Here is a 57,671-nt window from a genome sequence, read left to right on the forward strand (position 1 = left end):
ACCGGTGTGGGCTTGATACCCATCCCAACGCCTGGCGGCGTACCCGTGGTGATAATGTCGCCAGGGTAAAGTCGCATGAACTGGCTGATATACGCGACGATAGTGGGCACATCAAAAATCATCGTCGCCGTGTTGCCTGTTTGCCGGCGAACGCCGTTCACCTCCAGCCACATGGATAAGTTCTGTACGTCGCCTATTTCATCTTTGGTGATGAACCATGGGCCAATCGGGCCAATCGGGCCAAAGCTATCGCAACTCTTTCCTTTATCCCAAGTGCCTCCACGCTCCAATTGATAGGCTCTTTCCGAAACATCATTAACCAGGACGTAGCCCGCTACATACGCCAATGCATCCTTTTTTTCGAGATAGGCGCCTTCGCTGCCAATAACAATGCCGAGTTCGACTTCCCAATCGGTTTTTTTACTATCGGGTGGAAGGATGATTTCATCATGGGGGCCCGTGACACAGGAGTTGGCTTTCATGAACACTATCGGTTCCGAAGGAATCGGCAGATTGGCCTCCTGTGCATGATCCCGGTAATTCAACCCGATCGCGAGGAACTTGCCGGTTACCCGCAGTGGCGTCCCCAACCTTGGATTCCCCTCCACGGCCGGGAGAGTCGATGGATCGATATCCTGTAGATGCGCCAGGGATGATGGCGTGAATGTACTTGCGTCGATGTCGCTGAGAATACCGCTCAGGTCCCTGATGATGTCCTGGCTATCGAGCAGGCCAGGCTTCTCCTTGCCCTTTTCTCCGAATCTTACCAGTCGCATAGTGTTGTCCAGATGTTGAAGTGGGGGTGTCGTACTCAACAGCAAGTTCGCACTGTTTAAAGGACTGCTCCCCCATTGGGACTGATGACCTGCCCCACGAAATAGTGATCGCCTGCAAGGAACGTCGCCACGGACGCATATTCATCGGTTGTCCCGAACCTGCCCGCCGGTATGACTTGCCAGAACCTGCGCCGGCCTTCCTCGCCGATGGAGTCGAGATACTCTTCAAAGAAGGGAGTCGACACCCCGCCCGGTGCCAAGGCATTGACCAGGATGTTGCCGCCGGCAACTTCCGCCGCGACCGATTTGGTGAAGGCAATGACGGCGCCCTTTGACGCGCTGTAGTGCGGACTGTGCGCGCTGATTGCCGACATCCCGGCGATCGAGGCAAGGTTCACGATGCGACCATAGCGTTGCTCCTGCATCAGCTTGAGCGCTTCGCGCGTGCAATAGAACATGCCGTGCACATTGACATCCCAGTACCGATGCCACTCCTCGTCGGTTATTTCACTGGTGAAACCCAGTGATTGCCTCGGTTGCGCAGTGGTGATGTAGGCGTAATGCTTGTTACGTCGTACCGCATCAGCGGCCCCGGTGGGCGCCAGCGCCGCGTTATTCACCAGAATGTGCAACGTGCCAAAACGCTGGACAATGTCGGCGAACATGGCGACCACCTGGCTGCTCGAGGAGATGTCGCAGTGCAGGGCCAAACAGTTGGCACCCGCCGCTTCAACGGCCTTGCGGGTTTCCTCCAGGGCGGGGATATCGATATCGCAGATGACAACATCCGCACCGGCCCGCGCGAAATGCCGGGCAATGGTTCCCCCCAGGCCTCGGCCCGCGCCGGTAATCAATACGACACGGCCTGCAAAGTTGCGCGTGCTAGCCTGCGCCATTTCAAATGGCGCGTGTTCAAGTTGCTCGTCCAATTGCATAAATGACTCCGGTATCTGGATGACGTGAGACAAGTATCTGCAGAAAACCAAATTCGCTTTTGACGATTTGGGGTAATAATTTTACATTTTGGGGTTGGCGGGTGTTTCAGCGCTCAAACATGGGCCCATAGAGGGACAACTTTGGCTTGGCCAATACACGGCGCAACATCGGCTCAAAGAAGCTCAAGGGTAAAGTTTCACCTTCGGGATCGAAGGCGGGACTGTCGTACAATTCGATAAATTCTGCCGTGCGCGCATAGTTCGACTGTTCCTTGAACATGTCGCGCATGTTGCGATCCATTCCAATGCGGTGAAAGAAATTATAACCCTGGAAAATTCCATGGTTCTGGATCATCCAGTGATTTTCTTCGCTGACAAAGGGTTTGAGGATGGCCGCCGCCACTTCGGAATGATTGTAGGCGCCCAGCGTATCACCGATGTCATGCAGTAACGCGCACACCACATACTCTTCATCGCGACCATCACGATAGGCGCGCGTAGCCGTTTGCAGGCAGTGATCCAGACGATCAATCGGAAAGCCGGAAAAATCACCCGAGAGCAAATTCATGTGCGCGATGATTCGATCAGGCAAAGCGCTGGCAAAGTTTTTAAATTCTGCAGATATGATATCCCAGTCTTCCTGGGTGCTTTGATCCATCCGGGTAAACAATGCAGTTGCACTCATTTAACGCTTCTCACAGGATGAGTTTCAGTTAAAGCGACATTCATTGGTCAAGTTAGAGTCGTCACTGGGTCCAAGACGACGTCTTACCCATCAGATCGCCCGGCGCATAAGGCTATAACTCTGAGCGGTAGGTCCTGCATCAGGCATATTTGCCAGGAACAAGGCCAGCGACACCACGTCTTCCGGGGTCTTGAACCACTCCCCCGGGGGAATCGCCGCATCACGGGTCATCTCGGTCTGTACAGGCCCTGGAATCAGTTCGTTGACGCTAATGTTGTATTCCAGCAACTCCACCGCGAGCGACTGGGTGAGCATCCACATGCCGCTCTTGGAGCAGGAGTAAGCCGAAAAACCGGGGGTGGCACGGTGGCGCTGGCCAGAACCGATCATGATGATTTTCCCGGCACCGCGCCGGCGCAGGTAAGGGATGGCGGCATGAGCGGTGTGGTAGGCACCGGTCAGGTTGATGTCGATGGTCTTGCGCCACTGCGCCGGGTCACTGTCCTCGATCCGTCGTTGCTCGATGGCGATGCCGGCGTTGGCGACCACGATATCGACGCCGCCGAATTCATCGCTGGCGCGCTGGTACAGGGCGGCGACTGCGGCGTAGTCACCCACGTCGACTGTCTGGGCGACAGCCTGGCCGTCTGCTTCGATGATCATGCGCACAGTCTCGGCTATTTCCGCCGTGCTGCGGGCACTGCAAACCACCGCGGCGCCGGCCTGCGCATAAGCCAGGGCAATGGCGCGGCCAATGCCACGGCCAGCGCCGGTGATGACGGCGACTTTACCCTTGAGCGGTTTTGAATGGATGTGATTCATCGTCTGCATTTCCTTACGGGATGTGAGAAGTGTTTTTTCAACGCGATTGATGGCAACTTGAGGATTCATGGCGGCGCAGGTCGTGGAGGTAATGGGACCTTGCGAAAGCAAACGCCAGTGCTGAGCCAATCGAGACTAACGGGACCCACTGCAACGCGCCGAGCAGGCCGATCCTGTCGGCGAGCAGGCCGGTCAGGTAGGGCCCTGGCGCGGCACCCAACAGGTTGCCGGCCAGCGCCAGGGTAGCGATCGCGGTTCCGTGAAGAGAGACGTGCACCAGATCGGTGACGATGGCGCCCGCTGAGCCATAAGTGCCAGCCGCAAAGAAAACGCCCGCGATGATCACCGCGAACTGTCCGGTGCCGGGTGGCAAGCGCATGCTGATCATCAGCAGCAGGCAGGAGCCCAGGCAGTAGAGAATGGCGGGCAACGTTTTGTTTTTGTCCGACTTGCGCCCCACCCAGTCAGTGAACACGCCGCACAGCCCCATGCCGAGCCCGCTGGCGATCAGTAACACTGCCGCCGCCAGTGCCGACTTGTCAGCGGGTAAATCGTAGTAGCGGTTCAGGTAACTGGGCATCCAGGCAATGATGGTGTAGGCGGTGAAGAGCTGAAGGCCACTGCCAACATAGGTGAACACCAGCGTCGGCGCGCCAAACAACGTCTTGAGAAGTGAGCGCAATCGAATTTTTTCAACACGTTTGCCTTCGACCGGCGACTCGACTAACTGAAGGGGCCTGTGCTGCGCCAGGCGTGTTTCAGTAATGGTGAATGCAAAGAACAGGATCAATAGAAACCCGAGCGCCGCCATGGCAATCAACGCGGCGCGCCAGCCAAAGTGATTCGCTATCACGCCGCTTGAGGCCAGGCCCAGTACCGAGCCAAACATGCCGGCAGAGGTAAAGGCCCCGGTCAGCGTGGCACGCATGGAAGACGGGAATACACTCAAGATAATTGCGAGCCCCACGCTGCCGTAGCCGGCCTCGCCAATACCGACAAACAGTCGGGCCAGCAGCAGCTGGTTATAGTGCTCTGCCAGTCCACAGGCCAAGGTGCTCAGGCTCCAGAACAGCGCCATGATCACCACACTTTTAACCCGCCCCCAGCGGTCCGCCATCAACGCGGCCGGAACAGCCAGCAAGCCAACCGCAAGCCCCACGATGCCACTGAGCAGGCCGAGTTGCGCATCGCTCAAGGCCCACTCGGCCTTCAGTTGTGGAAAGACTGCATTGAGTGCCTGTCGCGACATGTAATCGGACAGCATCAATGCGTAGATAACGATAAATACCAGCCAGCAATAGGCTCGCGGGCGTGAAATCCCACGCGCAGGATTCGCCGCAACCGATATGGAAAACTTCTCTGCCTGCATATCGCCCCCATTATTTTTATCCACGCAACTCAAGGGAATTGCGCACGGCTGCATCGGTACAACCGGGCAGGAAGGCGCTGGCGCCTTACTGCCCGTGCTCACGCTGAGGCGAACTATCGACCGTGGGCCGAGGGGACGATCGGGCCCGCAGTGCGGTTGGGCAGCATGCCGTTTGCAGCGAGCGTTTCGTCTGCATCCTTGTACCAGGTGCCGATGCGGTAGATTTGGCGCGCCTCTTTGCCGGTCGCAATTTCGCGGCCCAACTCTTTAGCCACACGCACGGTTTGCTTGACCTGATCCACTGAGCCGAAGCGCTGGCCATGTTGACCAATGATGGTGTCTTCGTTGCCGCAGCGCGGGTGCAAACCCATGGCCAATGCCATCATGTTGAACGGCAGCACATTCTTGAGCAGAGACTCGGCAGTCAATGTGCAAGCTTGCGGGACACGCTGTACGAAGTTCATGAAGTTGAACGGATTGGGCCCCTCAAATCCTCCACCTACCCCGATCCAGGTCAAATTCAAAGGACCGGTGTAGAGGCCTTTGCGCACCAGGCGCTGCAGGGTTTCCAGCGCGTGGATACCCGTTAACTGGAAGTGCGGCTGAATCCCGGAGGCCTGCAGGCGGCGCAGGTGCTCTGCCACCCAGGCAGGCCCTGCGGGCACTGTCATTTCGCTATAGGCTGCGCCGAGTAGCGGATTGCCCAGCGAAGTGCCCTCGATGTATTCGGGATAGAGCAACTCCATGATGTTCATCTGCGTGGTGTTGATCGCTACCGTTACCTGGTCGGGTTTCGGATCAAGGTCTGCCAGCATGTGGCGCGTGTCATCGGACAGCCACTTGGCAGCCTGGCCATCGTTTTCCGGGGCGAATGAAATCGAACCGCCGACCTGGATGATCATGTCCGGCACAGCCTCGCGCACACCGGCGATCAGCTCGTTGAATTTGGACAGGCGTTTCGATCCCTTGCCATCAAGTTCCCGCACATGCAGGTGCAGCACAGTGGCGCCAGCGTCGTAACACTCGACTGCCTTTTCGATGTGTTCTGCCATGGTGACAGGGATATCTTCCGGGAAGTCCTCAGGCATCCACTCGGGACCGTACGGGGCGACGGTAATAACTACTTTTTCCTGGTTTTCCGGGTGCAGCGAATCGTCTAGAAATTGCATTTTCTATCTCACTGTCAGCTAGTTGGATCGGATTGGAAAAAAGCTGTGTCTGCCCGTTCAGTAAGGCCGGTCACCGATGATCGTGGCGCGGTCCATCTGGCGATGGCACGGCGGGTAATCCATCACGGCGTAATGCTGGGTGCAGCGGTTGTCCCAGATGGCCATGCTGTTTTTCTTCCAGCGCCAGCGCACTTGATATTCAGGGATGTACGCCTGGCTGATCAGGTATTGCAGCAGGTCACCACCCGCCTGGTTGCAGTCCTGTCCGTAACGCACACGTTCCTTGGTGTGGTAATTCACGAAGTGCGTCGCAAAGGCATTGACGAACAGCACCTTTTCGCCGGTTTCAGGGTGAATGCGCACGACTGGATGCTCTGCATCCGGAAACTGGGCCTTCAGCGCATGGCGTTTTTCACGCGGCATCGCCGCGCCGAAACTCGACTGGATGCTATGACTGGCAATCAGGTCGCCGATCTGCGCCTTGACCTGATCCGGCAAGTTGTCATAGGCCAACACCATATTCGCCCACATCGTGTCACCGCCGACTGGCGGGCACTCCACGCAACGCAGTACGGCCCCCATGGGCGGTGCCTGGCGCCAGGTCGCATCGGTATGCCAAGTGTTCTCGTAGCGATCGAGCGGGACGTCCGGGCGCTTGTAGATTTGCACCAGGCCGGGCGCCTCGGGGTCGGTCGGCGCTACCGGGTGGTCCTCCAGATCGCCAAAGCGGCGTGCAAAGCTCGCATGCTCAGCCCGGGTAATGTCCTGATCACGCAAAAACAGCACCCGATGCTTGATCAACGCTTCGCGGATAAGCCCGAACACTTCATCGTCGTGGATGGCGTCGGCGACATTGACATCGATCAGCTCGGCACCGATGGAACAGGTCAGTTGTTCAACTCGCATGGCGACCTCCTCAGATCACAAAAATCGAGGAGCCTGTGGTTTTGCGCGCTTCCAGATCGCGATGGGCCTGCACCGCGTCCTGTAGCGCGTAACGCTGGTTGATCGGGATGTTGATGCGACCGGCTGCAACATGACCGAAGATTTCCGCAGCGAGTGCGGCCTTTTCCACCGGGTCGACGATGTAATCAGCCAGCGCCGGGCGGGTCAGGAAAGGTGAACCCTTGGTGGCAAGGATTTGCGGATCAAAGCCTGAGACCGGGCCGGAGGCGAAGCCCAGGCAAACGACCAGACCGCGCCGCTTGACCGAATTCAAAGAGGCGTCGAAGGTGTCTTTCCCCACGCTGTCGATCACCACGTTGACGCCAACGCCATCGGTCAATTCACGGACCCGCGCGGCCACGTCTTCGTGGCTGTAGTTGATCGTATGGTCACAACCATGGGCCCGCGCAATCTCGGCCTTGGCTTCGCTCGATACGGTGCCGATAACCGTCACACCGAGTAGCTTGGCCCACTGCGACACAATCAGTCCAACACCGCCAGCCGCCGCATGCATGAGGATGGTGTCGCCCGCTTTGAAGTCATGGATGCGACGCATCAGATAGGACGACGTCAGCCCGCGCATGGTCATCCCCGCCGCTGTTTCGCACGAAATGGAGTCGGGCAGCTTGATCAAGGGCGCCGCGGGTATCAGGCGCTCGGTGCTATAGGCGCCCAATGTGTTAAGGAAGCCGGTGTAGGTGACACGATCGCCGACCGCAACATTACTCACCCCTTCGCCAACGGCCTGGACTACGCCTGCGCCTTCCACGCCCATGCCGGCGGGAAGCGGCATCGGGTACAACCCGGAACGGAAATAGGTGTCGGCAAAATTCAGGCCCACCGCTTCATGACGCAATCGAACTTGCCCTGGACCCGGATCGCCAACCTCCATTTCTTCCCAGCGCAAAACATCCGGACCACCTGTTTCATTCATACGAATAACGTGTGCCAAATTGATTCTCCTCGAATACGAAATGCCGAATGTTTGCGCTCAATATCAGTGTGCTTAGCGCCACTCGTAGAAAAAGTATCCGCGAATGGCCTTTGTTGGACTTGACATTTCGGGGTATTTTTTTTACATCTCGAGGCAAAAATGGAGTTCCAATGCCGAGTTTGCTTAGAAGTTCAAGCCTGACGAATTTTATCGACGTTGCGATCTCCGTCGGACTCGACCCCTATCGACAGTTGCGCAAGGCAGGCATCACCGATGCCGCGTTGATGGACCCAAGCATCATGATCCCGGCGAAATCGGTCATGCACTTGCTGGAAGACTCAGCGTATGCGGCGAAGGTCGAAGACTTTGGCCTGCGCATGGGCCAAACCCGCCAGCTGGAAAACCTCGGTCCCCTGGCCATTGCCCTGCGCGAGGAGCAGACGCTGCGCAAAGCCTGGCAATCGTTGACACGTCGTCTCGGGCTCACCAACGAATCAATGGACTTGAGCATTGAAGAAGCCAACGGCGTGGCGATTTTCAGGCAGGAACTCACGGACAATATGGGGGGATCGGTAAGACAAGCCACCGAACTCGTCACGTGCGTGATTTTCCGAACGTTGAAACAACTGCTTGGCCCCACCTGGAAGCCTCGCAGTGTCTGTTTCACGCACCAGGCGCCAGTCAATCTGGCGATGCACCGGCATGTGTTTGGACCATCGGTTCGGTTCAATCATGAATTCGACGGCATCGTATTGGCCACCACCGATTTGGATGCAGCGATCCAGTCGTATGACCCATTGATTGCGCGCCATGCCCGGGAATTCCTCGACGCCAAACTGGCCCAGTCCGACGTGACGATGCCTGACAAGGTGCGCAAACTGGTCTTCGCGCTATTGCCAACGGGCGAGTGCGTAGCCGAAAAACTGGCCCAGCAGCTTGGCGTGGACCGCAAGACCCTGTATCGCCACCTCGCCCATCACAATCAAACCTACTCATCCATTGTCGATGACGTTCGGGTCGATCTGGTAAACCGCTATGTCGTGAACCGCGAGCGCCCGCTTTCAGAAGTCGCCATTCTTCTGGGCTTTTCTTCCCTGAGTGCCTTTTCCAGATGGTTCTCGGGTCGCTTTGGTTGCAGTGTGTCCGCATGGCGGCGGGAGAAGCAAAAAGCGTAGCCAACAAAAAAGGGCCTACCGCGAAAACGGTAGGCCCTTGATATTCATGGTGCCCGAAGCCGGAATCGAATAACACCTATTTTGACCCATTTTTTGGCCTCGAAATCACTCTAATCAATGTGGAGAAAAGGCTCAGTGGCCGCTGGACACCTTATCGGCTTTTCCAAAGCAAGCCCCCCCCTCCCTGATCTACATCCCTCCATCAGCCGGGTAAAAATCAGTTTAGACCTAAGGTAAGAAGCCTTTGAATGTTCGACGCCCCGAAGTAGGTACGTCGATGAACCGTACTGCCACTTCGTTGCCTCTGGCAGGTCTATGGCTCGATGCTGAAAACTTTGCGTTAAACCAAACCGACTCAACTCCTCAGTGAGGGGCAGAAATCGGCCAAAAACAGTCCTCCTCTTTTCTCGCCAGACAAAGGTTGAGACTGCAGATCCGATTGTTTCCCACCATTACCGTACAACCTGCATGCGGCCTTATGCGCTCATTTCGGAGCGCTCTCCAAGAGGTAACCTTCGACACTTTCCATGGAAAGGGCTTCAAGCAGCACCTGCTCCAGGATGACAAAAAAACATTTGATGTGAGCCTGTTTCAATGCCTGCGGCCGGGTCACCAGATAGACCTCCATATCTGGAAGTTGGAGATCCGGGAACAACCCGATCAGATCCTTCGCCAGAATACGGGGCAGCACCGCCACGCCCATACCTCGCCTCACCGATTCGAGCTGAACCGCGAACGAGCTCACGGTGATCTGCGTGCGGTCCAACCCCGCGGCCTTTGCCACCCGCATTTGCGGCAACATGTCCAGCGGAGGAAGCAAGCCAATATTGACCGCAGTGGCCGGAGTCAGCCCTGGAAACCGCTTCAGATAACCTGCATCGGCGAAGACACCGTAAGCGAGCCTGCCTATGGAGCGATAAATCAGCGACGGTTCGCCCAGATGAGTCGTGCGTACAGCAATGTCTGCGACGCCGCGGACGATCTTGTGAAAGTCGGCTGTTACCAGCAACTCCACCGAGCATCGCGGATGCAGAGTGGTGAAGCGACTCGCGGCCTCCAGCACGCAAGACGAGAACCCCTCTCCTGCACTGACCACGACACTGCCAGACAGCTCTGTGTGTAACTCGGACATGCCCGTAACGGTTTGACGCCTCAAGCCCGCTTCTGCAGCCAGGGCAACGTCCACGAGGGATTGGCCTCGCGGGGTCAACCTGCATCCTTCAACTCCCCGCTCGACGAGTGGCTCGCCAAGTGCGCCTTCAAGTTGGGTCAGCCGTCGCGCCACAGTAGACGCAGCGACCCCCAGCAATTGGCCGGCCTGAAGAAAGCTGCCACGTCGCGAGACTGCCAACAGCAGGCGAAGATCGTCCCAATTTGCTTGCAAAGCCATGCTTCATATCTTCCCTGATCCGCAAATTTGCAAATCCATTATGCAGCAGTCGCTGTTTTTCGGCAGAGGCGTCAACGGTATATCTACACCCCCTCGAAAAGAATGGAATGGACTGTATGACTACTGGCCCCAACGACTATGCGGAACGCGCCGCCAGCGCCTTTAATCGCCGAGATCTGGAGTCGATGCTTGCGCTGGTTTCCGAAGACTTCGTCTACTTCGATGGTATGGGGATACAAACCGGTCGCGAAACCATGCACAAGCGAGAGCGCGCATTAATCGAAGCGTTCCCCGATGCCAAGGTGACCTTGAGCCCTTTTATCGTCACTGACGATCGTTTGGCACTGACCGCCCTCCTGACCGGCACCTTCACTGCACCATTAGTGCTGTCGGACCGGGTGATTCCACCCCATGGACGCCACATTGCCGCGTACTACGCCGCACACTTCACCTTCAGAGACGGGTTGGCCATACGTGAAGAGGCCTTCTTCGACAGTGCGGTGTTGATGCCGTTAGCCGATCAGAGTGAGGGTTGACACATGCATAACACATTCGTCACTGGCGCGACCGGCTTGTTGGGCAACAACCTGGTGCGCGAATTGGTCGCTCGTGGCTGCGTGGTCAAAGCCCTGGTCCGTTCAAGAGCCAAAGGTGAACAACAGTTCAAGCATTTGCCGGGTGTGGAACTGGTGGTGGGTGACATGGCCGATGTCGACGCGTTCGCAGTGTCGCTGCAAGGCTGCGATACGGTGTTCCACACCGCAGCGTTCTTTCGCGACAACTACAAGGGCGGCAGCCACTGGGAAGAACTCGAAAAGATTAATGTGTCCGGTACACGGAACCTGCTTGGTCAGGCCTACCGCGCTGGTATACGACGGTTCATCCATACGTCTTCCATTGCCGTGCTCGACGGCGCTCCCGGCACGTCAATTGATGAAACCTGTCTGCGGGCCGACGCCGATGCGGATGACTATTACCGCAGCAAGATCCTCGCCGACCGTATCGTCCTGTCGTTCCTGGAAGTCCATCCCGAGATGCATGCCTGCATGGTCCTGCCTGGCTGGATGTGGGGTCCTGCCGACATTGGCCCGACCTCCTCGGGACAGTTGGTCAACGATGTCGTACGCGGTAAATTGCCCGGACTGATCCCTGGTAGTTTCTCCGTTGTCGATGCCCGCGATGTGGCATTGGCGCAGATTGCCGCCGCCAGACATGGACGGCGAGGCGAGTGCTATCTCGCGGCGGGTCGGCATATGACCATGCGAGAGCTGGTGCCCGTTCTTGGGCGTATCGCAGGCGTCAAGACACCCGTTCGACAACTGCCGCTGCCCTTTCTGTACACCTTGGCAGTTGTGCAAGAGATCTACGCGCGTATTACCGGCAAGCCCATTCTGCTGAGCATGGCCACGTTGCGCCTGTTGGTACGAGAAAAGGACCGCACCTGTTTCAACCACGGCAAGAGTGAACGAGAGCTTGACCTAAGTTTCCGGGCGCTGGAGCAAACAATCACCGACACCGTGGCGTGGTACCGTGATCACGGTTGGTTTGATAAACACCAGGACAAGGACGTAAACAGACAGTGAGCAGAAAAATAATCCTGATGCGTCACGGCCAGCCAAAGCTGGACGCAACCGACAAAATGTCAGCGCTCGATATGAAAGACTGGATCGAACAATACGACCGATCCGAAATTACCGACCAACCCGTCCCGGATGCCAGCAAGCAACTCGCCGCAATCGCCACGGTGATTGTCTCGAGCAACGCGCCTCGTGCGCTGACTTCCGTCCAGGCTCTCGGCCTGAAGCCCGCCTTCGTCGACGCGCTATTCCGTGAAGCGCCACTGCCTTATGGTCACTGGAAACTGCCACGGCTATCGCCGTTTACCTGGGCATTTATCCTTCGAGTCTTATGGTTGTGTGGTTACTCACGCAGAGTCGAATCCGTCGGCATTGCGAGGATGCGTGCCCGCACGGCAGCTCAACGACTTCAGTCCCTTGCCAGCGAAGGACCGGTTCTGCTGCTCGGTCATGGCTTTATGAATCGAATGATCGCCAGACAACTGGAGGCAGATGGATGGACTCGCCAAAAACGTAACGGCAGCCAATATTGGAGTGCGACGGTGTATCAAAATGGCGGTGTTTAAGAGGTGAGAGTTTTTGCTTTATAGAGATCGGTGCCCTCCCTCCTTCAAAACTGACCAGGCTGAAATTTGTATGGTTGCAATGGCATGCGAATGTAGTGGTACTTGGCCTGCGAAAAGCTGAAACAGGAGGGGCTCTTCATTTTAAGGAAGGTGAATCTCCTCATAATCGGTTCAAATCACTCGTTCCGTTCCACTGGGACGTCCGCAAACGGCCACCCCTTACTCTGAGTCTGCTAAAGGTCGACCGCAGCGCTCCGCGTAGGTAGACGCGACATTTAATTATGACGTCTAGGCGGGTGAATTCGGGGAATCGGCCTTTGAATTCAAGGGCCAAACCACAACGGTTGCCCGCATTCCTGAGCCCTTCCCCGATAAATTGGCCCAAGAATTGGCCAGCCATCTCAGCCGCCCTGCCGGCGAAATCCCAGCACAAGATCACACCCCAATGATGCAGCAGTGCAAACGGAAACAGGCCTATTTGACTGGCCAGCGGGTTACCGACACTCGATTGTTGGATGAGCGAGACGTTCGCGAAGGTCAGATATGGGTGCTGCAGGGCAATACAAACGCAAAGCGGCGAATTGAAATCACTGGCGAGCTAAGGGTTTTGATTGATCGAATCATGTCCCGGAAGTCAGAACACAAGGTCCGCTCAACGCGGTTGATCGTTAGAGGATGGCACACCAATGTCGGTAGCGGTGCTACGGGGGAGATTTGACTTGGCCAGGGAAGCGGCCGGGGTCGAAAAGTCCGCGTTACAAATGCGCGACTTGCACGCTAAAGCCGGTACGGACAAAGCCGAATCAAGCGGCGATATTTTGTAGGCTAGGGATCAACTTGGACATACGATCGTCGTAATGACGAGTCTCGCCAACAAAGTGAATTGCGGACCAATCCAATAATTGCGGACCAGAAACGAACAAGGGCTTGCTTAGCTTCCGCTCGCAAACCCTTGAAATATATGGTGCCCGAAGCCGGAATCGAACCGGCACGCCCTTACGAGCGGGGGATTTCTAATCCCTTAGTAATAACTGCTAAGCCAGCAAAATATGCGGCTTTACGGTGAGTTGCTCGTGAAGCAGCCATTTTCCGTATCTACTCAGTGTCTGTTGACGGGCTTGATCCCTGAGAACTCCCGAAATCCGCCGCCTGATCGACCCAGATCGCCAGCACGCTTGTTCGAGACTGCCAAAGCCAACGGCTAAGAGCCCTATACGTAACTGCGCCACGCACTTGAGTTCTTGACCATTTCCACCTCCCCACAGGGCCGAGCTAGACAAAAAATCAACCACCAAACTCGACAATTAAAGGCTAGACCTATCCAGTGAACTACACACTGCGCATAGTTCTGCTTTTCTTACACGAGAGTGGTTATACCTCCGGCCCTCTATAAATACATCCACTTGTACATGTCTCGTGAATACGTATTGCGGATAGCTCTGGAAGCAATGGCTTTAGTTCCTGCCAAACCCAAACGGCTAAAACCTCGCTCGTAGGATTTTCCAGTCCGGGAATTTCATTAAGATAGTTGTGATCCAAGCGTTCATACAGAGGCGCGAATATCTCCTTTATCTCGGAAAAATCCCTGACCCAACCCGACGTTCTATCAACAGGGCCATCAATATAAATTGCAATACGAAAGGAATGGCCATGCAGACGCCCACATTTGTGTCCTTCTGGAACATTGGGCAGTCGATGAGCGGCCTCAAAAACGAACTCTTTAAAAATCTCCACTGATCCCTCCCGTATCTCAAGCGACAAAAAACAAAACAGCTAGACTAAACTTCCCAAGACTCAAGATCGGCGCATAACGTTTCAAACAAAAACTCAACAACTTTGGCTCGCCCCTGACCCAGCGCTGATGCAATGGTAATCACGGAAACCAAAATTGAGTTAACAGTGTGCAAGTCGGTTACATCACCCAGAAAATTCAATATTTCCTCGAACTTCCCCAGCAAATCGGTTTGGGAAAAATTTAATGCCTGCACCACATGGGTAGATGGCGTCAGGTAGAGAATATTCGCACGCGTCCGCAAACCGTAGGCTTCAGTCAGCATGCCATACCCTTCCGAAGGGAAAGCTTCGTCCTGCCCTGCGAGCCTCCTCAATGCCTCCTGAAAAGCCATGGAGAGATGAAGAATGACTTCAGAGAACTCTTTTACACTGGCGTCACTGGCCAGGGCTGGAGACAGATCCGAGGAAACCAAAGTAGTCATAATGCCTCCTAAATATTAGTAATCAGTACCAGTTAGCTAGGTACGAGTTCCGAACTTCGAACCACCCTGGTCAAATGATCAGTCAACAGATGAATATCACCATGTAAATTCTGAACTCCATTCCATGGCCGGTTGCCTGTTTTAAAGGACCATTCTCCCGAATCGAGCGTCCAAGCTGTATATCCTTGTAGCTTTCTAAGGCCTAACTTGAATACTGGGGCCAGTGGCGCTCCTGTAGCACACAACTGCTCCATGACGAACCCCATGGAAATAATCCCCGCGCTATGGACGAGACGAGAGCTTTTAGGGGTGTGACCATGCCAAGCATTTCCAAACACCTCTTGGACCGCCTGGAAAAACTCACTGATGGCCAAGAAACACCGATCCTCACCTCCCGACAACTCAATCACCTCCCGACAGTAACCGTCAGATAGGGAATTCATTACCAGTTTCTGGAGCGACGTATCACCGATGACCCCTGAGGGGTTGGTATGCTGCTTAATCTGTCCTTGCAAAGAAGATCGATCGTCATAATTCAGCATTTCCACGATGCGGGCTGCGCGGGCGCGGGAAGTCATTCTGAATGGAAGGCCGCTGACAGACGGGAGCAGTTCATATACCAGCGACTTCGGTAATGGACTGGTGTTGTTGACGAGAATGAATTGCCGGCGAAGCTCTTCCTGATTTTCACACACAAGAGCAGACACCAGTAGTTGGAACGAACTCCCCTCGAGCCCAGCTAACGCAGATAGGCGCTGCTGACCATCCACAACGAACCCAGGAGGGCCGGATGAAATATCCACCTCAATTTCTGCATAGGCGCCATTTCCTTCCACCACCCGGACTCCACTGGTAAACGCTAACACCACAGCATTGGGCATTACCGCATCGGGACGGGAGAGGTAGTCGCGGATCTCTCGTATGTGCTTGGACACCTGTGGCCGCTGAAAGCCATGAAGGGCGCCACGATCATCACGCTTGACTCGGTCGATGCTAGCGATCGCCAAAATCTGCTCAACGGTAGCCGCAAACGATACCACTTGGTGGGTTGGGCTCTGTAACGCCTTGATTGCGCTGAACTTAAGCAATGAGTCTCTTCCTTCATCGAACGGCCCCCAGAAAGAGGGGTAACAGCAGTATTGAGGCTCTTATACCAACCCTTCCGCATAAAAACTAGCCTAAGCGCATTGGCCCGTACAGTTATTAAATGGTAAATTGTCAGCCTCAGATAAATGCAACACCCGTCAAAACAGGCCTACAGTTTTCCCATGAGAACCGTCATCATCACCAACTGCACCAATCGAAAACGTCTCGACGGCCTGCCGCCGGTGGTGCTGAACGACGAGTGTTATTCATCGATTGCAGCCATGGCAAAGGCGTGGAAGGGGCAAATAGACGAACGTCCCACCACTCTGATGGCATCTTCACTTTACGTGGGCAGAAGCGTTTCTGACGCGAGGCGCGTAGCAACGAAGTTGGACGCGAAGCTAATGTTTGCGTCGACCGGCTTAGGGTTGATTGAAGGCGATCAGAGATGTCCACCGTACAACCTGACGGTGGCTCAGGATCCGAATTCTATCATCCCACGTCTCGAAAAGTTGGGTGTGTGTGCATCAGATTGGTGGGAAGCCGTGAATGTCACCCAATCAAAGGGAAGCGCCCTAGCGCACCTCGTCAGCCAACCCGACGTCGGCTTGGTGCTCATTGCCCTCTCTTCAAACTATGTCCAGTTGATAGGCGAAGACCTTGGAAAAATCAGGGACACGCAGATCGACAAGCTCAGAATATTCACTTCGCGCCCAGGCATCGAGATGCTTCCCAGCCATTTACGACGCATCGCGATGCCTTATGACGAACGCCTTGAAACCTCAACACTACCAGGCACTCGCAACGATTTCCCTCAGAGAGCCCTGCGTCATTTCATTGAGATTCTTGAACTGTCGAGTGCTCCTGCTGAGATCGCTCGAAAGAGCGTCAGCGCGGCAATGGATCTTTTATCCCTAGCAAAAACGACCATCCGGCGGCGCGCATCGGACAGTGAAATTGCCTACATGCTTGAGTGTGTGTGGGCTGACTACCAAGGCAGTTCCACCCGATTGTTACGCTACTTAAGGGACGACGCCCTGGTGTCGTGCGAGCAATCGCGCTTTCGGAGGATCTGGCAGGACATCAAAGGTCAAGACAGCATAGAGAGCAAAGCATGACGAGCGAAGATGCGATTGTGGTGCGTGCACTGCGCACCACGCAAGGCGACAACCTTGATGTGTATGCATTATTCATCAGGGGATCTGACCTGGTCCGAATTGCCGACATCAGCCGCCTGTCGCGCGAAGACAGCAGTCCCCTCAAGGGTTTTCAGCGCCCCGAAATTAAGAGTCATGTCAAAGGGATCACTGAGTACCTCAATCAGGGAAACGTACTTTTTCCCAATGCAATTATCTTAGCGCTGTCGCCTGACCTTCGTTTTGTTGCAGCACGCGGAAGCAAGCCGACAGGCGACGCAGGGCTTTCGCAAGCGGGTACGCTGACGATCCCTCTCAGGGAGGAAGGAATGAGGTCTGCCTGGATTGTGGACGGGCAACAGCGCTCATTGGCGTTGGCGAAAGCGGCCAATTCGGATCTTCCTGTGCCAGTGATCGGTTTTGTATCCGACAGCCTGACCACCCAGCGCGAGCAATTTATTTTGGTCAACAAGGCCAAACCCTTGCCCACACGACTGATTAACGAACTACTGCCGGAGACAGGCAGCATCCTTTTGCCCCGCGAACTGAGTGCTCGCAAGGCACCAGCTGAGTTGTGCGGGCTTCTTAGCCGCGATCCCAACTCCCCTTTCCACAAACTCATAAAGCGGTCGTCCGAGCAAAATAGCAAAGCAGTGATCACTGACACCGCTGTAATAACGATGATCCGCAATAGCATCAGTAATCCGTTGGGGGCGTTGGCTCCCTACACCTCCAGCACCGACGGTGCGGCGAACGTTGAGTCCATGTACAACCTACTGACGACCTTCTGGCGAGCAGTGCGTGATACGTTTCCAGAGGCGTGGGCACTTGAATCCAAGAGCAGTCGACTCATGCACTCAGCGGGGATCATCGCCATGGGAGTGCTTATGGATCGGATCTACGCCAAAATTGGTGGTCAGCGCGAAACCTACGAAGCCGTGCTGCAAGAACTGGCCAGAGTAGCCCCTTACTGCGCATGGACAACAGGCCAGTGGCCGATGATTAATGTCCAGTGGAATGAAATCCAAAGCACCCCTCAAGATATCAAGGCGCTGCAAGAAACCTTGATCCGCCTCTATATGACCAGCGCTCACCAATGAAATTTTTATACGCCGACACCCAAGACTACGTAGACCCGGATTACGATTTCATCAACGATCGAAATGCGCCGGGCCGGAAGAGATACTGGGATGACCAGTATGCGCACGAAATGATGACCCCCGTCCCTTATGATGGGCTTTTGGTCTCGATGAGCGCAGTGCGACCTGCAAATGGCGTCGCTAATTCAAAGGTTCGGTACTCGACTTCCGAGCAGCAGCGCTTCCTCAGAGAAGGCGCGCGCAAATTTCTACGACTCGATGGCATTCAGTTCAAAGATACGATGGTCCTAGGGGACTGCGGGGCTTTTGCCTATGTAGAGCACCCTACCCCTGCGTATAGCCCAAGCGAAGTAGTGGAGTTCTACTCGGATGCGGGATTCACCCATGGCTGCTCGCCGGACCACATCATATTCAACTGTGACTCCAGCAATCCGCCAGCGCTGAGCCAGTCGGAGGATGTGCTGTTTCGGTATGAAATCACGCTCAAAAATGCGCAAGAGTTTCTGCGTTTAGTGAAGGAGGCGGAGTGGCCCTTCGAACCCCTGGGCGCGGTGCAGGGTTGGTCTCCTCAAAGCATGGCGAACGCAGCAAAACAACTCGAAGACATGGGTTATCGCTACTTGGCGATCGGAGGTCTAGTACCTTTGAAAGTCGATCAAATCCATGAGGTTCTGAAAGAGCTTCGAGCGGTCCTTAAGCCCGAGACAAATATTCATTTGCTGGGTTTTGCTAAAGCTGAGAACATCCATGAATTCACCGGATATGGCATTACCAGTTTTGACTCAACCTCTCCCCTTATACGCGCATTTAAAGATGCGAAGTGTAATTACTACATGGGCAACAATACAAGCAAACTGGACTACTACACAGCTATTCGCATTCCTCAGGCGATTGAAAATCCACGCCTGATGCAAGGAATAAAAAAAGGCACTCTGAGCGCAGAAGAGTTACAAATCAAAGAAAAAGCAGCGTTGCTAGCAATCCGCGACTACGATAAAAACCTGCTCGACTTTGATTCAACTTTAGCCGTGCTAGTAGACTATCTCCGACTGACTCTTTCCGGCTCAATATCGTCATCATTAGAAATGGAAAAAGAAATCGCCAAGCACGTCCGACTAATCTCACCCACGCTGAGAGATAAACCGTGGCAAAAATGCCAATGTTCGATTTGTCAGTCAGCGGGCATCGAAACTATTATCTTTCGAGCCAGCAATCGAAACAAAAGACGCGGATTTCATAACTTAGGCGTGTACCACCGCCATCTTCAGAAAACTCTGGAACTTTCGAAACAATGATCTATCGATTTAAGGGTGTGCGCGCCCAACAGGCCTCCGGGCATGATGTATTTTCATTTGCGGCCACTCCAAATGAAATTTTAGATTTTTCTGAAATTGAGAGAGTCGGCCGCAATGAAGAAGGTCAACTCAAAGGTTTTCAGCGCCATCAAGTCGCGTCGCACATCAGAGATATTCGTGACTATCTTCAGCGCGACGATGCATTGCTTCCTAACGCAATTATCTTGGCCTTTCTGGATGGGGTAACGATTCAGGACCTTGGCGAGGGTATCGTAGAAATCATTATTGATGCTACCGAATCCAAGCCAGGCTTTGTAGTCGATGGACAACAACGACTCAGCGCCCTTGCGACGATGGAAAAACCTGGATTCCAAGTATTCGTATCGGCATTGATTTGTAAAGACTACAACGAACTGCGACAGCAGTTTGTGCTCGTCAACAATACGCGACCGCTGCCAAAAGCGCTGATCTATGAACTTTTACCGACTGTTGACGGCCTGCCAGAACGGTTCACCAGTCGTAAATTTGCAGCTCGCATTATTGATTTGTTGAATTTTCTGCCTAACTCCTCTCTATTTGGCGAAATCAAACAACATACGAACCCTAGAGGAGTACTAAGCGACATGGCGATGCAGAAGTTCGTGATGAACTCTGCGAATGATGGCGCGATTCGTAGCTTCATGAAGTTTGATGACTTTGAGGGGCGCAGCATCGAACTTATCAATAACTTCTTCCATGCAGTGCGTGTAGTTTTCAAATCGGAATGGGAAGGATTAGCGCCCAGGAATTCACGTTTGAAGCACGGGGCGGGCCTGGTTTCTTTGAGCTTCGTTATGGAGTTGCTTTACTCCGATCAAGGCACAACCAGCAAGGAAGGCTTTATCAAAGGTCTAAATCTTTTGAAACCTCATACGGCATGGACAAGTGGCGACTGGCACATTTCTGAAACCGACCGCCGCCCCTGGAATGGTATCCAGAACACGCCCACTGATATCGGATTACTCACTAAGTATCTGACCGAAAAACTCAAGCAAGAACTGAAACGGCGCTAAATCAGACCCAGTCCCGAGGATCGCAGCATGCATAACAAAGCCTTAGTTTTATTTTCAGGCGGACAAGACTCCACCACCTGCCTTGCTTGGGCGCTGGAACGTTACGAGCACGTCGAGACCATTGGCTTCGACTATGGTCAAAGACATCGAATCGAACTCGAATGTCGGCTGAATATCCTGCAGGAGATACGTAACAGATTTCCGAACTGGGCCAAGCGACTCGGCGAGGACCACGTACTCGATCTCAAATTACTCGGCCAGATCAGCGATACGGCGATGACCGCTGAGAAAACCATAGAGTTTGAAAAGAATGGACTTCCCAATACGTTTGTTCCCGGGAGAAATCTGCTGTTCTTGACGTTCGCAGCCACGATTGCCTACCGACGGGACCTCACAGTGCTGGTCGGGGGAATGTGCGAAACCGACTACTCAGGCTACCCAGACTGCCGGGACAACACCCTCAAAGCCACCCAGGTGGCCTTGAGCCTCGGGATGGACGTTCCAGTGATAATTGAAACGCCCTTGATGTGGCTCAACAAAGCGCAGACCTGGCGTTTGGCGGATGATCTAGGTAATCGAGATTTTGTCAGCCTGATCCAAGAAGAGTCCCACACCTGCTACCTCGGGACCCGACAGCAGAAACATGAATGGGGCTACGGGTGTGGAACGTGCCCAGCTTGCGAACTGCGCAAAACTGGATATGAGCAGTACATTCAAGAACGAGATTGATGATGGTTCAGCGGTGGCGGATCAGTGCATTCGCCACCTATTTGAATCAGATGAGTAAACAAAATGACTTACAGCATCAAAGAAATGTTTTACACCCTTCAAGGGGAAGGCAACCAAGCGGGTCGACCCGCGGTATTCTGCCGATTTTCTGGATGTAACCTCTGGTCGGGGCGAGAACAGGACAGGGCTAGCGCGATCTGCACTTTCTGCGACACCGACTTTGTGGGAACAGATGGTGACGGTGGGGATAAATTCAAAAATGCTGAAGCTCTCGCTCGTGCCATTGATTCATTTTGGCCTATTTCCCATCAAGATCATAAGTACGTGGTATTGACTGGAGGAGAACCCTTGCTTCAAGTCGACGAAGCATTAATAGTCGCGCTACATAAAATGGACTTCACCATTGCCATAGAGACCAATGGAACTATCACCCCTCCCACTGGCATAGACTGGATCTGTGTAAGCCCAAAATCTAGCGCACAACTAAAAATAACTAAAGGCGACGAATTAAAGCTCGTATTTCCTCAACTGGATTCAATGCCAGATAATTTTGAGCATCTAGACTTCAAATACCTATACCTACAACCAATGGATAATATGAACACTCAATCAAATATTGAGGCAGCTATAATCTACTGCAAAAGCAACCCTAAGTGGCGCTTAGGGATACAACAACACAAAATACTAAAAATACCTTAACCCACCACCAACCTCACAAATCATTAAGATTATCGAAAGACCATCATACAAAAAAAACACTAAATATACCAGTAGCCAGAGCCCAACAACTCACATCCACCTAGGCTTGCTCGACATGAAAACAGAACAAAAAATAGGATACACATCGCGCAAACCAAGTATAGTTTTTATATCAGACCAAAAAAATCGCTAAACTTTCGCATTTATTATCGAAGATTATAAATCCAACTTTACATTTACTCACCAGCATTAAGGTAAAGAGGATTCCCTTTACGCCAATCAAATTCGGCACCGCGATTGGCTAAAACTTGCCTTTTTAGTTCACGTATACCGTGACTAATGATATCCCTGCCTGCAGAGGTATCTAAACTTTTCATCATCCACTCCTCCTGCCAAAACTCCACAGGTATAGAGCCTATTAGCTTCCTTGCAGCCGCCCCTGCCTGCTGAGCGTCCTGAGACATGATATTCTCATCAGAAAATACTGGATCAAACTCCTTGACCAAAAACTCGACAACCATTTCTGTGATTCGTTGCATTACCGGTTTTTTTGTCAGATTTTTGAAATTTTCTATATTTGAATAGTTTACACCACAGTATGAAAATATTTCCTTCCAGATAGCAGTCATGACCGTTATAGCGTTAGCATCATCAGCTTTCGCCTCTAAAAACCCGCCCTTAATTGCCTTCAAACCATTTTCAATAGCCGATGGTGAAATAACAGATTTTTTATCGGCATGCCTATTATTAACCCAATCGACCATTTTATAAAACGGACTCTCAGGGTCCTCATTCATTACATCAACAAGCGTGGCGAATTTTGGAGCAGTGATTGAGGCTTGAGTAAGTCTGATACGCAAACCTTCCTCAACTTCAGCAAAATTTGTGATCAACGCCTTTAAATTATCCGTTGGGACTTTATGAGACTTATTATTAATTGTTATAAATTGAAATGCCCTCTCAAACTGAGAAAGCGACGGAAACAAACAAACCGGCACCCAAATATCCTGATCTGCCTCAGCCATACCTTTCAAACGGTGCTGCCCATCAATAATAAAAGAAGATTGCTGGACAGAGTTAGAGAACATTATATCAACGACACCATCAACCACGTCACCCATGTAATAAGACGATTGAACACTAGACAACTCCTCTATCGACGAGCAACGATGTAGCCCCTCATCGAAAGCAATCGTTACACTTGTAGGAATTACATTGCGATTTGATGCCTTGAAGAACTTACCCACTTGCTTCCATCTAGACTCGATCAAAGCTCTCTGAACGTTGCCACGATCAAGCCGAATATCATCTGCTTGCGCCCACTGCACCACATCTTTTGCTCTCGCAACAAAAACGATGAAATCAATTTGCGAATTATCATGCTGGCGAACTAAAAATCCTTTATAGTTATGCACTAAGAATTACTCCATTTCGAGAAAAATTTTCATTACACAGTAAACATATTAGCATCATATTAAAAAAATGGTAAGGCTGAGATTCTTCGCGCCTTATAAGAACCAAGCTATCATTATCTAAATCATGAAAATTTACATCGCAAAGCGAACATTTTCCACGCTGACACCAAACTAACGAAAATCGTTGTTCCCTGGATACTGCTGAACTGATATTTTCAGTGTTTGAGGTATGCGTCATCACCTGCTCCACCGGCATATCTGAAAAAGTCAAGAAGTGTTTTTTGAATTGATTACATTCATTACAACTGGCTGCTAAGTTCGACCTATCTCTACTTCCACCGCGGGATCGATTCCAAACGTGCTCAATCTCAAAAGTTCTTTTTTGTCGAATTTTTTCAATATGCTTATCAGTATGGGAACCATATGGCCTATTCTTATAATGCAAATCTTTACCGCAAAGGTAACAACGATGACCTTTTATTGTAGCAAATTTACGAATGGATCTGATCTGACCTTTGGTTGGCATTGCTTCGTTCCTGACAACCCTTTTTGCAATACGCTCTAGATACCATACAATCCGGTGCCGCACTTTTTCATCAATATCCAACAGAGCATCTACAGAATCACTCAACGCCTCAGCAACGGCCTCTTCATCCCAAGAACTCTTGAGATAAACATTAAAAACATATACAGCACCAATAACCAACCTTGAAAACACATAATTAACAAATCTTTCATGCAGCACATCCTTGAGTGCTTGTTCGCGCAACGAACCAGTTTCTATCGAAAATGGTACATTTAGCCTTACAAACCCCCAAAGGTCCCCAGCCCAATCCTCACTCCTAGACGCCTCTTCATCTATAATGGGATACGTTTTTTTTAAGCTAATGCGTCCTACCATTTCATTAATATCCTCACCTCTAATCCCTCACAGTTTAAAAATCTATCGACCCTAAGTTCCCTTAATCAGAAAAGCCCTGTAACATGCGTTAATAACACAGCATCGCACCACCAAACAATGAAACACTATTAATTATATTTTGTATATACGCACTGCAATAACCACACTTAAAAACAACACTTAAACCAACCTGACAAAAACTCTACTCACGACAAAGTAGACCTGCAAGAAGAACATCCTCATGCCTGCACTGCCGTGATGCTCACGCTTCGCAAAATCGCAGTATTCACGACCAGTATTTTCTGTACAGAAACCTTTAAACATTATCGCTTCATCCCAATCGCTCCAACTCTTCCAAAACGCAACTCAATATGCTTGCACTTCCCTTTCCCATTGGAAGCAGAGTTTGCACGTCGCCGCGTGCTTCCTTTGCCGCGTAATAAGCTTGATGCTTACTGCTCCTCCAGGCAAAAACGAAGATATCGGCGACTTCCGCCAGATGTTTTAGCTTGTCGGTTGCCACCATGTCGGCATTGACCTCTACACGTGCCCGCGGCAAGAGCTTTCGCAAAAACTCTCTTGCGCGCTGCCCTGCGGACTCAGTCAGGGTATAGATGCCGATTAATCCATTAAAGTCCGCACGTACGGCTGTTTCTGTGCGCCCCTCTTCCTTATAGGGGAAAACCTCCAGCAAATTGTCGCAACCGTAATCTTTTGCCAGCAAGGACAGGATTGCATGTTGAGCCGGATTGAGACGATGATAGTGGGTACGAACTAACTCCACCACTGCCATGAAAAGACGTAGTCGCGATTCCTTGTCTGGGGAGCCATGCAAGGCCAGCATTTCGGCTGCATTGAGCGCCCAGTCGATGTTTCCGGGCGCATTGTTAGCGGTAACTATCTCAGCGTAGGCATCGATTGCTTCGACGTAATCTTCCTTCGTTGAACCAAGGCTGACCAACGCCTGAATAAGGATAGAGGACAACTCCAGTTCATTGGCCGACACCACCCCATTCCATGCGACGATGCGGATCAGCATAGTGTAGAGCGGTATAAAGCCACGCACTGGTTTTGCCTGGCGATCAACGAAGAACTCCACAAGGGCAGCAAAGGAGTCGCGAAACACTTGTTCCGCTTCACCGCTGGCATTGCCGATTTCCTCTGCCAACTGGCGGCAAACCGCCGGATTAGATGCGTATTCCTCAGCAATCCAATTCGTGAGCGCGCTCTCCAAAATCTGTAGCGGAGGACGCTCGTAATGACCGGCTACGACATAGCGAGCCCAAGACAGCCAACTATTTCCAGGCCACCTTTGCGGCGCCACGGGAGGGGTTGCTGGCACTGACTGCAACTGTTGTAGTCGGCTCATGTCGCGTTTTGTCCAAGTTACCCGCACGGCCTCGGGTGCATTACCCACCGCTTCGAGCACCCGCCGAGTGGTTTCAATATCCTCTAGTTCCACTGCGCAACGCAGCATGGCACTGTACGTCCAAGCGCTAGGGAAGGATTCAAACGACAACTGTAGCGCCAACTCATAGTCGTCATCAGCTAAGGCCTGACGTGCCAATTCAAAGACATCGGAACGCAACGATGGGGCAGACACCAAACGGCTGGACCAATACTCGATCAGTTCTGGCCCGGCTTGAGCCGGATAAGCGGCAGCAATCGCCCCGCAACGCGCCATATTCGGTTCGTCCTGCACAAGTTCATAAAGCAGGAAGGCCTTCAGTACATTAGGTTGACGAACACCTTTCCGTTCCTTAAACAGCGGGCCGAAGTGACGCGCGATGTCATTTCGAAAAACTGTCAGGATGGCTTCGACGTTCGGGTCATCCTCGATGGCTGCGATATAAGTTGCATAAAGCGCCTCGACCAAGTCGGTGATGGTCTGAGCGGGTAAAGACAGACCTAGAACAGACTTGATCAGCGAGTAATCGTGCGCCAGTTGATGCTGGCGACCGAGACCGGCCAACATGCGAATATCCAAATACTTGTGCTGTTCAACATCAATACGGCCGCTGGCAACCAATTCGTGGCGTAACCGTTGAGCATCTGCCTCGTTACCGGCCAGTAGCGCCCGATCAAACTCAGCACGTATCTTGCCGAACGGACGTTGGGTGCGGTCAGGGATGTCTGGGCGGCGGCGCAGCAAACTAAGATACAACTGCAAGGATTGTGTAACATCGCTGCGCGCTGCCGCATTCACTGGCCGCAAGCAGAATACGAAACGGCCAAAGCGTTTCTGCAAGGCACACTCGATTTCGTCGCCACAATCGACCTGCAGTGGTTGGCCATGGAAATCGCTGTAACTTGGGCCAACAACAGCTGTCAACTCCTGCACCAATGCAACTGCCGATGCCTCATTGCTAGCCATTGCATACCAATGAGACGGCCCATCAGCATCGAATACCGGCAGCACAATAGGCGATTGGTAGTCTTGAGTAACAAAAGTTGCGATCCACGGGTTTACCTGCTCCAGCCATGCCGCCGGCGCGCTACCACCGACAATGGCTTCCCAGTGCAGGGCATTGCGCCCAAAGAAAAAACGCCCTAGCCAGGACTTTTCCTGAGAGGGCAAGACGTCAATCATGCAGCCTCCCTGTAGCGGGCGAATTCAAGGCGGGTTCGACCAAGATCGTGCTGATCGAGCGAAAACTCGACCCATTCGTCATTGATCATCATGCCGTTGTAGGTCAGGTTCATTGAACCCATCAACAGGCAACGCGTGAGCAGGATGCCCTTGGTATGCAATTGGCCGTGGATGTGCATCGCGAGTTGATCTTCCAGACTATGCTCATGAGTCAAATCGGCGATCCGGGTACGGAAGGCATCGTTGCTGGCTTCGCTCCGGGTGACGATATGCACTTTTGTACCGTAATTCATCAGAGTCACAAGGACATCGGCGAGGCGGATCTCTCGCCTCCCCCATTCGGGATTGAGGGCATCAAAGCTACCGGACCGATTGTCGATCAAGACAACATTGCTGATCCAAGGAGAAACGATCCAAATGTCGTGGCCGGGTTGCAACACTTCGGCCACGAACATAGTCTGCAATAACTCCTGGATCGTGGTGACGCCAGTGGTTTGCGTCTTGAAAATGCGCCGATGGAGAATATTCATTGCACTGCCTCGACGAGTTCAATATCAGCTTCGATCATTGATTGGGTTTGGCGGATGCCCTGTAGGCGGGCATAAGCGCGCAAGTAGCCGGATTCGACCGGATTGGTTACCAGTGCATTGAGCGCGGAAGCTAGGCGAGCACGTTCGGTTTCCGGGCAGGTCAACGTAACTTGGCGGCCGGCGTTGAGTTGCTCGGCAGATCGCAGCAACCAGTCACGGTCCAGCAGCGAAATGCAAACACGGTCGTCGCCGATGGTTTCCACCACCAAGAGGCGCTCGATCAAAGGCAATTCACTGAAGGGATTTCTTATCTTCAGTGCGGACTGGCGAATCGCCCGACCGCGGGGCCATAAGAGGCCATAGATAGCGCCAATGCGCCAGGCCGCGCGGTCGTTGCCTGGAGGGGAGCCGATATCGGACACAATACGATCGATATCGTCCGATTGGCTTAGGTAATAACTCATAACGCGCAGATCGACCTCTATGCCGATACGCGCCTCCTCACTCTGCCAATGATCAAGCACACGGGAAAGGTAGAGATCCGTCGCCGCGCCCGATCCCGGTCGCAGAACACGGTTACCAAGCGCCACTAAAAAGCCGTGGAAGGGGGAAAAACCTTCCTGCAACAACTTCCGACGTAAGCGTTGAAAAGACTGTGTCATTTCTTCCTGGCTGGCGGCGGCACGGAATTGGCGCGCCAGTGAGGCGCTTTCCGAATCTCCGTTACCATTGTCCTCGGCTAGCACGGTGACCATTTGTTTGAGTTGATGGTCGATCAACTCAAACTCGCCCATGCTCAGATTGGCGCGTACGGTAGCGAAGAAGCGCCGCGGGTCTTCCGCGTAGCGCCGCATAAATTCCTCGATCAGTCCGTTGCCCCCTGGACTACGCTCGGTAAACCACGCCTCCACCACTTCTGAGTCAAAGCCGACGGCTTGGCCGGGGAGTGCCGGGCCGCGTTCTAAGTCGACCGTCAGGTCTTCCGGATCGATGCTCGGGCATAGGTCGGTAATCGAACGTAGAAGTGCTGCAGCAAGCGTGGAATGGTAGACCCCACGTAGCCACAGTTCCCAGCCGGAATCGATTGGCTCCCAAAGCATGGCGCCAAACTCGTGCAATTCCGCAATCACGATGGGATCGCGCAGACAGGCATCCAGTTCCTGGCGTAACTTTTCTGGACTGCCCACCGTCTCGTCGCCGCCCTGCACCTCCACCACTTGCGACTGAAATAACAGGCCCAGCACATCTGGAAGCGAGATCGATGCCTGACCCTGTCGAATAGAAGCGTCGGCCTCGGCCAAGCCGATCTGTCGGTGCATCGCTTCATAGGTCATGGCAGACAGGTAAATCTGTGCTATCCACTCGCGCATGAAGGGGCTCGCAATCATGGCTAATCGCTCACCGCGCCAAGCAAGGTCAATGAACCGAGCGCTGCGTACTGCGCGCCACTTCGCTTCGTCGCCCAGAATCTGGCGTAGGTGTAAATCGGGGGGGATATCGATCTGGAACACCATACCGTCGGCGGCAAATTGCGCTCCCAGCCCCACCGCTTGGTTCTCACGTTGAAACACCGTGTCGGTCCGCACCTTCTCCGCGCCAACACCAATCTCCGCCGAAGCGCCCACCGCGAAGCGTCGAATCTCTACTGAAGCATGGCGCGAGTGCGTAAAAAAGCCGATACGGGTGACAATCTCTGCCCACCGACTGCCTGCGGGCGGCGTCAGCCAGCCCGGTTCGATGGTGGCGACGATTTGGCTATGCCATTCCAAGGAGGCATTCGACGAGTCTTTAACTGCCGCCGGGGGGGATTGCGGTACCAGGCGTACCGGGCGGTAAACTGGCAGAGCTACCGTTTCACCGCCCCGGCGTACCAGATACTCCCCTAGCAGCACGTGGTTACCGATGGCATCGACATCGAGGCCCAAGACATCGCTGCAGATGCCCGATCCGCTTTGGAAGTCCGGCGACGGTGCGATCCAGTGGCGCTCAGTACGATAGCGCACGCCATAGCGCCGGCTGACGCGACCGGGCGCGAACTCGCGCAGTGCGGCGAACACTGACATAACAGATGCATTGGAAGGACTTGCCGAGTGCGACTCTGGCAGATCGATGGCGACCTCGGCTAAATTGAGGTCAGCGAAAAGAGAACCCGGAATAAAGTCCGGTAACGGAGTGTTGAAGGCTTTGTAATCCTCCTGCGGGTTACCGTCTGCACTCCAGTGGCTCGCTAGACGCCGGAGCGCGGTCGGCAGCACAGTTGTCAGCAACGGTCGCGGGTACTCCCACAGTATTGCCGACAACTCCTCGTCAGACAGGCGCAGCGCACGGCGCAAATAGTCGGAGAGACGCCGGCTACCTGCTTCGGTTTCAAGAATACTACGCAGTTCACGTATTAGGCGCTGACGACGCTGCGCATTGAGCTTGTCGCCACCGCTCAGGTCGCTCCAAACGCTACCTGCAGGACCGTCCTGCAGTCGCAATGCCAGATAATCTATGGTGGCATACACTGCTTGCATTCGGGTGATGTAACGGTTCGCCAAGGGCAATGTACGAACAGGCAGTTCCGGATCGAACAGCAAATCGTAACTCTGGTAAGCAGCGCGATCGCGACCATAATCAGACAGCACGACCGCCGTCCAGGGCCGCATGCCGCGGGTGCGGCCGCCGCGGCCCTTACGCTGCAGAAAGCCCGCGATTCCGCGCGGCGCCTTGTGCTGGATTACTGCACCAACGACCGGATCGTCGAAACCCACTTCCAGGACGGCAGTGGCGACAATAACTTCCGCGCTGGCGTCAACACCACGATCCTGGGAGCTAACACGCTTGATCACTAAACGGTGCTTGAGGCCCATATGCAAGTCTTGGCAGAAGCGCCAGTCTTGCCCGTTGGCATAGCGGAAGAGAGAGGAGCCGGCCTCGCGCAGCACTGCCAAACCGCCGTCAGGTGCATTGCGCATGTCAGGGTCACCATAGCTATTGCGTCCTTCAGCACTGAGCAAGTCGAAATACAAACGATTGATCACATCTAGGTTATCGGTGAAGACGAAGGTGCGCTGGCCAAAAACGCCGCGACTGACCGACTGTGCCGGCTGCGCGGCTTTTGGATCGAGGCAGCGCTGCAGCACCATGGCAGTCTGAATGGTTGTGGACAGCAATGCCGTGCGCGAGACCGGATCGCCGCGCAGGGCAATCATATACTCGGCACCTTCGGATTCGATCTCGTCAGCACGCGGTGACACTTCATCTACAAGGTTCGTGCGACAACCTGTTAGCGCCGCAAAGAACTGTGAAGCTTCGCGCAAGGTCGCCGACAAGCCGACGAAGCGCAACGATTGATCGAGTAGTCGCTGCCAGCGCCGCATTAGATATGCGACTTGCGCACCGTGCTTACCTTCGTAAGTATGCACTTCATCCATCAACACCAGTTCCGGCGCATGCAGCGCCCTGGGGCCAACGCCGAAAAGATGCATCATCGAGTTGTCCGAGAGGCGTTGGTTCAGCATCTCGGTGGTGGTGAATAGGATGTCTGGTACGGAGTTCTTGAGCGACTCCCGGGTGAGCGGAAACACACTGCCGTCTAACACTGCTTCGCAAACAGCGCACACCAAACGTTCGCGTCCCTCCTTTCGATCCTTGTGCAACCAACGCAACTCACCGCCACAGTCGAGACAGGCAAGAGTCGGACAGACCTGATCATTGCCTATTTTTGCCCACTCACAGAACTGTGCGGAAAACGGGGTATCGCCATAGAGCGCACCAACGCGAATCGACACCTGATCCTTTTGCGGTAAACCGGCTTGGAGGCTTCGGGTGCGCTGCAAGACTTCGCGCAACTGATCTTTTAGCAGCTCGGTGCGGGGATACAAGGCGACCGCCTTGACCCAACGCTCGGCTTTGCCTTCTGCCAGCACATGGCGGTATATCGATGCTAGCGCCGGTATGTAAAAGGCAAGCGTCTTACCACTGCCAGTACCCGCGCAAACGATGGTCGCCAAGTCCTTCCCAGTTTCGATCGCGCGCAAAATGCGCTGGGCAGCGCGTACCTGGAAGCCGGACAGACGGACAGTGCGATCGGGGGGCGTTAGCAGCGCTTTTACAGCCGCTAGCAGCGCGGGACTCGAGGAGGCCTCACCTATCATGGCCAACGCTTGGTCGACGGAGATGTCTCGCGCCGGATAACGACGACGACGACGCAGAAAACGGAAGTCGGCAACTAAGCTAGGGGCCTGCTGCCATCCACTTGAACCTGAGTGTTTCGGGAACAACTGCCGCAAGCGCTGCAGTAAGCGCACGGTTTCCGCCATGCGTGATCGGTAACCGATTGCGCCACCACTCCTGGGCACCTCGACAATCCATTTGCGTAGTCGTAGTTCCTCCAGGACATCCTCAGCAGAGAAAAAGTCTTCGATACCATCATCGATGGCTTCGTCGATCAGGGGATTGAACAAGTCGCTGAGTTCTTCTTGACTGAAGACACCATCGACGATGCCCCAAACCAGCAACCTTGCTTCACGCTCTTCGATGCAATCCAGTACCGAGGCAAGAAAACGTTCGCGTGCTTCCAAGATGACTCCGTTCAATTAGCGTGCCCGCACTACATAGTTAGCCAGCATGTTATTCGTGCGTAGCCATTCAATGACCTCTGGGATCAAAAAATCAAGGCTAGCTCCGCTCCCCAAGGAGGTGGCGTTAAAAAATGCTCTCACAGGTAGTGGCACGTCGTCGTTCTCGACAAACTTAATATCTGCCAAGTCCTTCGAACACTCAAGCACCTCGCGCAGAGCTTCCACGTTACCAGGAATGGTATTGCGGTATTGACTGAAACGCTGGTACAACCTCGTATAAAGCTCCAAGGCTTTTCCGTTCTCCGGCAGCGCCTGCAAGATGGTCTGCTTGCGTTGCTCGGGAGGCACTCCGCCAAACAACTTACTGCTGAAGTAGGCTTTCCAATCCTGTTTCTGCAGCATCTCAACTGAGGCGTTAAACTCGGCAAGCGTCGATATCAGTTTGCTCCAGCCCTTCTTGTCTACCAGAGTGACAGCCTTGGGTGATTCGGAAAAACGAGCATTAATCTGGCTGATCAATTGTTTCGCCTTCTCTAAGTCCGGAATTGGTGAGAACGGAACGCTGTGCTCCCTGAACAAGGTATTGCGACGTGCCAGGATCACAATCCGGCCTGCCAGTTCCTGTAGTTCATATCGCTTTGCCGTCAATGCCTCAGCTTCCTCAATACCACTGCTGGCGGCTTCAGCACGTATCAAACGCGCGCGAGCGCTCTGTGCATCGCTTAAGAGCATGCGGTTTCTCCTGCCACTCCCAGTGCATCCATTTCATTCATGAGGTTTCCGAACAAGGTCTGGATCTCACTCGCCTGCACTTGCGGGTCGACACCCTGGATTTGGTCTTCAAACTCTTTGGCGCGTTTCTCTGACGCGCGCACCACCTTGCGTGACGCCTCAACGAACCGCGACGCCAATATGAGCGGATGGACGTCAAAGCGCCCCATGCGAGCGACTAACTTTCCGTCGTTCGACCCTTCGTCTCCTTGCCCCGAAGTCGCAAGTATGGACAGCGCTTCGCGTAGTGCGCCACCACGGAATTCCTCGCACAAAGTCTTGAAAGCAGTATGACTAATACCGATGTCGTTCACGTCCCAAACAGCGAACCCCTTCAACTGATCCGCCAGCGCCCTGAGCTCCTCTGCAATTTCTTGCTTGTCGAAGGTTTCGCCGAACTCTGCCGTCAACTTGATACAAATGTTGCTAGCTCCTTGAAATACCTTACTTGCCAGAAGACTCACGCGTCCCTCTGACATTATCGCCAGGGCCGACTTTAACTCACTGGGAAGAAACTCAAACACACCCAGGCTCGTAGCTTCGCTATCGGGCAACAAGCAGTCGGCCACCCTCACCATATCGACAGCATAGGGAGTCTTCCCTGTAGTGCCTTGGAAACTGCCGCAGTAGTCTGTAACGAGTTCGTGCAATTTGGAACGTATCTGTAATGCCTGCTCCTGTATGGCGCGCCAATTGCTGAATTCCGCAGATGCCTCTTCAAGCGGACGCTGAGGTATGTTTGGCACACCGAATAAAAAAGCTGCGAGACTAGTAGGAGTACGCCCGCGGTCGATGAGGCCAAGAATTCGGCTATTGGTGGATAGCAATCGTACTGCCATGCCTAGCTTCTGACGCATGCCGGCACGTACGAGAGCCAATGCACTCGGCATTAGGCGGTCAGACAGGTTGCCAATCCAACAGAGATCATCGTCGGCATCAGCGTATTGCATCTTGCCGCCATTCAGGTGGTAGAAACGAGTCACGGCAGCCAATTCTGCACGTAACTGGCCAGTGGGATCGGTATGATCTTCCGCAACTACGATCGCATGGGTAGCAATGCTACCTTCACCACCAGCATTAGGAATGGATATCTGTTTGAAAGAAATTGGGGTCTTGATACAACGCTCTGCCGACCAGTCAATTCTCTCGTTGATGGCAGATTCAATCGATTTCCGGATTTGATTAGCTACTGTCTGGGAAAGGCGCTCACTGTTTTGCACCCATTTCTCAAGTGCCTCGATCAGGTACTCGTCATCTGGCTTTGGCTGTAAATCCGGGGGTGGCTCGATCGGATCAACCTTCTGTTTACTCTGAAGGACGCTGCGGAACTCGATGTTCGGCCGATTCAACTTGAAGGCATCGAATACCTCCTTAGGAATGCAGCCGATCTCCTCCGACGTACGAGGAGCATTGCCCCAGATCGCGACGACACGCCGGTAGCGCTCCCGCACTTCTTCAGACACTGGAAGCGAAGCTAGCCACTGCGTGACCTCCGCATTCGTCCCAGGGGCATTGACGTCTGGTGGCGGAAACTGCCCACGTTCGAATGCTGGCCTGCCCGACAAAAGCAACCCACGCAAAATATTGTCAATAATGAAACGCGGAGTAAAGACCAGGGCATTGTTCCGGGTGAGCACAGACCGCGCGAACTGTTCAATGGCTTGCTCTGTGTATGGGAATAGCGGAATCTCGCCCTCTTTCCCAAAAGCGGCTAACACAGGGTCATCGCTAGTATCTTCATGGTCGGCATATGGCCCGATCCAGGCTTCCTGCCCGGCATGCGCACCACCCTTGATCTCAAAGTGATGCACTAACTCACGGTAGCCCCAGCGCGCAGCATTCAAGTAAGAAGCAACGAGCGCCTTAGTACGGCGCAAAACTTCTTGCTCGCTGGATAATTCGCTTTCCACTTTCCATTCACGCTTCGCACGGGTTGCGATTGTATCCTCGGAATCTAGATAGCCATCTGTCACTGCGATGACAGAACGCATCGTCGCCAACTCCCTAACCCCATTGCGAACACCTTCCTGGATGAGCACCTTTAGCAATATATCCTGGATACCGGTGAGTGCCTTGAAGTCCTCCACAAAGATCACCAGTTCGCGCTGTTGCTGAAGTAACAGGCGGCGAATCTCCTGGATGACTTCTTGCAAAGTCATACCACCCAAGGATTGGTGCAGATTGAATAGCTGGCGAATCGCTTGGTCGACAACCTTGCTCTCGTTGAGCAGGCGAGTAGCTGTACGCATGCCTTCACCTTCCCGAACTAACAATGTCCGAGTGTAATAAGCGTGCGTGGTCGAAGCGGCCTTGCTGATGTCTATGGCATCTGGCAGTTGGAAGTCGCCTACATCAAAATCCTTGACGTATGCCTCCTGCTCAGCCTGATTCTGACCAGCGATAGCTCGCTGCACGAACCTTGGAAATACTTTCTCGCGAAAATAATCGACAAGTACTGGATCCCCCATGAACTTAGGTAAATTAGCAGCATGGCCCCATTGCTCTTTCAATGCCGAATCTCGAGGATTAGACCTAACGCGAGTCTCTAACCCTTTCGTTAATTCGCCCAAAGCGATCTCTAGCTCTCTTTGGAACCTGATAACTGCAGTTTCGATGTTGAGTTCTTCAGTGAACGCCTTAGAAAACTCTGCCTTGACTGGCGCGTACTCCTCCCCTGGCAGTTTTTCCAGGATCAGTTCCACAACTCTCCGGAGACTAGCGCTCTTTGGGATGCGGATGATCACATATCGGTCATCGTCATTCGTGCTCTGCAGACGAGCCGTTAATATACGAACCATGTGCGATTTGCCGACACCGGATGCGCCGGTGATGGGAACAACATGGACTCCGGAGGGTACATCCTTTGTGATCAGGTACTTGAATAGATCTTCTTCGCTAGCTTCGAATTTTACGCCTGAGGAAATCTGCTTATAACTTAGTGGCGAGGGTTTGTGAACAGCTAGCAAGACGGCATCGTGGGCGCCCTCAGCTTCGTGTTTGATGCAGTCATTAATTTCGTCAGCAGTAGGCCAATAACTCAGCAAACTCATGATGCGTCCCTCAACAAGCTGATATGGGTAAAGCTTTCCCATGTCCGCCCCCCCTGCCCGACGAGCGTTAGTCGTGCACCGGCATCAGCCAGAGTCACCAAGCCGATCATTCCCTGCTTCTGCAAACGCCGCAAAGCGAATGACAGCGCAGTCGACAAGTGTCCGGTAGCAGGTGCTGTCCAACTCTCAGGCCTCAGGACCTGTTCCACTTCAAGACGGTAGACGCCAGAATCCAACACCGGCAAACGTACGGCCAAGCGCGACACGAACTCGGCCGCAGGCACTGTTTCGCCTTTTCGAATAACCTCTTTTAATTCCGAGCGCACCGCTACTGTCGGGTCGAAGAAAAAGCTGGAGTCGTCCCCAGTGGCAAAGCCAAGGAATCTCGCCCAAGACCGGAGCCCAGCCCAACGAGTGTCGTTCAGAAAGATGAATCGTCCTGTTTGCACCTGGGTTGTAATCAAACTTTCGATTTCACCATGCGTGCTTGGTAGCGCGTAGATATCCTGAGTCAGGCACCAGGCCAAACCGCGGCACAGGTCGGCCGTGCGCCCAACCTCCTCTTCCGAAATGCTGCCATTGGCGGGCCACAAGGGCATCCCGTATTCCAGGCGCAAGGCAAGGCCGCGGCAAATGGCGGGAAGGCGCTCCGTAAATGCGTCAACAGACTCCCCTCGTGTAAATTCAATATCCAAACGAACTTGGTCGCGGTCTTCGGCGAACAATCCGAGAGCGACCCAACGGAGCAGCGTTGCACGAGTCCGGGATGCCAGGTCCTTGCGTTTGTCGTTATCGGTTTCTTTGCCGCTTTCCTTATCGATGCCGGAATGCGGGACGCAGACATTAATCAGATCATCGCGAGAAATGGCTTTGTCTCGGGCGACGATTCTGGCTAGAGTCAGGAGTATTGGATGGAGACCATCGTTTTCACGGTTAAGAATGCTCATTGGGTTATCACTTGAATTAGTTTTTCCAGATGCAGCGCATTCGGGGTGACGTCGGCAAGACGGCGCAAGCTATTACCAGGATCCGGCATGCCGAGCGGTAGCAGCACAACATGGAAGGGCCGCTGCAACATCTGGGTATCCATGATGAGTTCAGGGGAGGAGTCCGGCTCCAGCACCGTCAAACGGGCCAGCGGGGAGTAAGGCTCCAGATCGGAGTCCAAAACCGACCGATGTAGCAGTACCCGGTCGCGCGCGAACTGATATAACCGGGTCCACTCGGGAAGGCATATCAGTGGCGATTCAGGGTGGGCTGCCAACTCACGTACGCCGCATGACTGCACCAGCCATCCAGCGAATTGCAGGATGGCTTGTCGGACGCCATCCCTGGGTCGACTCTCGTCGTAGAAGACATAGGCAAAAGCTGGGTCCACCCAAGGAAAATTTTTCCGCCAAGCGTCGGCGGACGACGATAAGACACGATTCACCGGAACGACGACCGGTTCGGCATAGTGCCTGCGATCCTCAGTGTCGAAGCGATCCGCCGGACAGCCGCCGCAAACCTGCGTTACCTGAACCGGCCAGCGCAACGACCGAATGCGATACAAATGTGTAAGCGTGGCACCGACTTCTTGACCGATTTGCTGGTCCAGGCCGCTGGACCAGGGCAGCAGTTGCCGCATCATTTGCAAGTTCCGCTCAGCCGCCTCTAGCGTCTTGTTTCGCGAGGCTCTGATCGCGTCTTCCCAGACTTTGGAAATAAGATGGCCGTCGTTTCGGATTCGTACTCGCACGTTTGCCATTGCCGCTAGCATTGACGAAGCATCCTCGCCCGGTTCGGTATCCTGCTCGTCGCGATTGACCTCTAGTTCGAGAGTTACTAGGCCAGCACGCGCCATCAGGATGAGGGTTCGCATGTTCCAGTTAACGTTGTGTTCGCTTCCCCCCGGTAATCCTTCGCGCACGGCGTCGATATTGATGCCCCACAAGTCCTCTTCAGTAGTTGCCTGGCGTGACTGGTACATGGCCTTCCAGCGGCTGAAGCCAAGCTCATTGGAAATTATCTTGGGCTTTGCGAGTCGCTCCGGCAAAGCCCAGTCGGTATCGTCGAATACCAACAGGCTGACCGACGACTTGCCGTCACGGCCACCGCGCCCCACTTCTTGATAGAAGCGATCCAGAGTTTCCGGAATCGTCGCGTGGATCACCGTGCGCACATCAATCTTGTCGAGACCAACGCCAAAAGCTGATGTGGCGACAATGCCATCGAGGCGATTGGCTGCCCACTCCAAAATGATTCGCTGCCGCTCGCGATCGGGCGTCCCACCGTCAAACGTGGCTAGGCGGCGCAGGCCTCCGCGAGAACGCAACACTGTGTTCCAAGACGCGATTTCTTCTCGCTTAGTGACGTAAAGAATGAACGGTCGCGGCGCATGTCGCAGTGCCTCAAGCACGCGTTCTTGCTTTTCGTACGTCGATGCAGCCTTGTAGAACCAATATTGCGGTTCCGGGCGAAGATGCACCGCCGATACCATTTGTACCCGTTCGGGGGGGCCGAATAGGCTAGCCAATGTTTCTACCGTTTCATCCGTGAAGGTGGCACTCATTAGCAAGGTTCGAAAACCACGCGGCGCCAACCGAAGCAGGCTGTGGCGCAGACCTGCCAAAGCCTGAAAGGAAGGACGGAACTCGTCCCCCCACTGGGTGACCAGGTGAGCTTCATCAATCACGAAGTACCGCAGCATGCCGTCGGTGGTGGCATCCGACACAACACGTAGTAGCGACGTGGTGAGCGCTTCTGGTGAGGTGAACAGGATTCGCTGGGTGCCATTGCGCAGACGCTGCCGAATCTCGGCACGCTTTTCTTTCGATAAGCCGCCGTACCAAGCCAGCGGCCAGTCGGGGCGGGAAGGACCATTACTTCGAAACAGTTGCTGCATAGCGCGCTCCTGGTCGAGAGCAAGGGCGACCGTCGGCACGACGAAGATGGTCAGATGGCCATCCTCTTTATTTACTAAAGCGGGGGCTTGCCCGACCAAGCTTTTTCCAGAGCCCGTCGGTAAATTGACCATCAGGGTATCGCCTTCTGGGATCAGAAAGGCGGCACGCACCGCCTCGCGTTGACCCGGGGACGAATAGTTCGTAAAGCCGGTTCCATCATGAATGAAGGGATCCACCTCGCAATGCACCATCCGACGTACTTTTTTGTCGGAAAAGGTATCGGCGAATACCCCATGTTCTCCGCTACCAAGCCACTCTGGATGCCACTCTCGAGCTGTTAGCAGATATGCAGTGGGTCCCGCTTCCATCGCTTCCACCCCATGGTCAGCCCAACTTGCCCGATCGGGCCACCCCCGATCGGCAGGCACACGCAGCCTCATATTCTTGCCCGCGCCGTCGCTGGCGCGGAGCAAAACATGCCGCAACAAGGGTTGCAGGTCGGCATGCCATGTTATGTCGCTAGGCTGGGCTTGCGCTGCACTCAACAACTGGAAAATCCGCTCCAGCAAGCTGTCATCTGCCTTTTCCGACCAATCAGTGGCTACTGGCCAAATCCCGAGGATAGTCTGTAATTCATCGAAATCGAAACTCATGCGCCTTCCTGTATGAAGCGTTGGATAAGGGATACAGGTTCGCTAGTGAGGAAGACCACGCCGGCGACGTCGACCTTTATCGAAGGGGACAATATGCCCCGATGGAGAGCGCGGTTAAGCTCCTGTTCTAATATAAGCTGGTGTGCCTCGCCCTGAGCCTCCCGACCTTGCAAGGACTGGATACGGGTCTGCAACTGAGCGTAGCGTATCTCGTCTTCGGCCACCGCCCGATCCAGCGCGCGGTGCTGTCGCCCCTTCAATTCCGGCCTCGCCATCACAATAGCCAGCGCGCGGTCGCGCATCCGCTCACAGCGCTCCTCCCAGTTGGCAAAAGTATCCGGCGCCACCCTCCGAAAGGCACGTAAGTAAGGTGTCTCAAGATTCTTGTCGATGTATCCCTTACCACCCTTTTTTGCATACTTAGCAATCAAAAAACGCTCAATAAAATGTTGCGGCAGTTCATCTCCGTCCTCGTCCACCCAGACTTGCACCACCGCAGGGCTAAATAAGGAGTCTCCGCGTCTTGCCAGTACAGCCTGTGCTGCTTCGCCCGATTGGCCATGATCGGTAGTCAGAACCGCGATGGCATCATCCAAGCACGCCTCCACCACAAAGTCGAAGCGGAAACAAAGTCGGATTTCTGAAGGCGAAAAATGGTCGAACACTTGCCGCCACATCACATAACTACGGCCACGGTCGTCCAAATCCGAAAATGACATGACAGCCTCAATAAACGCTGTTCCGTAACGCAATGGGCTCACTCTGCGCCTGACGGCAGTAGGACGGTGTACAGCATACGGATAGGATTTCGGTAGGGCAGCACGACTGCCTGGTGCTTCGAAATCAATAGCGCCCAAAAAATCGTTAATGAATCCAGACGAGGGAATGAGTGTCGGTGACTGATTGTTGCCATCCGGCGGGTAGTAGTGAAAGCGGAACGGATCGTCCACCGAATGGGTACCAGGAGTTCGCGGTTCACCTTCCTTGCGGAACAGAAGCGTATCTTCGATCCAATACATCATCGTGTCACGGATGGTCCTCCAATCCCCATCTACTTCGAACAAGTCGTCTAGATCCGCTTCAGGCAACGGCGACAGTTGGTCCAGCGCGTCTTGCTGATCAATCAGTTTGAGTTCGCGGGCCACTAAGCCGGAGGAACCAGCCAAACGATCACGCAACGCGTCAAGTGCTTCTACGCCGCCATGGATCAGTGCCCCCCTCAAAACATCTAGTTCAGCCTCAACCAGGTACTGCAGGCTCGAGATGGACTGGTTAAAAACGCCCCATCCCTGGTCGAGAATGCCGAACCATGCGGATTGGAGCGGCGCGTCTTCATCGAGCAATACGTATGACTGCACCGAAGTGCCGGCGCCATAGCGGTCAACACGCCCGATGCGCTGTTCGATGCGATTTGGCTGTAGGGGGAGGTCAAAATGCACCACGACCTTATCCCCGCCCTGCAGATTGATGCCCTCTTCTGCCTGGCGGTCGCAGACAATGACCCGAATCGCGGAATTGGTTAGAAATTCTCGCCAACAATGCTCATTAACTCCATCACTAACCTCGCCAACATCGTGTCGTATCAGGCCGAGGTTGCTGCTCCTTAAGTGAGCAAAGACTTTGTCAGCGACACTCTCGCTGGCGCAGAAAACTACCGCCTTGGTCGACTCCGGCAACGTTCGCAACCCCACATACAACCGGTCGAGGCGGGTCTCCATCCACTCCTCGTCCTCAATCGCACGGATGACGGTCCTGAGGAGTACCTCCTCTCCGATAAAAGACTTAGACGCGTCGCTTTCAATACTGCGTTGGCGCTCCGTGCAAAGTTGGCGAAGGACACCTAGATCCTCCAAAAGAGCGCAAGTCACGGTCCAGTAAAACGCCACGAGCGCCTGCGCAACAGCGGCATCCGCTGACCCGATCGACAGCGAGGCACTAACGCGCCAGTCCTCTACAACTGATTCGAGACGCTTCATCGCTGAATCCTTAACCGTCCAGACTTGCGCTCCTTTGCGGTCGGGCGTTAAACCCTCCACTTGGCTACGGCGGTTGCGCAGGATGCGGCGATTGAGACGGTAAGTCTCGGAGATATGAGCTCGCAGGTGCCGCACAGCAATGCAAAATTCCGCGTCATCCTCGTCGGGCAACTCGAGCAACTTCTCCTTCAGCGCTCGAGTCAACTGCGCCAAACGCAGGTCGTTCGGAATACGCTCAGTCAGATCATCGAGCGCAGCATCCATGAAAAAGAAATTGCTCGGATCTAGGGCTGCGACCGTCTCAGCGAGCGCCTGTCGATTGACGATCTTGGCATGGAAGTTCTCTAGATCATCGAGTTGGTAAACCACCGGATCCAGCAGATGAAGCATGCGCAGAAAGCCTTCCTCGTTACGCAAAATCGGCGTCGCCGACAGCAGGAGCAAACGGTCAGTACTCTGCGCCACATCGCTAATTAGACGGTACAAGTCTTGCTTTGCATCGTCAGCGTGAGGGTCGGCCAAATGATGCGCTTCGTCGATGACTAGTAAAGATAGGTTGGACAGAACGTCGCGCAAACCCTCGTTATCTTCCTGGGGCAGCACGAATACCGATTCATCGATGAAATCGCGCAATCCAAAGCGAACGATTAACTCATCCCGCCATTGGGTCACCAAGGCATGCGGGACTAGCACGAGGACTCGATGCTTACGCAAATCATCGAGCACAACTTGGCGGATGATAACTCCCGCCTCGATCGTCTTACCGAGGCCAACCTCGTCCGCAAGCAGATAACGCTGGGAGTGATCGGTCAAAACACGTCGCACTACATCAACCTGGTGAGATTCCAATTCGATAGCAGAGGACAGCAAGGCAGAAATGCCAAACGCAGCGCCTCGTTGATGAAGGTAATTCTGTAGGAAGCCAGACCGCGCATCAGCAAAGCGAGGCGTTTCGGTAACAAAGTTACCAAGGAAACTGACCGGGTCTTGGACCGGTCGCTTCCATCGAACAAAGACCTGCTCGTAGCCAAGATAAACGTCGACTTTGTCAGCCAAGCGGATCTCGACGCCTTCACCGTCGTCCTCGCGTACTCGCCCGATACGCCACTGACCATCTAGTTCGTCGTACGTAAAAACTCGGGTATTTCGTCCCAAGCGCTTTTGCTTGATTGAGGATAGAGGTACGTGAACCCGGTGCCGCATCGCGCTGGTCGGACAGTCGAAATACTCAACGACACCTATCGAACCATCACGGCCAACGAGCTTACCCAAGCCATCACTTTCAGAATCTTTCACTAAACAGAACATGACACCTCTTGTCCGTGCAATAGGACACCACAAGAGAAATGTCTTCTGCACTTCCTTGGCTGCCTCCAACGTTCGCGTTGAATTACCTCAAAGAGAATACAACCGCCGCCCGTCAGAGTGAACGGATTTTTCAACGCATTAGTACCTGCTAACTGGGCCGTGCCACTTTCAGCCAAACACCATCATTGGGGAATCGGTCAGTGCCTTGACCCCGGTAAGTCCCATCCCACAACAATTGCTCGTGGGATAGGTTCTAGCCTGCTAGTTGAGTACCTCAACCATACCGGGCGATTCACGAATCGAGCAGGGCATCCATAAGGCCAGGGTCATAGTCATCGTCCCCCAGATGATTAGCCATATGTAGCAGCCCTAACCCGACTTTCTGGCAGCCAAGCCAACCTTTCTGTAAATTGTCGAAAAGTGCACGTCCCTCCACAATCTCACGCTCTGGCGCGTCAGCCTCTTCTGGCCAAGCATGCAACGCATCAAAAAAATCGCCTTCAGCGGGCTCGTCATCCATGTTTTCGCGCAGGTCTGGCATTTCATCGTAGGCAGAGCGGCATGCTTCTCTTAGCTCATGCGCATAACCCTCGAAATCCTTGTCATCATTACCTTCGAACTCATCGTGCAAAAACAACGGGACACTAGCCAACGATTTGTAGCGGCGACCGCTACGGTCGTGTCTGATCAGCGTTTCGAAAAACTCCAACTCAGTGAATTTCGCTCCCGAAGGCAGCCACCCTGCTTGCACGTTGAGCTCATACGCGTTGTAAACGTTTTCGTTCAGCACCGCCAGATAATCGCCGATTCGCGTCCCTACAAAAATTTTCTCTTGCACATCATAGTGGCGCTGATAAACCTCTCTCTGTTTCTCGTACGCGTCGGCGATCTTGTCGGCACGTGCCATCCCATGAGTGAACAATTCACGCTGTCGTACCACTCGCTTTTTATCCTCGGCGCACGCGGGTGCAGCAACCAAGGTGGAAAACGGTTGACTACCCGAGTTCGTCGGTGGTGCCGCAAATTGTGCCAACCCAGCGACAACACCTAACGAAGCATCACCCATCACGATGTCCGACTGGCTGAACACCTCTTTCACGCAAGTTTGCACGTAGGGAGCTCTGGACATGCCTCCGGTCAAGAAGACAACCGGGTCGGTTTCCGGCAACTCGGTGCGGACCTTCTCGAGCAGATCGCGAAACCCAGCCATAAAACGTTCCGCGCTAGACTCAAGGTCCGTGCGATCAGCGTGCAAACTCAAATCATGATCAATATATTCAAGGGGCACGTCGGCGATACTCTCGTCACTCAAATCGATCTTGAGTTGTTCAATATCCCGGTTCAGCCTGACCGTAGTGCCTTTCTCCTTGAGCCTTTCCAGCCGCGCTTTGAACGGTTCGATCACACGCGCAGTAGACTGATTAGCAAAATCCCGCTGCAGGCTCAAATCGCTGACTTTCGCAGCGCTGCGATAGACGTGAAGAGGCAAGCCGTGCTCATGCCCTTTGCCGAATAGCGGCATGGCAGTTCGCACCGACAACTCAACATCGACATCGGTCCCTCCACGACCCCTGCCCCAAATTTTATGGATAACTGGCTCATGAGCATCACCACCCACTTGCGCATAGGCTATGTCGGTTGTGCCACCACCAATGTCGATGATGAGCGCTGCATGCGAATTCACGGATTCACGGTGATAACCAAAGGCAGCAGCAGAAGGCTCCATTAGGAACTCAACGTCCGAAAAACCGGCCTCCCTGGCGGCTCGCTCCAGCAAGTCCTGAGCAGCCTGATCGTTGGTACTGCCGACCACTCCTCGAAACTCAACAGGCCGCCCCAGCATTACCGCTTTCACTTCGGTTCCCAACTGCTCCCCGGCCACGGTTCGGATGTGCGCCAACACTTGCGCTACCACGCCGACCACGACGTCCTGGTGGCGAGGCTCCAACTTATACCCAAGCATGGATTTGGGTGACTGGAAGATACGTCCAAGCTCATTGTTGTACAGCGCGTCGATAGCCTCCTCGCCAAACACACCGCTGGCCTGGCGAACGTCCAGTCCTTCCTGCGCGATGCTCTTCCTCTGCATGCTGACCCAGCGTCGTCGGATAGCATTGATTGTAGTTCGCCGAACTTCTTCGTCTGAAAGACGCTTGGGTTTTACAAGCAACTCTCGCCGTTTCACCTTCTGCTGCGCCGAGTAGGGTGCACCATCTTTAGCACTATGTTTCTCTTCCCTGACCAATCTATCCAACCGCGCCTCATACTGGGCGACAAGCTCGCTATAAAGGCTTTTGTGCGACCTGATCGCATTGTCAATCTCCTGTTCATTCTCGGCTGTCAGGAAAAACTGCGACGGGTCCACATAGCGGTCAGGAAAGAACACAGCCGTCCGAAACTGCCGTTCATGGCCAAAAGTAATGTGCCGTACCTTGCCTTCTATGCAGGCTGCTGCGCTGGAAAAACTTGTTCCGAAATCGACCCCAATCTTCACATTCCACTCCTGTAAGGCCCCAAAAAAATGTCTGAACCCGCCTTGTCATGCCGCGACGCATTACTTATGTAAATCACCTACCGGTGTCCGCATTTTCTACTGAGTTTCCACCCTACACATATTAGCCTTCCCGCTTACATGCTCATGTTTCTCCTGGCGCCAGGTAAGCCCATGTCCTCGTTCACATGAACACTTCAGGCACAAGGTCTTTCTCGAAGCCTGCGTTAGTCGGCAAGCGAATTACCTTCAGCGTCTGCTGGCGGATGCCGGTTCTGATCAAATCGGCGATGGGCCCCTCATCGTTGTGCGCCAGACAATCGCGACTCCCCAGGATGATCACAGCATCACGCGCCCTGGAGAGGGCAACATTAAGTCGATGTCGGTCCAGAAGAAATTGAGTGTTGCCCCACGCGCGGGTCATTAGAAGGATGACCATGTCGGCCTCTCCGCCTTGCACGGCATCCACCGTTGCAACAGACAGGTTCATCGCGTATCGCCTGGCAGATGTGTCACGCGCAACGACTCTTAACTGACCTTTGTACGGACACACAATCAAAAGGCTCAATGGTTTTCCAGATGCACACACTCGGCGGTCGAGCGCCGTCAACAACCGATACAGCGCAGCCCGCTCCGTTACATTTTCCAGAGACGACGCCACGTCGTCATTCGCTGCCCGTTTGTGTCGATAATTGGGCATATCGGAAAAATCCACGAAGACCGTTCTGGCGCAAGTCAGGTGCCAGCCCGCCCCTGTGCGATACGACTCGAGCCGGTCTTCATAAAAGAGTTTGCTCACCAGATCACCGATGTCTTTATGCATTCGGTATTGAACGGTCAGCATGCCTTTGGCTTCAGGTGCAAGGCCGTCGTACAGTTCCTGGAAGAAGTTTTTGCGCAGCAGTGCTTCCACTTCAGGCATGGGTAACGAATAACCGATCCTCTCGTCCAGACTGTCCGCGGTTACCGTCGGTGGCAACTGATTATGATCGCCCACAAGGACCAGACGCCGAGCCACCGCCGCAGGGATCATCAGCTCAGCGGCGAAGGCTTTACCGGCTTCATCCACGACCACCAGATCGAAAGGATCCTTCAACAACGCAAAGTCGCTGCGCGCCATGCCGGTGCAGGTGGCACCGTGGATCAATTTGTCGCGAAACGTCCAGCGAGTTGCCGCCTCACGCCCCCTGCGTGAGCGCAACAGAGTGTGCCAGGCGCTGTGCAATTCGGGATGAATACCGGCGTCGCCATTCCCCAGCGCCTCGATTCCGGACTGATGCCAGCAAGGCTTGAGCGCCTCGCCAATCTTTTCTTCCTTGCCATAGCGAACAGTGACAGGGCGTAGATACTCCGCCTGCTCCAACAGATCCTCTATCAGCTTGCTCACCGCCACATGAGTAGGTCCAGTGATAAGAATCCGAGGCCATGTACTCGGGGCATCGGCGGGGAAAAGCGTCTTGAGCCACTGTACAAGCGTGGTTGTCTTACCCGCACCCGGGGGGCCCCAAACGGCCACGACAGGCTCGGTGGATTGGAGAACCCGCAAAACCCCTTCGCGTCCAAGGTTGCACGTTTGATCCGGGTCAGTCTCCATCGCCAGCAGTGCGCTGTGTACGGACGGCGCAACGAAGTCGCCGATAATCGCCCGTTCCAGTGCTCTGGACAGCATCTCTTTCTGGCTACCTTCCTTAACCAACTCGATGCGGAACAGGTTAAAAGGATCGATTTCGTTCTCAGTGATCTTTTTGGGCACCGACAGCGTGAGTTCACAGATACCCAATTGCTGGTCCAGTAAACTGAAGGAAAGCACCGGCCACACTCTATCTCTGCCGACTGCGCGCAATCGCGGCGTCCCTCGCTCGCTCAGTGCACTTTTCAACCAGGCAGGTATGCCCTGCACACTCAGCGTGCCCGTCACTCGACGCCCGTTATCTTCTGCCCTTCCGGGCAGAAAACCACAACTGGCACTGTTAGCCAGATACGTCTGCTGCTCGCGGTAGATCAGGGACAATTTACGCAGGCGCAGTGCCGCCTGTCTTTGCTGCGCCGCGTTGCGATGCACAAGACGCTCTTCATTCAACGCGCACACGAAATCGTTGAACCGGTTACGTTGCGCAAGTTCGTCATCCGAGCTACCAAGCAGAAACGGCGCCAGCGCGACATAACAACGCAAGATATCTTCTGGAGACTCATCAGCCGTACTGACATCGACCAAGCGGAAGCAGGATTGAAGCGGGTCAATAGCGGTCACCAGGCCATATCGCCCCAGGCGAAATACAAGATATCCATTCTCTTGCTGATAGATATGCCAAGGCAGGTCCTGGATCGCAGGCGTCTGGAAGTAATCCCAGATATCCTGAACTGCCGGGATCTGGTCTTCGCTGACCCCCAACGCTACTGGCCACCAATACTCTTCGAGCCCGGCAATCCGCGGGTGCAACCTGACCGGCAAGCCCCCGCTTCGCTCGTTGCTGAGAATCTCCTGGAAGGTCCAGCCATCGGCGAACACTTCCAGCTCGCTGCCTGGTTTGATCCATTGCCCTTCGTTTCTGCCAAGCCGCAGGCTCATGGTGACATCAAGCCCTTCCAGCTCTGCGGTACTGCCCTCAAGCCTTGTCACCGTCGCAGTGAGAGGCTCGGCGGTGCTCGCCAGCGCAGCGTCGAGCAGCTTCGCGCAGCGACTGCAGATCCGCGCGCTGCCCTGTTGATGGTCGACATCGTAAAACACGCCTCGACCATCGAAATCGCTCGCCTCGAGCACATAGTCATGCAAGCGTCCGGGCAGCCCCCCGTGCAAGGCCACGGTTGAGCCTTCACACGGATAATCGTGGGGCATGTCAAGCCAGGCGACCGTGGGTAGATGTTGCGGCAACTGGCCGACGAGCGTCCGGATGTACCCACTCGTGCTCTGAAGATACGCACGCTCCGCAGCAACGCGCCCCCTGGCCAGCTCTATCTCAAGCGTCATACGGCGAAAGCTTCCAGACTCGCGCGCACCGAAACGCTGACGCAGGATTTGCTGTGCCTTGCTGTGCGCACGCTCAAGCTCGCTGGCGATTTCGGCGCGAATTTCCTGTTCAGCCTCAAAGACTGCCAACAACTGCAACAAGTAGGGCCGTACCAACGCCGCGCGCTGGCGAGCGTCCGCAGCGTAGATGGCTTCTAGCTTTGCCTCTAGCTCGTCGATCTCTGCATTCACACCATCTAGGCGCTTGCCGTTCCACCAGCTGACTGCAGTGGCCGTGAGGGTGATGCCTGCCAGCAGAAGCATGAACATACGTCAGCGCTTCCCTGCCTGGATCAACTCAACCATACGCCCCATGTAGACCTCCATGGTTGCCCGGATCTCGCGCTGGTTGTCGTCTGCTATCAGGGAAGGGTCCATCACCGCCTCAAGCTTGCCAAATACTTTCAGGCATTCATTCAGTACCAGGTCGACCTGGTCCAGTTGGCGATGAACAGGCGCATTGGTCGCCCGTATCTGCTCAAGCTTTTTCTGCGCAAGATTGACCGCTTCCTGCGCCGCGCGTACACGTCCATTCCATTCGGTGACGGTCTTGCCCAGCTCGATGGCGGACTGCAGCACCCCCATCAGGTCCCTGAGCAACCCGATGCCTTGTGACAGGACCTGGGTCCGATCAGCGCTAAACGCGGTATCCCGCTTGATTTCAGCCTGGCGGGTGCGCTCACGGGCAAGTTCGAGGGCATCAGTACCCGAGTTACCGGATTTACCGGTCGCGCCCGCCGTTCTGGCAAGGTTGGCTGGCAACTTGAATCGTTGGTTAGACACGCCACACACTCCTTCAGGAAACGCTGTTATTGAAATACTCCAGACTGCGCCTTAGCGCGCGGTCCGCTTCCATGAGACGCTCAAGCGTATCCTCGAACGCCTGTATGTCTGGCAGATCGCTATTTCTAATGATCGTGAGTTCATCCATGCAGTGGCGAGTCAACGCTACGCACCCGAGCGTCATACGCCCCATTGCCTGCCGAACAAGGGCAATCTGAGCCATCTCTCGACGAGCCAGATTGATGTCTTCCTCCAGTTGCTTGCGCTCAAGCTTCAACCGCCGCTGTTCTTCCGGAATGAGCGCGCTCAATCCATCGCGATGAGCCCGCGCCTGACACAGTTGCAAATAGGAGTCGACAGCTCTCAGCACTGCTGATGCCGCTTCAATGCCCATCAGCACCGGGTTGGCCCCGGCCGCAGCTTTCTTGAGTCCGCCGGAAAAGCCATGACGAGCGCTTGCCGCCAGGAACGTCTTGGTGAAATAAATCGCCTGGCGCGGGACCTGTGTAGCCATGATCGATCTTCCTAGGATTGTATCCAGCACCATGTGGGAGAAGTTGCCTGCGCTAAGCGAAGTGCAGCCCCGGCAGGCATATGCTGCAGGACGTCGTCCTGGCAGGTGCCCGCCTGGTGAACGGTTTGCTTCCCGTTGCGCGGCGCCCAGAGCGTTTGAGTGACCGGCTCCCAGAAAAGGGCCTGTGCACCTTTCATGTAACGAACCATGAGAAAAGCATCGCAACCCTGTTCCTTGGGTGGAGGTCGAAACGGTGCCTCTCCCACGGGCTCGAAACTCCTCCACAGACCTGCAAGCAACCAGCGCTCTGGCACATCGAGCGCCAAGGCTCGCCAGTTCGGGGTCTGTGACAGGTACACACGAACATGAGGATTGGCGATCATTGCAGCGAGCTGATCGCGCTGCTCATCGCCCACCTGGACCTTGCCCAACAACCAGTTGGGCAGTGCATCCCCGCGCAAACGCAGAAAGCGAGTGAGGTTCCTGATGTTGGCCACGGGCACCGGCAGGTTTCTTGGATATTGTTGGGTCGTTGTGCTCAGCGGATGAACCTGCTGATCGACAGGTGCCGCACTGGCAAACAATCCACCGAGGGAAGACTCGTTGAGCGCCCTGGACGTTTCCAGTCCGGTCAGCAACCGCCGGCCCGATTCTGAAAGCACGTCACCACGCAACAACCCCTCCTCCGTCAACAGCGTCGCAATCTGCTGCACCGAGGCTGTAGGCAACCCCGTCAGATTGGCTATCCCGGTCAAGTCCAAGCCATGACACACCGCCTCGAGAACAAAGAGTGCGACCGCGTCACAACGCCTTGGAATCCGCGCCGAGGTACGCACCTGAAATTCGAAGGCTTTGAAGTACATGGTGACATTGGCGGCTGCCGGTTGCGCCTGGCACGCCTTGATACTGGCCGTCACCCGAGAGCGACGCGCACGCTTGTCGGTGAGCCATTTCTCATCTAGAAAGATGTCGCTGATCTGTACCGAGACCTGCTGCTCGAAACTTAACGCCTCGGATGGATGATCGATCCAGCTCCAGCAGATTTCTGCGAGCGGCACCCAGATGTCCAGTCCACCTGCTCTCAGCCAGGCTCCACTGGCTTCAAACCGATCGACTCGAGCTTCCATCCTGGAGCCTGCGCGCACACTGGCCAGAGCCCGGCGCCTATGCGCCTCGGTGATGGCATGAACACTGCCCTTCCAGCCGCGCTCACTCTTCTCCAGCAGAACGCACTCAAGCATGTCCCCTTCGGACACGTACCCGGACGGATCTTCAACCCGTACATCGCCCATGACCAACTCATGCTTGGGAATCAGGACCTTGGTGTCACCATGCATGACCAGCACGTAACCAGGCGCGATCTTGCCGACCCGCCCAGTGACGATTCTTCCAACGTTCTCAGGGCCAAGGACCGATACGCCAGGCGTAGGTCGCGGTCGTGGCGATGTGTTCGTGCGGCGAGGCTCAAGATCCTGCACCAGCCCTTCCAACATACGTCCCAAAATACTGAACAATCCAGGCTCTCCTGTCTGGATTTGCGCGGTCGGTTACTGCGCCAATGTGATTGCACATTCTAGCCGCACTTCATGGCTATATGCCATAACAAACCAATCGGACGGGCTGCAGTTGCTGAGCGCGTGTGCTGCCTGTCGCCCCCCTCGATCAAGGCGGCGGCGCCTTCAATGGTTTTTTGGGAGTCGAGCGGCTTCCGCGGGATAGATCGTATTTGCCGGAGACATTGCCAGTGTGATTAGTGAAATGTTTTTCGGCGGCCCTGATACTTTTGACACGCCGGAAATTTGGGAGAGTTCGTCGAGAGCGTGAGCAGGATAGATGAGGGCAAGCTTCGATGCGTAATGCATCCTGAGTCCCCCCAAGCGCAACAAATGGCCAGCGCCTTCATCCCGAGGGCTAAGACCGTCAGCAAATGCAAATACATGCGCCACAGCCGGTCGACGCGCTGTTGCTGATGCAAGAGTGCGCATACAACCTTCCACCCTGCATCAGGCACGTCACGTTTCGGCCTGGTACAGAATGGGCGCCAACTGGATAATCAACTGTCTTTTCAAGTGTTCGAGCGCTTCGTTGCTCAGGTTCAGGCTCCTCAAATGCTCGAGCAACTCGCTTTGCCCCGGTTGACCGAAAGCCAGACGATAAAGCGAGAGAATCTTCTGCATGTTCGGATAGCGTCGGGCTTCCTCACTGAAGGCCAGGCTCGGAACCAGCCGGCGGATTTTCGCATCACCCTCAGGATAATGCCAATAGGGCACCAGATCGGTCTGCCAGGACGGACTCTCGGCGGATTCGAACAGCGCCTTCCAACTCTCTGGCACCGTCTCGCGCCCTGCCATCGCCTGCACTACGCGACGCCTGACTACCAGCGATTGGTAGCGATTGACCCGCCCTTCCCGCTGTTCCAGGTCAATCGGATTGCTCGGCAGGTTCCAGTGCACCACTTCGCTGCAGTACCAGTGGAAGTCCAGCCCTTCCTGACCAATGGAGGTCGAAGCTAGGACGAAGGGGCGGAACGGCGAGTTGAAGCTTTCCCGTATGTTGATGATCCGTTCCTGACCGGCCGCATCCGTGGTCTTCTGGGCCCCCAATTGCACGGCGTAGTGGCACCTCAGATGGGTATCATCTTCCTCCCTGTCGACCTTCCATACCTTCACATTCGACGGGGTGGTGCGAAGCACGTTTTCGAGGGTACCCACGACATCGTCTAGCGATCTGCCTGGCGAAAGCAGGTAGCAGTATTCTTCCAGCATCGCCTGCACTCCGCCGTCGGCGAAGTATCCAACAATGCCTCGCCAGGGGTGCAGACTGTCGAGCCGTCTGGCGATCGCATTGCCGGCGACACCGTTGAACAGACTGACAAACCCCAGCGCCACCCGGCTGGCGTGGCCGCCCAGGTAACGACCGAGGTAGAACTGTTGCAGAACACGATAAGCACATGCCGCTGGTGACCCCAAGGCCAGCCTAGCGAGGTACTGCGGCAGGTCCGCAGGCAATGCACCCAACTCGTCCAACTGACCGAAACGACGGGAAATCTCGTCGACACGCTGACGAATGCTGACAGACAGACCGCCTAGTTCCGACATTGCATCAAACCACGACGCAGTCCACTCCTCGTGCTTGCGGTCTAGCAGCATCGGCGCAAACAGATACCAGTAGTGACTGTTCTGGCTACCGTGATTGCGAACCTCTAACTGCTTGAGCTTTTCTGCGAAATGCCTGGTGAGTTCGCGAACTCGCTGCTCCAGTGTGACCGGGGTGCGTTCGATCGGGATGTCGATCAGGCACCGGGCCGGGTAAATCAACGACCAGTTGGCAAGGTCGCCGCTGTCGAGTTTGATGACGGCCCGACGCTGTTGCTGGTGCCTGTCCTGCTCGTCCTGGCTGAAACCGGCGCGGCGCCTGCTGAAATAGTCGGGCTTGTCCGCAACGTGCTGCTGCACCCGCCGCTCCGCCTCATAGCTCATCAACCCACCGACCATCCGCGGCACCATGGCCCAAGAGGAGAACAGCAAGGTTTTGCTGAGTTGTTCGTGACCGGCGAAAAAACCGCTCAACGGATAGTGCGGCCGGCTGGGTGGCAGCCAGAGCAGCATTTCCGGCCCGGCTTTGCGCCCCTCGCCGAACAAGTGCGTGACCAGCCAGCGAACCTGAGGATTGGGCGCCTCGCGAGCAACATCGAGTGCGAACTTCTTGATTCGCTCACGGGGTAACCAGAGGTTCTTGCTGGCATTGATCCGTTTGAACTCGTCAGGCGACCGATCGTACCGGCGTTGCAGCACTTCCTGCAATTTGTAGCCGGTACTGAATGACAATGGCCAGGCCGCCGACTTGAAGAAGCTCATGATCTGCCCGGACAAGCGCAGCGGGCTGCCGCCCTCCAGAACAACCGCCAGTTGATCCAGTTCCATGTAGGCCCGGATATCGTCTGTCCGCAGTTGCGGGCCGGGCTGCGGCGGCGCCCCGTCGATCAACGTGTCGATATCTCTCGCGACCTGGCTGCGCTCGGTGCGACAGATCAGGGGACGCAACAACCGCTCCACTTCCCGGCGAGGGCCATCACTCAGCCCCGCGACCTCGACACTGTCGTGCCGCAGGCTCAACAACTCGGCCTGCAGCGCCTTGCGGGCAGGCTCGTAGGCGTCGAGTGGCGAAAGGTTAAGAAACGCCAAAATCTGCTTGAGTTTGTGCAAATGGCCGTCATCGTTCTCATCGTCGGCCACGGTACTCATCGCCTTAAACGGCGTGGCCGAGAGCAGCAGCACATTGCTGTCTCGCTCCCGGTGGAAAATTTCCTGCGCAATCAGGGAGTGTTCATTGCCCTCACTTTGATCTAACAGGTTGTCGAAGCGCTGGAACTCGTCGAGGATGAACAGATCGGCTCGCAGATGCTTGGCGCAGCATCGGGCGAACAACACACGCAGCTCGCGCATCAGTTCGCGCTTGCTGTAACGGTGGATCTCCAAGCGTTGGCGTGCAGCGGTGCGCAACCGTGTCAGCAGCGAGGGGGCTCCGTCTTGCGGGAGGTTGGCGATCACCGCGTGAAAGTCGATGACGATGTCCTGCTCCAGGCCTTGCTCCTCGATTCCCTCCAGTTCGTCCTCCCAGCCTTGGGCACACTTGACCCTGTCCTGGAACAGGCCTGTCAGCCCCCGACGGAACCCTCTAAGCTGTGGATGCTGCAGCAACGCAGCAAGAATGATGCCTCGCTCATACCGGTCTCCGACGCCATGCGTCAGCGAGAAAGAAGTAGCCGGGGTGAGCGTGCAGATTTCCAGCAGGGCGCCGTCCTGCTCAGGCTGACGCAAAGCGACGTGCGCAAGGCGTGCGTAGGAAGGCTGCCGTACCCAGCCGCTTTCGCTCGGGAACACCGCTAGTTTACCGATGTTCTCGGCGGCCAGGCTCAGGTTGGAGCAGATATAAGTAACGCGCAGCGGATCGCGTTTACGCCACTCACGCAACATCGAAACGATCAGGCCCTTGGCGACGATCGTCTTACCCAGCCCTACCTCATCGGCAACCAGCACTCGATGGCTGCGCTGCGGATCCTTGAACTGTGCGGCAATGCGCTCGACTGTCGCGCGCTGAAAATCCTTTAGCCTGCACCAGGTCATCTGCAGCGCCAGGTCGACGTTGTCGCGCTCGGAAACAAACCGGGTCATGCTTTCTTCTTCCATATAAGCTGCTGGTACTGCGCCCACAAGGCGGACAGTCCAGATGGGATCAGATTCTCGGTGTCACGCAACTTTTCCAGGACAGCATCGATGCGCTGCAGCTTTTCAGGTTGCCGTGCAGCGCAGCGCAGCAGCGCTTCATGCAGTGGCCCGCTGAGCATCTGGCCGATGATCGCGTCGGCATCGGTCCCGTGCCCTCTCCCGCCTGCGGCATCCGCATCTAACGGGTAGGCATACGCGGGGTGCAACAGCATCTGGATATAGGCCAGCAGCTTGTGTGGACTGTCGATCAGCGTGGAGGTTATTTTCTGTTCGCGAGTATCGCCGCCCTCGATCTCCAGGCGCATCTTGATCAACAATTCGGTGGGTTCCTTTGACGCTGGTATCACGCGCAGGATCAGGAAGGCGCTGACCTGGGTGAGGCTCAAGCCCTCCCACACCAGGCGCTGGGCCAGCTTCAGAGGCTGGCCCATGACCAGCGGCTGCGCCTCAATCACCCAGTCGCGATCGTGTTCCAGCAATTGTGGCGGGCAGTCGATGACGCAGGTAAAGGTACCGTTCGCCTCGACTACCGCACGCATGCACCAGTCTGCCTGGATCAGGCTGTGCTGGAGCCGGCGCAAGCATTCGTCTGTCGACGTGTCGGCCGTCAGCGACAGCGCACCAAAACGATAAGGTATAAAGATCCCCGTCGGCGCCTCCTCGTTCCCGACCAACTCGACCCATAACTGCCGGGCGGACTGCTGGCCGATCTTGCTCGACAGCCGCAGCATGAACTCAGTATTGCGTGGCGGCTCGTTGGTACCGCCAAGGGCCGCTTTGGTGGCATTGGCCGAACCGATATGCCAGTGGCCGACAGCGCCCTCCTGCAGCAGCACCAACTTCGCGTGCAGATCCTGGGGGCGAGCCTGGCTGAGTTCATCCTCGCCGTTGATGAGGCTGGGGTTGAGCACGAAGCACTCCCAGCCCTGCAAGCGGCTTTCACCCAAGCGTTCGATCTCTTCCGCACGGCTAAACAGCCAATGCCGTGCGCCGGCCTGCTTGAGCAGGTCGAGTGCGTCGGGATGGAGAAACGGCGACATCACCATCACGGTGTCGACGGTTGAGCAAAACGCCAGGGGCGACTTCCCTGGTTTTTCCGGCAAGGTCCTTAACGCTGTGAACCCATCCGGCCTATCCCAAGCGACCCGAGGCAACTCCCTGGTAAAAAGCTCGAGCGCGGGCTGGAAATCCCCTGCGCCGGGCACAAGGGACCTCAGCATTGCCACAAGCCCATCGTTGTCGTCGCTGCGCTGCCCCGCGAGTTCCCCTTCAAGGGCGACCGCTAGGTCCCAACTGCGGTCGAAGGTCAGGTTGCGCGACAGCACCAGCAATCGATAACGCACGGCCTTGGCCGGATTGCTGAAGCGCAGCAACCACAGCTTGGGGTGAAACGAGCTGAAGGGCTCCGCGGGAACCTGCGGCACCAGCAACGGCTCGAGCAGGGAAAACAGCAGGTTGAACTGACGCGGAAGCTTTATGCAGCCTTGCTGGAAGAAGACTTTCACCTTGCCCTTCAATTGGCTGATCGCTTCGAGCAATGCCAGCTTGTCGGCCTGCACGTCACCCTCCGGCGTGCAGTTGAACGACAGCGACAACGGCAGGCACAGCAGCGTCTCGAGGTCCAGAGTGTAAGTCGTCGCCACGGCGTGGCTCAACGTGAAGCCTTCGGGCGCTTTGAGTTTGTCCCCATAGTCGAGGCGATCGGTGTGCGGATTCAGCAAGCCAGGCCCTCCTGGATATCCTGCAGCACAGTGCGAACCTGCCACCAGCGGTAGTCCAGCCGCGCCATGCCGAGCCACTGGAACCCTTCGGGCAGTGCTTTGTTCAGGACGCTGCGTTGCTTCTTGTTCGCCCGGGCTTGTTGCTCGACCAGCCTGTCCAGTTCAACCTCCGATACTCCTCGGGCCAGCCCTTCGGCCCAATTTTTGAGGAACGTCGTCGTATGGCTGGCTAGCGTCACCTGGGTCTGTTCCAGCCATCGGGAGATGTCTGCTGGGTTGGCTCGGATCTGCTCCCTCCACGCGCCCCAGCGCTCAGTGAAGTCCTCCAGCAAGCCGCCATGGTCGTGGCGGTCGTGGCGGACAAGGATCATGTTGAAGCGCAGATGGGCCCCATAGATCAGCTCGCTGAACGCCTGTGCCATGGCCACAGTGTCGCGGGTCTGGCTGGGCAACGCCGGTTGACCCGCCACCCAGGCCGCCAGCGCCGGGAACCCGGGCTTGCCTTTCGCTAGAGCCTGATCGCGCAATCCGAGTCGCTCCAATTGGGTGGGTAGGCTCTGTCCGGGCCTGGCTTTGAGTTTTTCGCTCAAAAAATGCGCTTCGGAAACGGTCAACTCGATCCTCACCTCATCGAGCCAGTCAGGCATGTAGCGGTCCAGGTGCACGCGGCTGACAGGACTATGCGCATCGCTGTCGTCGCCTTCATCACCTTGCGTGCTGACAACTGGCTCTTCTGGCGACCCGATGGCCTGCAGGAATTGCCGGAGCGAGCCCCCAGTATCGACCAACTTCCAGGTCCGCAGGCCAACCCAGTAGATCGACGAAGGCTGCCGGGAGACCCGCTCTCCCTTTTTCAGGGAAAAGCCGGAAATGCCGGTCTGGCTTCCGTCTTGGTGCCTCTCCCTGAGCAGCTCCGACAGGTGCGCTTCCTGTTCGTCCAGATAATCCGCAAGCGGCTGCTTCCGCTGCCTGGCCGGGCTGAGACGTAAAAAGTCGCGAATGATCCGCGGTACAGTGATGAAATATTTGGCCCGTGTCTGCAGGGTGGAAAAGCCCGGGAACATGAGGTCTGCGAATCCATCGCGCAGCCCCCCTACCCCCAATTCATCCAGAGTCCCGGGCTCCGAGAGCTGCTTGAGAGCATGCTTGACGCGCTCCCGGTCCTCGTTCGAGAAATCTACCCATCCCAGTTGACTATTGCCCGACACGCGCCTCGCTCCTTGTCATGTTCGCACTGCTCAGCGGCGCTGAAATAGGCTGCCAAACACCGGGCGCATGATATAGCCTATCGCCACTAGTTGCAGGCGATATTCGTCGATTCATGAACCTTGTAAGCTCGGGCGCATGTTTGGTTGGCTGAAAGAGAACCGTCGAATCGTGACACGCTTCAATAAGCTTGCAAAAAGCTGCGCCGCGATGCTCTCGCTGGCTTGTTCCATACGGTGTCTACGACAACTCTTTTCGTACAGAGCCTAGGATACGCGTTATCACCGGCCGACTGCAGGCCCTCCTGCCGCGCGCTATCGGCACAGCATCTCCCGTCACCTCGCGCGACTGGCTGGGCCGTGCTACAACCTGATCGCGTCGTTGCGCCCAGAACGAGCGCTCGAAGATCTGGTTTCCCGTG

The 57,671-nt window shown here is 55.0% G+C and carries 40 protein-coding genes and 3 pseudogenes (1 of these 43 only partly in view); 13 read left to right on the forward strand and 30 right to left on the reverse strand.

The window, feature by feature from the left end; genetic code table 11:
• The 8 genes from AC3WWR_RS07500 to AC3WWR_RS07535 all read right to left on the reverse strand — a co-directional run.
• Nucleotides 1-776, reverse strand: partial view of a fumarylacetoacetate hydrolase family protein gene (locus AC3WWR_RS07500; RefSeq protein ID WP_492598591.1) — the 5' portion only. 85 nt of this gene lie to the left of the window's left edge; the window shows 776 of its 861 coding nt (coding positions 1-776); its start codon is at nucleotides 774-776; the stop codon falls past the left edge of the window.
• 56 nt (nucleotides 777-832) lie between these two features.
• Nucleotides 833-1,711 (reverse strand): SDR family NAD(P)-dependent oxidoreductase, encoded by an 879-nt coding sequence (locus AC3WWR_RS07505; protein ID WP_020799095.1) that lies wholly within the window; start codon nucleotides 1,709-1,711, stop codon nucleotides 833-835.
• Nucleotides 1,712-1,817: 106 nt separating this feature from the next.
• A complete protein-coding gene (locus AC3WWR_RS07510; RefSeq protein ID WP_151141948.1) occupies nucleotides 1,818-2,396 on the reverse strand; it encodes an HD domain-containing protein in 579 nt (192 codons plus the stop codon).
• Nucleotides 2,397-2,486: 90 nt separating this feature from the next.
• Entirely contained in the window at nucleotides 2,487-3,218 is a 732-nt protein-coding gene (locus AC3WWR_RS07515) for an SDR family NAD(P)-dependent oxidoreductase (RefSeq protein WP_020799097.1), read from the reverse strand.
• Between the two features lie 37 nt (nucleotides 3,219-3,255).
• Entirely contained in the window at nucleotides 3,256-4,587 is a 1,332-nt protein-coding gene (locus AC3WWR_RS07520; RefSeq protein ID WP_020799098.1) for an MFS transporter, read from the reverse strand.
• Nucleotides 4,588-4,700: 113 nt separating this feature from the next.
• Nucleotides 4,701-5,756 (reverse strand): beta-keto acid cleavage family enzyme, encoded by a 1,056-nt coding sequence (locus AC3WWR_RS07525; protein WP_033040775.1) that lies wholly within the window; start codon nucleotides 5,754-5,756, stop codon nucleotides 4,701-4,703.
• Between the two features lie 57 nt (nucleotides 5,757-5,813).
• Nucleotides 5,814-6,662 carry a TauD/TfdA dioxygenase family protein gene (locus AC3WWR_RS07530; RefSeq protein WP_020799100.1) on the reverse strand — a complete coding sequence of 283 codons (849 nt, stop codon included), beginning with the start codon at nucleotides 6,660-6,662 and terminating at the stop codon, nucleotides 5,814-5,816.
• A 10-nt stretch (nucleotides 6,663-6,672) separates the two neighbouring features.
• Nucleotides 6,673-7,653: a quinone oxidoreductase family protein gene (locus AC3WWR_RS07535; RefSeq protein ID WP_020799101.1), complete on the reverse strand. Its 981-nt coding sequence runs from the start codon at nucleotides 7,651-7,653 to the stop codon at nucleotides 6,673-6,675.
• Nucleotides 7,654-7,682: 29 nt separating this feature from the next.
• Here AC3WWR_RS07535 and AC3WWR_RS07540 point away from each other — a divergent pair, with 29 nt between their 5' ends.
• Complete coding sequence (locus AC3WWR_RS07540; RefSeq protein ID WP_492598592.1) at nucleotides 7,683-8,810, forward strand: AraC family transcriptional regulator; 1,128 nt, start codon at nucleotides 7,683-7,685, stop codon at nucleotides 8,808-8,810.
• Between the two features lie 484 nt (nucleotides 8,811-9,294).
• Here AC3WWR_RS07540 and AC3WWR_RS07545 read toward each other — a convergent pair whose 3' ends face one another.
• On the reverse strand, nucleotides 9,295-10,200 hold the full coding sequence (locus AC3WWR_RS07545; protein WP_020799103.1) for a LysR family transcriptional regulator: 906 nt from the start codon (nucleotides 10,198-10,200) through the stop codon (nucleotides 9,295-9,297).
• A gap of 116 nt (nucleotides 10,201-10,316) precedes the next feature.
• Here AC3WWR_RS07545 and AC3WWR_RS07550 point away from each other — a divergent pair, with 116 nt between their 5' ends.
• From AC3WWR_RS07550 to AC3WWR_RS07565, 4 genes and pseudogenes are all read left to right on the forward strand, one after another.
• Complete coding sequence (locus AC3WWR_RS07550; protein ID WP_020799104.1) at nucleotides 10,317-10,736, forward strand: ester cyclase; 420 nt, start codon at nucleotides 10,317-10,319, stop codon at nucleotides 10,734-10,736.
• Nucleotides 10,737-10,739: 3 nt separating this feature from the next.
• Nucleotides 10,740-11,783, forward strand: a complete 1,044-nt coding sequence (locus AC3WWR_RS07555; RefSeq protein WP_020799105.1) for an SDR family oxidoreductase — start codon at nucleotides 10,740-10,742, stop codon at nucleotides 11,781-11,783.
• Nucleotides 11,784-11,800: 17 nt separating this feature from the next.
• The gene (locus tag AC3WWR_RS07560) at nucleotides 11,801-12,343 is read left to right on the forward strand and encodes a histidine phosphatase family protein (protein WP_080725261.1); all 543 of its coding nucleotides are present in this window, start codon (nucleotides 11,801-11,803) and stop codon (nucleotides 12,341-12,343) included.
• Nucleotides 12,344-12,815: 472 nt separating this feature from the next.
• Nucleotides 12,816-13,164, forward strand: a pseudogene (locus AC3WWR_RS07565) (tyrosine-type recombinase/integrase); the annotation flags it as partial.
• A gap of 550 nt (nucleotides 13,165-13,714) precedes the next feature.
• Here the strand turns inward: AC3WWR_RS07565 and queD are convergent.
• The 3 genes from queD to dbpB (AC3WWR_RS07580) are packed head-to-tail and all read right to left on the reverse strand — an operon-like array spanning nucleotide 13,715 to nucleotide 15,647.
• Nucleotides 13,715-14,077, reverse strand: a complete 363-nt coding sequence (gene queD, locus AC3WWR_RS07570) for a 6-carboxytetrahydropterin synthase QueD (protein ID WP_169900424.1) — start codon at nucleotides 14,075-14,077, stop codon at nucleotides 13,715-13,717.
• Between the two features lie 44 nt (nucleotides 14,078-14,121).
• Nucleotides 14,122-14,559 (reverse strand): hypothetical protein, encoded by a 438-nt coding sequence (locus AC3WWR_RS07575; RefSeq protein ID WP_033040093.1) that lies wholly within the window; start codon nucleotides 14,557-14,559, stop codon nucleotides 14,122-14,124.
• 32 nt (nucleotides 14,560-14,591) lie between these two features.
• The gene (gene dbpB / locus AC3WWR_RS07580; protein ID WP_095974524.1) at nucleotides 14,592-15,647 is read right to left on the reverse strand and encodes a DGQHR domain-containing protein DpdB; all 1,056 of its coding nucleotides are present in this window, start codon (nucleotides 15,645-15,647) and stop codon (nucleotides 14,592-14,594) included.
• A 180-nt stretch (nucleotides 15,648-15,827) separates the two neighbouring features.
• On the opposite strand from dbpB (AC3WWR_RS07580), the gene AC3WWR_RS07585 reads away from it, so the two are divergent.
• The 6 genes from AC3WWR_RS07585 to queE all read left to right on the forward strand — a co-directional run bounded on the left by AC3WWR_RS07585 (nucleotide 15,828) and on the right by queE (nucleotide 21,656).
• Nucleotides 15,828-16,763, forward strand: a complete 936-nt coding sequence (locus AC3WWR_RS07585) for a hypothetical protein (protein ID WP_131657995.1) — start codon at nucleotides 15,828-15,830, stop codon at nucleotides 16,761-16,763.
• The gene (gene dbpB, locus AC3WWR_RS07590; RefSeq protein WP_492598593.1) at nucleotides 16,760-17,881 is read left to right on the forward strand and encodes a DGQHR domain-containing protein DpdB; all 1,122 of its coding nucleotides are present in this window, start codon (nucleotides 16,760-16,762) and stop codon (nucleotides 17,879-17,881) included. The genes AC3WWR_RS07585 and dbpB (AC3WWR_RS07590) overlap by 4 nt, the downstream gene beginning before the upstream one ends.
• Nucleotides 17,878-19,176 carry a tRNA-guanine transglycosylase DpdA gene (gene dpdA / locus AC3WWR_RS07595; RefSeq protein WP_492598594.1) on the forward strand — a complete coding sequence of 433 codons (1,299 nt, stop codon included), beginning with the start codon at nucleotides 17,878-17,880 and terminating at the stop codon, nucleotides 19,174-19,176. Before dbpB (AC3WWR_RS07590) ends, dpdA begins: the two co-directional genes overlap by 4 nt.
• On the forward strand, nucleotides 19,173-20,228 hold the full coding sequence (gene dbpB / locus AC3WWR_RS07600) for a DGQHR domain-containing protein DpdB (RefSeq protein WP_492598595.1): 1,056 nt from the start codon (nucleotides 19,173-19,175) through the stop codon (nucleotides 20,226-20,228). Before dpdA ends, dbpB (AC3WWR_RS07600) begins: the two co-directional genes overlap by 4 nt.
• 27 nt (nucleotides 20,229-20,255) lie before the next feature.
• Nucleotides 20,256-20,957, forward strand: a complete 702-nt coding sequence (gene queC, locus AC3WWR_RS07605; protein ID WP_492598596.1) for a 7-cyano-7-deazaguanine synthase QueC — start codon at nucleotides 20,256-20,258, stop codon at nucleotides 20,955-20,957.
• Between the two features lie 63 nt (nucleotides 20,958-21,020).
• Complete coding sequence (queE, locus tag AC3WWR_RS07610) at nucleotides 21,021-21,656, forward strand: 7-carboxy-7-deazaguanine synthase (protein ID WP_492598597.1); 636 nt, start codon at nucleotides 21,021-21,023, stop codon at nucleotides 21,654-21,656.
• 236 nt (nucleotides 21,657-21,892) lie between these two features.
• Here queE and AC3WWR_RS07615 read toward each other — a convergent pair whose 3' ends face one another.
• From AC3WWR_RS07615 to AC3WWR_RS07700, 18 genes are all read right to left on the reverse strand, one after another.
• The gene (locus AC3WWR_RS07615; protein ID WP_492598598.1) at nucleotides 21,893-23,071 is read right to left on the reverse strand and encodes a DGQHR domain-containing protein; all 1,179 of its coding nucleotides are present in this window, start codon (nucleotides 23,069-23,071) and stop codon (nucleotides 21,893-21,895) included.
• Nucleotides 23,064-23,972, reverse strand: coding sequence for an HNH endonuclease (locus AC3WWR_RS07620; protein WP_492598599.1), 909 nt, complete (start codon nucleotides 23,970-23,972; stop codon nucleotides 23,064-23,066). The genes AC3WWR_RS07615 and AC3WWR_RS07620 overlap by 8 nt, the downstream gene beginning before the upstream one ends.
• 331 nt (nucleotides 23,973-24,303) lie before the next feature.
• Nucleotides 24,304-26,562, reverse strand: a complete 2,259-nt coding sequence (gene dpdD, locus AC3WWR_RS07625) for a protein DpdD (protein ID WP_492598600.1) — start codon at nucleotides 26,560-26,562, stop codon at nucleotides 24,304-24,306.
• On the reverse strand, nucleotides 26,559-27,092 hold the full coding sequence (gene dpdK / locus AC3WWR_RS07630) for a phospholipase D-like domain-containing protein DpdK (RefSeq protein WP_492598601.1): 534 nt from the start codon (nucleotides 27,090-27,092) through the stop codon (nucleotides 26,559-26,561). The genes dpdD and dpdK overlap by 4 nt, the downstream gene beginning before the upstream one ends.
• Nucleotides 27,089-31,657: a protein DpdJ gene (gene dpdJ / locus AC3WWR_RS07635; protein WP_492598602.1), complete on the reverse strand. Its 4,569-nt coding sequence runs from the start codon at nucleotides 31,655-31,657 to the stop codon at nucleotides 27,089-27,091. The genes dpdK and dpdJ overlap by 4 nt, the downstream gene beginning before the upstream one ends.
• A gap of 15 nt (nucleotides 31,658-31,672) precedes the next feature.
• Nucleotides 31,673-32,389 carry a protein DpdI gene (gene dpdI, locus AC3WWR_RS07640; protein ID WP_492598603.1) on the reverse strand — a complete coding sequence of 239 codons (717 nt, stop codon included), beginning with the start codon at nucleotides 32,387-32,389 and terminating at the stop codon, nucleotides 31,673-31,675.
• Nucleotides 32,380-35,478: a protein DpdH gene (dpdH, locus tag AC3WWR_RS07645; protein ID WP_492598604.1), complete on the reverse strand. Its 3,099-nt coding sequence runs from the start codon at nucleotides 35,476-35,478 to the stop codon at nucleotides 32,380-32,382. The genes dpdI and dpdH overlap by 10 nt, the downstream gene beginning before the upstream one ends.
• Complete coding sequence (gene dpdG / locus AC3WWR_RS07650; RefSeq protein ID WP_492598605.1) at nucleotides 35,475-36,425, reverse strand: protein DpdG; 951 nt, start codon at nucleotides 36,423-36,425, stop codon at nucleotides 35,475-35,477. The genes dpdH and dpdG overlap by 4 nt, the downstream gene beginning before the upstream one ends.
• The gene (gene dpdF, locus AC3WWR_RS07655) at nucleotides 36,422-39,016 is read right to left on the reverse strand and encodes a protein DpdF (RefSeq protein WP_492598606.1); all 2,595 of its coding nucleotides are present in this window, start codon (nucleotides 39,014-39,016) and stop codon (nucleotides 36,422-36,424) included. Before dpdF ends, dpdG begins: the two co-directional genes overlap by 4 nt.
• Complete coding sequence (gene dpdE, locus AC3WWR_RS07660) at nucleotides 39,013-42,300, reverse strand: protein DpdE (RefSeq protein ID WP_492598607.1); 3,288 nt, start codon at nucleotides 42,298-42,300, stop codon at nucleotides 39,013-39,015. Before dpdE ends, dpdF begins: the two co-directional genes overlap by 4 nt.
• A 292-nt stretch (nucleotides 42,301-42,592) precedes the next feature.
• Nucleotides 42,593-44,794 carry an Hsp70 family protein gene (locus AC3WWR_RS07665; protein WP_492598608.1) on the reverse strand — a complete coding sequence of 734 codons (2,202 nt, stop codon included), beginning with the start codon at nucleotides 44,792-44,794 and terminating at the stop codon, nucleotides 42,593-42,595.
• Between the two features lie 181 nt (nucleotides 44,795-44,975).
• Entirely contained in the window at nucleotides 44,976-48,068 is a 3,093-nt protein-coding gene (locus AC3WWR_RS07670) for a DEAD/DEAH box helicase (protein ID WP_492598609.1), read from the reverse strand.
• 3 nt (nucleotides 48,069-48,071) lie between these two features.
• Nucleotides 48,072-48,581, reverse strand: a complete 510-nt coding sequence (locus AC3WWR_RS07675) for a hypothetical protein (RefSeq protein WP_323606249.1) — start codon at nucleotides 48,579-48,581, stop codon at nucleotides 48,072-48,074.
• Nucleotides 48,582-48,594: 13 nt separating this feature from the next.
• Entirely contained in the window at nucleotides 48,595-49,095 is a 501-nt protein-coding gene (locus AC3WWR_RS07680) for a hypothetical protein (protein WP_323606251.1), read from the reverse strand.
• Between the two features lie 11 nt (nucleotides 49,096-49,106).
• The gene (locus tag AC3WWR_RS07685) at nucleotides 49,107-50,609 is read right to left on the reverse strand and encodes a hypothetical protein (RefSeq protein ID WP_492598610.1); all 1,503 of its coding nucleotides are present in this window, start codon (nucleotides 50,607-50,609) and stop codon (nucleotides 49,107-49,109) included.
• A 498-nt stretch (nucleotides 50,610-51,107) separates the two neighbouring features.
• Nucleotides 51,108-54,269, reverse strand: a complete 3,162-nt coding sequence (locus AC3WWR_RS07690) for a C-terminal helicase domain-containing protein (protein WP_492598611.1) — start codon at nucleotides 54,267-54,269, stop codon at nucleotides 51,108-51,110.
• Nucleotides 54,266-56,044, reverse strand: a complete 1,779-nt coding sequence (locus tag AC3WWR_RS07695; RefSeq protein WP_323606255.1) for a phospholipase D family protein — start codon at nucleotides 56,042-56,044, stop codon at nucleotides 54,266-54,268. The genes AC3WWR_RS07690 and AC3WWR_RS07695 overlap by 4 nt, the downstream gene beginning before the upstream one ends.
• Entirely contained in the window at nucleotides 56,038-57,252 is a 1,215-nt protein-coding gene (locus AC3WWR_RS07700; protein WP_492598612.1) for a DUF6361 family protein, read from the reverse strand. Before AC3WWR_RS07700 ends, AC3WWR_RS07695 begins: the two co-directional genes overlap by 7 nt.
• A gap of 133 nt (nucleotides 57,253-57,385) precedes the next feature.
• Here AC3WWR_RS07700 and AC3WWR_RS07705 point away from each other — a divergent pair.
• Nucleotides 57,386-57,520, forward strand: a pseudogene (locus AC3WWR_RS07705) (IS5/IS1182 family transposase); the annotation flags it as partial.
• A gap of 6 nt (nucleotides 57,521-57,526) precedes the next feature.
• Nucleotides 57,527-57,607: pseudogene (locus AC3WWR_RS07710) on the forward strand (lytic transglycosylase domain-containing protein); the annotation flags it as partial.
• Nucleotides 57,608-57,671 lie beyond the last annotated feature (64 nt).

The sequence above is a fragment of the Pseudomonas sp. EB271-G4-1 genome, assembly GCF_058791355.1.

Coding starts and splice junctions, on each gene's coding strand:
- AC3WWR_RS07505 (WP_020799095.1), bottom strand. CDS start 1,711: ATGCAATTGGACGAGCAACTTGAACACGCGCCATTTGAAATGGCGCAG.
- AC3WWR_RS07510 (WP_151141948.1), bottom strand. CDS start 2,396: ATGAGTGCAACTGCATTGTTTACCCGGATGGATCAAAGCACCCAGGAA.
- AC3WWR_RS07515 (WP_020799097.1), bottom strand. CDS start 3,218: ATGAATCACATCCATTCAAAACCGCTCAAGGGTAAAGTCGCCGTCATC.
- AC3WWR_RS07520 (WP_020799098.1), bottom strand. CDS start 4,587: ATGCAGGCAGAGAAGTTTTCCATATCGGTTGCGGCGAATCCTGCGCGT.
- AC3WWR_RS07525 (WP_033040775.1), bottom strand. CDS start 5,756: ATGCAATTTCTAGACGATTCGCTGCACCCGGAAAACCAGGAAAAAGTA.
- AC3WWR_RS07530 (WP_020799100.1), bottom strand. CDS start 6,662: ATGCGAGTTGAACAACTGACCTGTTCCATCGGTGCCGAGCTGATCGAT.
- AC3WWR_RS07540 (WP_492598592.1), top strand. CDS start 7,683: ATGTTTGCGCTCAATATCAGTGTGCTTAGCGCCACTCGTAGAAAAAGT.
- AC3WWR_RS07545 (WP_020799103.1), bottom strand. CDS start 10,200: ATGGCTTTGCAAGCAAATTGGGACGATCTTCGCCTGCTGTTGGCAGTC.
- AC3WWR_RS07550 (WP_020799104.1), top strand. CDS start 10,317: ATGACTACTGGCCCCAACGACTATGCGGAACGCGCCGCCAGCGCCTTT.
- AC3WWR_RS07555 (WP_020799105.1), top strand. CDS start 10,740: ATGCATAACACATTCGTCACTGGCGCGACCGGCTTGTTGGGCAACAAC.
- AC3WWR_RS07560 (WP_080725261.1), top strand. CDS start 11,801: ATGCGTCACGGCCAGCCAAAGCTGGACGCAACCGACAAAATGTCAGCG.
- AC3WWR_RS07575 (WP_033040093.1), bottom strand. CDS start 14,559: ATGACTACTTTGGTTTCCTCGGATCTGTCTCCAGCCCTGGCCAGTGAC.
- AC3WWR_RS07585 (WP_131657995.1), top strand. CDS start 15,828: ATGAGAACCGTCATCATCACCAACTGCACCAATCGAAAACGTCTCGAC.
- dbpB (WP_492598593.1), top strand. CDS start 16,760: ATGACGAGCGAAGATGCGATTGTGGTGCGTGCACTGCGCACCACGCAA.
- dpdA (WP_492598594.1), top strand. CDS start 17,878: ATGAAATTTTTATACGCCGACACCCAAGACTACGTAGACCCGGATTAC.
- dbpB (WP_492598595.1), top strand. CDS start 19,173: ATGATCTATCGATTTAAGGGTGTGCGCGCCCAACAGGCCTCCGGGCAT.
- queC (WP_492598596.1), top strand. CDS start 20,256: ATGCATAACAAAGCCTTAGTTTTATTTTCAGGCGGACAAGACTCCACC.
- queE (WP_492598597.1), top strand. CDS start 21,021: ATGACTTACAGCATCAAAGAAATGTTTTACACCCTTCAAGGGGAAGGC.
- AC3WWR_RS07620 (WP_492598599.1), bottom strand. CDS start 23,972: ATGGTAGGACGCATTAGCTTAAAAAAAACGTATCCCATTATAGATGAA.
- dpdD (WP_492598600.1), bottom strand. CDS start 26,562: ATGATTGACGTCTTGCCCTCTCAGGAAAAGTCCTGGCTAGGGCGTTTT.
- dpdK (WP_492598601.1), bottom strand. CDS start 27,092: ATGAATATTCTCCATCGGCGCATTTTCAAGACGCAAACCACTGGCGTC.
- dpdI (WP_492598603.1), bottom strand. CDS start 32,389: ATGCTCTTAAGCGATGCACAGAGCGCTCGCGCGCGTTTGATACGTGCT.
- dpdH (WP_492598604.1), bottom strand. CDS start 35,478: ATGAGTTTGCTGAGTTATTGGCCTACTGCTGACGAAATTAATGACTGC.
- dpdG (WP_492598605.1), bottom strand. CDS start 36,425: ATGAGCATTCTTAACCGTGAAAACGATGGTCTCCATCCAATACTCCTG.
- dpdF (WP_492598606.1), bottom strand. CDS start 39,016: ATGAGTTTCGATTTCGATGAATTACAGACTATCCTCGGGATTTGGCCA.
- dpdE (WP_492598607.1), bottom strand. CDS start 42,300: ATGTTCTGTTTAGTGAAAGATTCTGAAAGTGATGGCTTGGGTAAGCTC.
- AC3WWR_RS07670 (WP_492598609.1), bottom strand. CDS start 48,068: ATGTTCATGCTTCTGCTGGCAGGCATCACCCTCACGGCCACTGCAGTC.
- AC3WWR_RS07680 (WP_323606251.1), bottom strand. CDS start 49,095: ATGGCTACACAGGTCCCGCGCCAGGCGATTTATTTCACCAAGACGTTC.
- AC3WWR_RS07690 (WP_492598611.1), bottom strand. CDS start 54,269: ATGACCCGGTTTGTTTCCGAGCGCGACAACGTCGACCTGGCGCTGCAG.